Annotated in this window: 45 protein-coding genes (2 of these 45 running past the window's edge); 18 read left to right on the top strand and 27 right to left on the bottom strand. The window is 68.0% G+C overall.

Features of this window, described 5'->3' with window-relative positions; translation table 11 throughout:
* The 13 genes from H7F49_RS19470 to H7F49_RS04060 all read right to left on the bottom strand — a co-directional run.
* Positions 1 to 1,054: the 5' end (the start) of an EAL domain-containing protein gene (locus H7F49_RS19470; RefSeq protein WP_235981772.1), read on the bottom strand. 1,199 nt of this gene lie to the left of the window's left edge; only the first 1,054 of its 2,253 coding nucleotides appear in the window; it begins with the start codon at positions 1,052 to 1,054; its stop codon lies off the left edge, out of view.
* Between the two features lie 124 nt (positions 1,055 to 1,178).
* Positions 1,179 to 3,074, bottom strand: a complete 1,896-nt coding sequence (locus H7F49_RS04005; protein ID WP_185682277.1) for an XrtA/PEP-CTERM system amidotransferase — start codon at positions 3,072 to 3,074, stop codon at positions 1,179 to 1,181.
* Positions 3,075 to 3,083: 9 nt separating this feature from the next.
* Positions 3,084 to 4,631, bottom strand: a complete 1,548-nt coding sequence (gene xrtA / locus H7F49_RS04010; protein ID WP_185682278.1) for an exosortase A — start codon at positions 4,629 to 4,631, stop codon at positions 3,084 to 3,086.
* Positions 4,621 to 5,853, bottom strand: a complete 1,233-nt coding sequence (locus H7F49_RS04015; RefSeq protein ID WP_185682279.1) for a TIGR03087 family PEP-CTERM/XrtA system glycosyltransferase — start codon at positions 5,851 to 5,853, stop codon at positions 4,621 to 4,623. The genes xrtA and H7F49_RS04015 overlap by 11 nt, the downstream gene beginning before the upstream one ends.
* Before the next feature lie 4 nt (positions 5,854 to 5,857).
* Positions 5,858 to 6,925, bottom strand: coding sequence for a FemAB family XrtA/PEP-CTERM system-associated protein (locus tag H7F49_RS04020; protein ID WP_185682280.1), 1,068 nt, complete (start codon positions 6,923 to 6,925; stop codon positions 5,858 to 5,860).
* Positions 6,922 to 7,797, bottom strand: coding sequence for an XrtA system polysaccharide deacetylase (locus H7F49_RS04025; RefSeq protein ID WP_328806506.1), 876 nt, complete (start codon positions 7,795 to 7,797; stop codon positions 6,922 to 6,924). The genes H7F49_RS04020 and H7F49_RS04025 overlap by 4 nt, the downstream gene beginning before the upstream one ends.
* A 26-nt stretch (positions 7,798 to 7,823) precedes the next feature.
* On the bottom strand, positions 7,824 to 9,047 hold the full coding sequence (locus H7F49_RS04030) for an XrtA/PEP-CTERM system-associated ATPase (RefSeq protein WP_185682281.1): 1,224 nt from the start codon (positions 9,045 to 9,047) through the stop codon (positions 7,824 to 7,826).
* A 28-nt stretch (positions 9,048 to 9,075) separates the two neighbouring features.
* Entirely contained in the window at positions 9,076 to 10,830 is a 1,755-nt protein-coding gene (locus tag H7F49_RS04035; RefSeq protein ID WP_185682282.1) for a preprotein translocase subunit YajC, read from the bottom strand.
* A gap of 4 nt (positions 10,831 to 10,834) precedes the next feature.
* The gene (locus H7F49_RS04040; RefSeq protein ID WP_235981774.1) at positions 10,835 to 12,058 is read right to left on the bottom strand and encodes a P-loop NTPase family protein; all 1,224 of its coding nucleotides are present in this window, start codon (positions 12,056 to 12,058) and stop codon (positions 10,835 to 10,837) included.
* 10 nt (positions 12,059 to 12,068) lie between these two features.
* Positions 12,069 to 13,589 (bottom strand): XrtA system polysaccharide chain length determinant, encoded by a 1,521-nt coding sequence (locus H7F49_RS04045; RefSeq protein ID WP_185682283.1) that lies wholly within the window; start codon positions 13,587 to 13,589, stop codon positions 12,069 to 12,071.
* Between the two features lie 16 nt (positions 13,590 to 13,605).
* Complete coding sequence (locus H7F49_RS04050) at positions 13,606 to 14,250, bottom strand: XrtA/PEP-CTERM system exopolysaccharide export protein (protein ID WP_185682284.1); 645 nt, start codon at positions 14,248 to 14,250, stop codon at positions 13,606 to 13,608.
* Positions 14,251 to 14,468: 218 nt separating this feature from the next.
* Positions 14,469 to 15,695, bottom strand: coding sequence for a pyridoxal-dependent decarboxylase, exosortase A system-associated (locus H7F49_RS04055; RefSeq protein ID WP_185682285.1), 1,227 nt, complete (start codon positions 15,693 to 15,695; stop codon positions 14,469 to 14,471).
* On the bottom strand, positions 15,692 to 17,218 hold the full coding sequence (locus tag H7F49_RS04060; protein WP_185682286.1) for an acyl-CoA ligase (AMP-forming), exosortase A system-associated: 1,527 nt from the start codon (positions 17,216 to 17,218) through the stop codon (positions 15,692 to 15,694). The genes H7F49_RS04055 and H7F49_RS04060 overlap by 4 nt, the downstream gene beginning before the upstream one ends.
* A gap of 29 nt (positions 17,219 to 17,247) precedes the next feature.
* Between H7F49_RS04060 and H7F49_RS19860 the strand changes: the two genes are divergently transcribed.
* From H7F49_RS19860 to H7F49_RS04080, 4 genes are read left to right on the top strand one after another with little or no spacing between them, the layout of a single operon-like run.
* Positions 17,248 to 18,294, top strand: a complete 1,047-nt coding sequence (locus tag H7F49_RS19860; protein WP_185682287.1) for a GNAT family N-acetyltransferase — start codon at positions 17,248 to 17,250, stop codon at positions 18,292 to 18,294.
* Between the two features lie 34 nt (positions 18,295 to 18,328).
* Positions 18,329 to 18,592: an acyl carrier protein gene (locus tag H7F49_RS04070; protein WP_185682288.1), complete on the top strand. Its 264-nt coding sequence runs from the start codon at positions 18,329 to 18,331 to the stop codon at positions 18,590 to 18,592.
* An 8-nt stretch (positions 18,593 to 18,600) separates the two neighbouring features.
* The gene (locus tag H7F49_RS04075) at positions 18,601 to 19,275 is read left to right on the top strand and encodes a hypothetical protein (RefSeq protein ID WP_185682289.1); all 675 of its coding nucleotides are present in this window, start codon (positions 18,601 to 18,603) and stop codon (positions 19,273 to 19,275) included.
* Positions 19,272 to 20,063 (top strand): hydrolase 1, exosortase A system-associated, encoded by a 792-nt coding sequence (locus H7F49_RS04080; RefSeq protein WP_185682290.1) that lies wholly within the window; start codon positions 19,272 to 19,274, stop codon positions 20,061 to 20,063. The genes H7F49_RS04075 and H7F49_RS04080 overlap by 4 nt, the downstream gene beginning before the upstream one ends.
* A gap of 6 nt (positions 20,064 to 20,069) precedes the next feature.
* Here the strand turns inward: H7F49_RS04080 and trxB are convergent, their stop codons facing one another.
* Positions 20,070 to 21,044: a thioredoxin-disulfide reductase gene (gene trxB / locus H7F49_RS04085; RefSeq protein ID WP_185682291.1), complete on the bottom strand. Its 975-nt coding sequence runs from the start codon at positions 21,042 to 21,044 to the stop codon at positions 20,070 to 20,072.
* A gap of 135 nt (positions 21,045 to 21,179) precedes the next feature.
* Here trxB and H7F49_RS04090 point away from each other — a divergent pair, with 135 nt between their 5' ends.
* Positions 21,180 to 22,055, top strand: coding sequence for an alpha/beta fold hydrolase (locus H7F49_RS04090; protein ID WP_185682292.1), 876 nt, complete (start codon positions 21,180 to 21,182; stop codon positions 22,053 to 22,055).
* A 271-nt stretch (positions 22,056 to 22,326) separates the two neighbouring features.
* Positions 22,327 to 23,151 carry a flagellin N-terminal helical domain-containing protein gene (locus H7F49_RS04095; protein ID WP_185682293.1) on the top strand — a complete coding sequence of 275 codons (825 nt, stop codon included), beginning with the start codon at positions 22,327 to 22,329 and terminating at the stop codon, positions 23,149 to 23,151.
* A 135-nt stretch (positions 23,152 to 23,286) separates the two neighbouring features.
* Here H7F49_RS04095 and H7F49_RS04100 read toward each other — a convergent pair whose 3' ends face one another.
* Genes H7F49_RS04100 through H7F49_RS04120 form a run of 5 tightly spaced genes read right to left on the bottom strand, consistent with a single transcriptional unit; the run spans position 23,287 to position 29,656 of the window.
* Positions 23,287 to 23,823: a DUF3237 domain-containing protein gene (locus H7F49_RS04100; RefSeq protein WP_185682294.1), complete on the bottom strand. Its 537-nt coding sequence runs from the start codon at positions 23,821 to 23,823 to the stop codon at positions 23,287 to 23,289.
* Between the two features lie 11 nt (positions 23,824 to 23,834).
* Positions 23,835 to 25,232 carry an aldehyde dehydrogenase gene (locus H7F49_RS04105; RefSeq protein ID WP_214647638.1) on the bottom strand — a complete coding sequence of 466 codons (1,398 nt, stop codon included), beginning with the start codon at positions 25,230 to 25,232 and terminating at the stop codon, positions 23,835 to 23,837.
* Between the two features lie 47 nt (positions 25,233 to 25,279).
* Positions 25,280 to 26,617 (bottom strand): MFS transporter, encoded by a 1,338-nt coding sequence (locus tag H7F49_RS04110; RefSeq protein ID WP_235981776.1) that lies wholly within the window; start codon positions 26,615 to 26,617, stop codon positions 25,280 to 25,282.
* 60 nt (positions 26,618 to 26,677) lie between these two features.
* On the bottom strand, positions 26,678 to 28,792 hold the full coding sequence (locus H7F49_RS04115) for an acetate--CoA ligase family protein (RefSeq protein ID WP_185682296.1): 2,115 nt from the start codon (positions 28,790 to 28,792) through the stop codon (positions 26,678 to 26,680).
* A 24-nt stretch (positions 28,793 to 28,816) separates the two neighbouring features.
* Positions 28,817 to 29,656, bottom strand: a complete 840-nt coding sequence (locus tag H7F49_RS04120; RefSeq protein WP_185682297.1) for a p-hydroxycinnamoyl CoA hydratase/lyase — start codon at positions 29,654 to 29,656, stop codon at positions 28,817 to 28,819.
* 94 nt (positions 29,657 to 29,750) lie between these two features.
* On the opposite strand from H7F49_RS04120, the gene H7F49_RS04125 reads away from it, so the two are divergent.
* The 3 genes from H7F49_RS04125 (at position 29,751) to H7F49_RS04135 (ending at position 34,039) form a co-directional block, all read left to right on the top strand.
* Positions 29,751 to 30,233, top strand: coding sequence for a MarR family winged helix-turn-helix transcriptional regulator (locus tag H7F49_RS04125; protein ID WP_185682298.1), 483 nt, complete (start codon positions 29,751 to 29,753; stop codon positions 30,231 to 30,233).
* Between the two features lie 163 nt (positions 30,234 to 30,396).
* Complete coding sequence (gene katG / locus H7F49_RS04130; RefSeq protein ID WP_185682299.1) at positions 30,397 to 32,610, top strand: catalase/peroxidase HPI; 2,214 nt, start codon at positions 30,397 to 30,399, stop codon at positions 32,608 to 32,610.
* A gap of 283 nt (positions 32,611 to 32,893) precedes the next feature.
* Positions 32,894 to 34,039: an SH3 domain-containing protein gene (locus H7F49_RS04135; RefSeq protein WP_185682300.1), complete on the top strand. Its 1,146-nt coding sequence runs from the start codon at positions 32,894 to 32,896 to the stop codon at positions 34,037 to 34,039.
* A gap of 108 nt (positions 34,040 to 34,147) precedes the next feature.
* Here H7F49_RS04135 and H7F49_RS04140 read toward each other — a convergent pair whose 3' ends face one another.
* The 7 genes from H7F49_RS04140 to H7F49_RS04165 form a co-directional block, all read right to left on the bottom strand.
* Positions 34,148 to 34,780, bottom strand: a complete 633-nt coding sequence (locus H7F49_RS04140) for a hypothetical protein (RefSeq protein WP_185682301.1) — start codon at positions 34,778 to 34,780, stop codon at positions 34,148 to 34,150.
* Positions 34,781 to 34,987: 207 nt separating this feature from the next.
* Positions 34,988 to 35,437, bottom strand: a complete 450-nt coding sequence (locus H7F49_RS04145; protein ID WP_214647639.1) for a response regulator — start codon at positions 35,435 to 35,437, stop codon at positions 34,988 to 34,990.
* Positions 35,434 to 37,794, bottom strand: coding sequence for an ATP-binding protein (locus H7F49_RS04150; RefSeq protein ID WP_185682302.1), 2,361 nt, complete (start codon positions 37,792 to 37,794; stop codon positions 35,434 to 35,436). The genes H7F49_RS04145 and H7F49_RS04150 overlap by 4 nt, the downstream gene beginning before the upstream one ends.
* Positions 37,795 to 37,999: 205 nt before the next feature.
* Positions 38,000 to 40,744: a S8 family peptidase gene (locus H7F49_RS04155; RefSeq protein ID WP_185682303.1), complete on the bottom strand. Its 2,745-nt coding sequence runs from the start codon at positions 40,742 to 40,744 to the stop codon at positions 38,000 to 38,002.
* A gap of 366 nt (positions 40,745 to 41,110) precedes the next feature.
* Positions 41,111 to 42,136: an EAL domain-containing protein gene (locus tag H7F49_RS04160; protein WP_185682304.1), complete on the bottom strand. Its 1,026-nt coding sequence runs from the start codon at positions 42,134 to 42,136 to the stop codon at positions 41,111 to 41,113.
* Between the two features lie 104 nt (positions 42,137 to 42,240).
* Positions 42,241 to 42,369 carry a hypothetical protein gene (locus tag H7F49_RS19755; RefSeq protein WP_268958934.1) on the bottom strand — a complete coding sequence of 43 codons (129 nt, stop codon included), beginning with the start codon at positions 42,367 to 42,369 and terminating at the stop codon, positions 42,241 to 42,243.
* Between the two features lie 49 nt (positions 42,370 to 42,418).
* A complete protein-coding gene (locus H7F49_RS04165; protein ID WP_185682305.1) occupies positions 42,419 to 43,312 on the bottom strand; it encodes a LysR family transcriptional regulator in 894 nt (297 codons plus the stop codon).
* Positions 43,313 to 43,427: 115 nt separating this feature from the next.
* Here H7F49_RS04165 and H7F49_RS04170 point away from each other — a divergent pair, with 115 nt between their 5' ends.
* The 9 genes from H7F49_RS04170 (at position 43,428) to H7F49_RS04210 (ending at position 56,950) form a co-directional block, all read left to right on the top strand.
* Entirely contained in the window at positions 43,428 to 44,924 is a 1,497-nt protein-coding gene (locus H7F49_RS04170; protein WP_185682359.1) for a proton-conducting transporter transmembrane domain-containing protein, read from the top strand.
* On the top strand, positions 44,924 to 47,317 hold the full coding sequence (locus H7F49_RS04175; protein WP_185682306.1) for a YbcC family protein: 2,394 nt from the start codon (positions 44,924 to 44,926) through the stop codon (positions 47,315 to 47,317). Before H7F49_RS04170 ends, H7F49_RS04175 begins: the two co-directional genes overlap by 1 nt.
* Positions 47,318 to 47,322: 5 nt before the next feature.
* Positions 47,323 to 48,165: a DUF6671 family protein gene (locus tag H7F49_RS04180; protein WP_185682307.1), complete on the top strand. Its 843-nt coding sequence runs from the start codon at positions 47,323 to 47,325 to the stop codon at positions 48,163 to 48,165.
* A 69-nt stretch (positions 48,166 to 48,234) separates the two neighbouring features.
* Entirely contained in the window at positions 48,235 to 49,086 is an 852-nt protein-coding gene (cysD, locus tag H7F49_RS04185; protein WP_214647651.1) for a sulfate adenylyltransferase subunit CysD, read from the top strand.
* A gap of 147 nt (positions 49,087 to 49,233) precedes the next feature.
* Entirely contained in the window at positions 49,234 to 50,835 is a 1,602-nt protein-coding gene (locus tag H7F49_RS04190; RefSeq protein ID WP_185682309.1) for an MBL fold metallo-hydrolase, read from the top strand.
* Between the two features lie 15 nt (positions 50,836 to 50,850).
* Positions 50,851 to 52,335 carry a thymidine phosphorylase family protein gene (locus H7F49_RS04195; RefSeq protein ID WP_185682310.1) on the top strand — a complete coding sequence of 495 codons (1,485 nt, stop codon included), beginning with the start codon at positions 50,851 to 50,853 and terminating at the stop codon, positions 52,333 to 52,335.
* Complete coding sequence (locus H7F49_RS04200; protein WP_185682311.1) at positions 52,332 to 53,225, top strand: ribose-phosphate diphosphokinase; 894 nt, start codon at positions 52,332 to 52,334, stop codon at positions 53,223 to 53,225. The genes H7F49_RS04195 and H7F49_RS04200 overlap by 4 nt, the downstream gene beginning before the upstream one ends.
* A gap of 45 nt (positions 53,226 to 53,270) precedes the next feature.
* Positions 53,271 to 55,838: a cation-translocating P-type ATPase gene (locus H7F49_RS04205; RefSeq protein ID WP_328806509.1), complete on the top strand. Its 2,568-nt coding sequence runs from the start codon at positions 53,271 to 53,273 to the stop codon at positions 55,836 to 55,838.
* Positions 55,835 to 56,950 (top strand): AI-2E family transporter, encoded by a 1,116-nt coding sequence (locus H7F49_RS04210; protein WP_185682313.1) that lies wholly within the window; start codon positions 55,835 to 55,837, stop codon positions 56,948 to 56,950. The genes H7F49_RS04205 and H7F49_RS04210 overlap by 4 nt, the downstream gene beginning before the upstream one ends.
* 366 nt (positions 56,951 to 57,316) lie before the next feature.
* On the opposite strand, the gene tnpC is transcribed toward H7F49_RS04210, so the two are convergent.
* Positions 57,317 to 57,671: the final stretch of an IS66 family transposase gene (gene tnpC, locus H7F49_RS04215; protein WP_185682314.1), read on the bottom strand. 1,169 nt of this gene lie beyond the right edge of the window; only the last 355 of its 1,524 coding nucleotides appear in the window; its start codon lies off the right edge, out of view; its stop codon occupies positions 57,317 to 57,319.

The following is a 57,671-nucleotide window of genomic DNA, read 5'->3' on the forward strand; positions in this document are numbered from 1 at the left end:
GCTGAGGCGGAAGAGGCGTTTGGGTGAGAGTCAGAAAGTTTGGCAGACCCGAACGGCTGGTCTGCAGCACAGCTTGGCGCCACTTGGTCCAGACGCGGATCCCGGCAAAGCTTGCGAGTTCGACTATGGCAGCCGCCGGATTGCTGACCACCCCAACCTGATCGAGCAGGGCGGGACCGATCAGAATGTTGAAGGCGATTACCGCATAGGCCATGCGCCGCAACCGCCGGCTGCGGACCTGCTGCGTCATGAAGATCATGACGGTGCAAAGCACGATGGGCACAAACCAATCGATATCGATCGGCGGCCCTTCGCGGAGCGCCTCGATCAAGGCGATATCGAGAAAAACGGGGTCGACACGACGATGCGCAAAATAACCCACCAAGTCCGAGAACCCGGACCGCGGCTCTTTGACGATAACGGTCCGTCCCGTTAAAGCGCCCTGTGATCCAGCACCAGACAGCAAAACGTCGGAAGAAACCATTCGAACGGTCTGGGGATCGACCGTGAAGTCGGGACGAACCGTATCACCAGGACCGCCCGACCGATTGGCAATAGCCGCGGCCAAACTTGGGTAGGTTTTACCGCCCAACTGAGCCTCGACTACTGAAGAGACCCCATATCCTAGGAAATTGGAGACGAACCCAGATACCACCAAGCGAGATTGTGGAACCACGCGCTCTGGCGGCAAAGCGATGCTGCCTTCATCGAACCGGTCGAGCTTGGCAAAGCGGGCCACGAGTGAGAGCTTCGGACCAAGCCGGTCAATCGTACCCTGCAATTCGGGGGACGCCGTGTAGGTCTTCCGGTCCAGATAGATGTGCTGCGGATGCTGCGCGGCGACGGCATTCAGAACGCGCGCCACTTCACGATCGGAGGCGTTGACCCCGGCGTCCATCGTCACCAGCACCACCGACTGGGGTGCGGGCTTCTGGCCAAAGCGATAGCGGGTGTTCCAGTACCCCTGGTCCAGCGGCTGGGCGAGCGTGATCAGGCCGCAGAACATCGCGACCAGCGTGGAGATCACCAGAGGTTGTTTCAGGTACGCCCGCATTATCTCGCCCAGTGAGGACAGTGCGATCCCTGATAGGCTGAATGGTTTAAAAAGGACTTACCATTGGGCCCGTGGCTTAGCCTAGGCGGTGATTGCCGGCATAAACCAACTAAGTATCTGAATTTCAGGTGATACCAAGCCGATCGAGCGAACGATCCAGCATCATCAGTTGCCACAGCAGCCGACCATGATCGCGCTGCCCGGCAATGTGGGCCTCCGCGATTATCCCTAGTCGAGCGGTATCGAACCAGCCCGTGCGGGCCAGCGGGGCGCTTCCCGCGATGGCTCGCGCGGCGCCGGCAAGGGGGCCGCGAAACCACGCGCTGATCGGGGTGACGAAGCCCTGCTTGGGGCGGAACAGGATGTCATCCGGCAGGTAGCGGCGCATTGCCGCCTTCATCAACCATTTGCCCTGTCCCCCGCGCACGCGCAGCGCCTCGGGGAGGCCCGCCGCGAACTCGACCAGGCGATGATCGAGCAGCGGCTCGCGCGCTTCGAGACTGACCGCCATGCTGGTCCGGTCGACCTTGGTGAGGATATCGCCCGGCAGCCAGAAACGCAGATCGGCATAATGTGCGCGGTCCAGCCCCGAACGGGCTGAGGCGCCCTGCATCATGGCGATGAGCGGTTGTTCGGCGCGGTAGTCGCCCCGCAGGCGGAGGAAGCCCTCGCTGAACAGACGGTCGCGCGCCGCCGGATCGTTGATCGCCAGGGCGCGCGCATAGGCCGCCTCCCCCGGTTCGGCGAGCGCCAGCAGGGTGGTCTTGGCCCGCAGCGGCCGGGGAGCCCAATCGGCCTTGGGGTAAAGCGCGCCCAGCGTGCCGAACAGCCCGGTCCGCACCCCGGCCGGAAGGAGCCCGCGCAGCCGTTCCTCGTGATGGTGGAAGCGCTGTCGGCGATACCCGCCGAAGGCCTCGTCCGCCCCGTCGCCGGACAGCGCCACCGTCACGGTCTCGCGGGCGAGCTGGCAGACCCGCCAGGTCGGCAGGGCAGAGGCATCGGCAAAGGGCTCGTCGAACATGCCGACCAAATCGTCGGCATGTTCGAAATCGTCGGGCGAAACGGTCCTGGCCTGGTGATGGGTGCCGAACTGGCGCGCCACGCGATCGGCATAGCCCGTCTCGTCCAGTGCACCGACATCGAAGCCGATCGAGCAGGTGCGAACCGGCGTGGCACTCGCCTCGGCCATCAGGGCCACCACGCTCGAGCTGTCGACCCCGCCCGAAAGGAACGCGCCCAGCGGCACGTCGGCGACCATGCGCGAGGATACGGCCTGGCGCAGGAGATGAAGCAGTTCGGCCTCGAGATCGGCCGGCTTGCCGCGCAGGCGCTCGGCAAAAGACAGGTCCCACCATTGCACGGGCCCCGGCAGAGGCGCTCCGGCCCGCAGCAGCAGCGAATGCCCGGCGGGCAGCTTGTGGACCCCGGCCAGGATCGAGCGGTGATCGGGAACATAGCCCCAGGCCAGGTAATCCTCCACCGCCAGCGGATCGATCTCGCGGCGCAGCAGGGGGTGGGCCAGCAAGCCCTTCAGCTCGCTGGCGAAGGCCAGGCTGCCATCGCTGAGTGGGACATAGAACAGGGGCTTCACGCCGAACCTGTCGCGCGCCAGCAGCAGGGTCCGTTCGGTCAGGTCATAAAGCGCGAAGGCGAACATGCCGTGCAGGCGGGACAAGCAATCGCGGCCCCACTGCTGCCAGGCGGCCAGGATGACCTCGCTGTCCCCGTCGGTGCGAAACGTGGCCCCCAGCGCCCGCAGCTCGGCCCGCAGCTCGCGGTAGTTGTAGATCTCACCGTTGAACACCAGCATGGCCCGGCCATCGACGGAGGCCATCGGCTGCGGCGATCCCGCCACGTCGATGATCGACAGGCGGCGGTGACCAAGCCCGACCCCAGGGGCGATCCAGACACCGCCTCCGTCGGGCCCGCGGTGCACCAGGGCATCGCACATCCGCTCGATCCGGAGCGGATCGACAGGCTTGGGCGTGTCCAGGTGGAAAAGGCCGGCGATGCCGCACATGAGGCCGTCCTAGCGCCCGCCCGCGATGCGGTCCATCCACGGCGCCACCGGACCGGCAGCCTGCCGGAAGGCGGCGACCTGGCCCTCTGCCGAGGCGTCGGGGCGACCTTCGGCGGACAGGATCAGCATCATCGTCGGGCGTTCGCGCAACAGCAGACGGTCGGCGATGTTGGCCAGTTTGAGCTGCATGTTGCTGCCGGTCAGCAGGTCACCGGTGCGGTAGTAGGTCACCGCCAGCCGCTCGACCTTGCCACGGCCCAGCAGGCGCTCGCTCTTCGCATCGACTTCGGCCGGGCCCTCGCCCTGCCAGGCCCAGCCGCTGTCGGGCACCAGGGCCCCCTGGCCGAAGCCGCCCGCCTCGCGGCCCTCGGCCTGCCCGCTGTACAGCGCCACGAACACGTCCACCGTGCGGCCCTGCCCGTCCTCATAGCGGCCAAGCAGACGATGATCGGCACCCGTAGCGCGCGGCTCCCACCACAGCAGCGGACGATAGTCGGTGCGATGCCAGCCGGGCACCGTCGGCAGATCGATCCGGCCGGGCAGACTGGCCTCCAGGCGGTCGGCCGCCAGCGCCCAGCCCTGGCCCGCCAGCACCAGCGCGGCGGCGATCGCCAGGAGAGGCCCTGCCCCGATCCGTTGCCCGGCAAGCCGATCGAGCAGCGCCGAGGCCTGCAGCGCCGACACATCGACCAGCGGGTCCGTCGGGGCGCGATCGAAGAAGCGCCAGCCCAGTCCCATCACCAGCACGATTACGAAGCCGAAGAAGAACCAGCCGTAGATCAGGTGATCGATCCCGCCGGCCCGCTCGGCCCCGACATACTGCGCGGCGAAGACCGTGCCCCAGGCGCGCACGCCGTTGGCCAGGACCGGCACCACGATGCAGACGATCATGAAGGCGATCCGCCGCGACCAGCGCCGGAAGCAGACGTTGCCGACCAGCGCCCCCAGCGCGATCATGGCCACCAGGAACTTGATCCCCGAACAGGCCTCGGCGACCTCGAACAGACCGGCCGGGGTATCGATGAACACGCCATCGATTGCCGCCGGGATGCCGGACAGGTGGACCAGGCCGATCGTCAGCGCCGCCGTGACCATCTGCAGGGCCGGAACCAACTCGTCGCCGAACGGCACGAGGAAGGCCATGTAGGCCAGCGGGAAAGCCAGCCCGGCCGACACTCGCGGCCCCAGTACCGAGACAACCAGCGCGGCGGGCATCGCCACCGCGCCCGCCTGGCGCAGCAACGAGAATCCGGCGAAGGCACCGAGCACCCAGAGCAGTTGCGCCGCCGCGAACAGGATCAGACCGGGCCACCAGCCGGACGGGGTCAACCGGTGCAATTCCGGCCAGCGCTGAGCGACCAGCCAGGCCAGGATCGGCGGCACCAGCAGAATGTGGTTGTAAGTCGAGGAATCCCACCACTGCCCGGCCATGGCCGCCCAGTCCGAGCGATAGATCAGGATCAGCGCGGCGATCCCCGCCGCCAGCCAGATCAGCGGGCGACGCCAGGCGATCGGAATCTCCACCCGCGAAGACGCGGCCGTCAGGTCAAGCGGCATCGCACAGCGCTCCGGATGAGGGGAATCCCAGCGCGGCGGCCAGCGGCGCCAGCACGGCCGGCCAGGCATGGTGCTGCTCCACGAACCGCCGGGCGGCGGCGCCCATGGCCTGGGCCGCGGGCCGGTTGGCGATCAGGGCCATGGCCGCGCGGGCCATGGCCGCATCGTCGTCGGCCACGGCCAGTTCCACGCCGGCGCGCGCCGCTATGCCGGTGGCGGCGCCGGGACTGGCGACGACCGGCAGCGACATCGCCATGGCTTCGAGCACCTTGTTCTGGATCCCACGGGCGATATCCAGCGGGGTCAAGGCCATGTCCGCCCCGCGCAGCCATGGCCGGACATCGGCGACGGCTCCGCGAACGCGGCAACCGTTGAGCCCGTCCAGCGCCAGGACCGCGCCCGTCGGTCGCCGGCCCACGATCTCCAGGCTCGCCGCCGGGAAGACCTGGCGGATGACCGGCATGATGCGGGTCGCGGCGCGCACGGCTGCGGCGACATTGGGGGGATAGTCCATCTGCCCGGTGAAGATCAGCCGCGGGCCCTCGGTCCCGGACAAGGCGGGCTCCGGCGGGACCTGCTCGGGATCGTACCAGGCGGTATCAACCCCGTTGCCCATCGCCGTCACCGCACCGTCAACCCCGTGAGGCAGTCGTCGGCGGAGCAGGTCCGCCTCTTCCGCGCTGACCAGCACGATCAGCCCCGCGCGCCCGACGAGCCGGGCTTCCTCGGCGCGCAGCAGGCGATCCTCGCGGGCATAGAGCCAGTGCCGCACTCCCCCTACGCCGGCGGCATAGGCCTCGAACTTGGCGGAATCGACGTCGACCAGATCGATCACCACGCGCCCGCCGAACCCCTCGGGCACATACTGGCCCATCTGGCCGGAGAACACGTAGATCGCCGAGACCGGGCGCGTGGCGAGGACCCTGGCCACATAGCTCTGCAACCGCGCATCGGCGAAAGCGGTCAGGCTGACGGGCAGGCCCTGGGCCAGCGCGGCGAGGCCCGCGACCGGCAGAGGCCGGTTGCGCCGCACCAGGCTATGGCTCGCCGCCAGCTCGGCCAGGGCCGGTTCGTGTCGCAGGTCGTCCGGGTCATCCGCAAAGCAGGCCACATGCACCGGCCCCAGCTCGGCCAGGCGACGCAGCACGTGGTGCGAACGGATCTTGTCGCCGCGATCGGGCGGAAACGGGATCCGATGGGCAATGAACAGGATCTCGCTCATCGGCTTAGCCCAGGCCCCGCGCGATCCAGGGGCCGATCCGGTTGGCCAGGCCCAGCGGGAGACGTTTCCAGGCCGCGATCAGGGCCTGGTGGCGGGCGCTGGTCGGGTCGGCATCGCGCGCCGGCTGGCCGCTGGCGGTCCAGCCCGCATAGGTCAGCGGTTCGGGCGTGAAGCCCCAGTTGCGCTTGAAGTGGTAGGCGCCGCTGCCGGTCTTCGACCGACCGAAATCGAACCGCTCACAGCCCCGTTCGCGTGCATGGCGCATCAGCGCGAAGTACATCCGGTCGTTGGCGCGGAGCTGGCGGGCCGCGAGCGTCCCGCCGCCCCAATAGGGCATGACCGCGCCGCGGTGGTACAACGACAGCACGCTGGCCACCGGCTGATCCCCGGACCACACGGTGAGGATATCGGCATCGTCCCCAAACCGGTCGAGCACGGCCGCGAACAGGCTGCGCGGGAACACGGGGGTCCCGAGATTGCGCACGCTTTCGGCATAGACCGCATAATGCGCGGCCCGATCGCGCGCGGTGCTGCCGGTGGTGACGGTCAGGTCGCGGTCGAGCCCCTTGCGCACTTCTGCGCGCTGCTTGCGCGGGATGGCGAGCAATTGCGCCTCTTCGCCGTCGGCCAGGGGCGTAACGAAGCCGCAGTGGGCGTCGCGCTTCAGGCTCCAGCCTGCGCCCTCTTCCGCCGGCATTGCGCCGCCCCGCAGTTCGATGCTGGGGCAGCTCAGCCGCGTGGCCAGCTCGGTGGCGGCCTGGCGCAGCGGTTCGGCTTGCTCGGGACCCTCGACAAGGATCCCGCCATCCACCGCAAAGCCGGTCGAGGCCAGGACCCGCCCGAAGATCGGCGAGTGCACCAGGTGGAGCGGCAGGAGGCCGACCAGCCGCGCCCCGCAGGTGGCGGCCAGGATCAGGGCGCGGTGTCCCGTGCCCGTTTCGACCGCCGCCAGCCAGCGGGGATCATGAAAGGCGGTCGCCTGCGGGTGATCGTGCAGGAACGGGCCGATCCGCGGATCGGCCTGATCGATCAGGCCCACGGTCGGAGTGGACGGGAAGAACGGCGCGTTCATGCCGCCCTGGCCAACTCGGGCAAGGGCATCCGTCGCAGTTCCTCGGCGACCACCCGGTCCATCCGGTCCCAGGCGAAATCACGCGTCAGCCGGCCGAGCTTGCCGGCCATGGCGCCCAGCCCGGTGTAATGCCGCAGACGTGAGCGCAGCGGCGCTCCGGCGACGCGGGGCTGGTCGGGATCGATTTCCCAGGGGTGGAAGTAGAAGATCGCCGGACGCTCGTCGATCGCGTTGACCTGGCGGATCGCCCAGCGCGAAAAGTCATAGGGCAGGACCCGAAAGAACCCCCCTCCGCCGGCCGCCATGCGCCGTCCGAAGGCCTCCACCGTGGTAACGGGAACCTCGATCAGCCCATGATCGCCGAGCGGCCGGAACGCGAAGCGCGGAGCATCGCGCCAGCCATAGTGATCGTGCACGATCGGGGCCACGCTGGACGAATAGAGGAAGCCCTGCTCGGCCAGGACCGGGTAGGCCCAGGGGGTGCGCTGATCGATCGAGAAGCTGGGCGCGCGATAGCCGCTGATCGCACAGCCAGCGGCATCCTCCAGCGCCCGGCGGCTATCGGCCAGGTCACGGGCGAAGGTCGCCGGGTCCAGCGTGAACACCCGGGCGTGATCCCAGCCATGGCTGGCCACCTCATGCCCCGCTTCGTGAATCCGCCGGATCAACGCGGGCTCGCGCGCGGCGACCCAGCCCAGCGTGAAGAAGGTGGCCTTGACCCCGGCTGCCGCGAACAGGTCCAGCACGACGGCGCAGTTGTCGACCACGCGCGAGGCCAGGCTGTCCCAGTCGGCCCGGTCGATGGTGCGTTCGAAGGCGCCGACCTGGAACCATTCCTCCACGTCCACCGACAGGGCATTGACGATCGTCACCGGGGAATCTCCTGGCCGTGACGCGATCAGGCCACGGCCTTCTGGTCGGTCTCGAGCCACTCGATCAGCATCGCCAGGGTGTGCTTGACCGTGGCCTCCTGCTCGACCAGCCGTTGCTCCATCCGCTCCAGCCGCTGGGTCAGCGCGGCAAGATCGGCCTGCACCGCGGGATCTCCGCCCGCGGCCGGAGCCGGCTGATGTTCGACCTGGTTGGCGATCTCGATCACGGCCTGCTGCAATTCGGCAATCAGGGTGTCACGCTCGGCCAGGGCAGCCTGGAGTTCGGCCACGGACACGCCGCCCGGCCCGGACGCCACCGTGGCATCATAGCCGCCAAGCTCCAGCGGCTCGGCGTCCAGCCCCGCCGCCAGCGCCGGGTCGATCGTCGGTTCGACCAACGGTGGCTTGGGCTTGGGCGGGCGGTTGAGCGGCAGTGCCGTATCGCTCGCGATTTCGGTCAGGACACGCTCGAGCATGGCCCCGTCGAACTGCTCGAGCTGCTCGACCGCACCCATCAGGAACAGCCGGTTGGCGATCTGGTTGACCCGCCGCGGCACGCCACCGCTGGCCTGGTGCAGCTTCGGATAGATGTCGGCGGCCAGGGCCGGGCGGCCGTTCCAGCCGACCAGCCGCAGCCGGTGTTCGACATAGGGGCGCAGTTCGTCGGCCTCCATCGCATCGAGATGGTGCGCGGCGATCACGCGCTGGCGCAATTGCTCCAGCTCCGGGCTGGTCTGCAGCAGTTCGCGGAATTCGGGCTGGCCCAGCAGCAGCGTCTGCAGCAGCGGCTGCGCGCCGAGCTGGAAGTTGGAGAGCATGCGCAGCTCTTCCAGCGCATCGATCGACAGGTTCTGGGCCTCGTCCACGACCAGCAGGCAGCGTCGGCCGTTGCGAGCCTCGGCATGGAGCAGCCCTTCGATCGCCGCGAGCGCGGAGGCCTTGTCATGCCCGCCGATGACCAGCCCGAAGGCTTGTGCCACGACATGGATGATCTCTTCCCCGCTGAGCGCGCTGGTGACGACCTGGGCCGCGGTGAGCCGGGCCGGATCGATCGTCGCCATCAGGTGCGCCACCAGGGTCGACTTACCCGCCCCGACCTCGCCGGTGATGACGATGAAGCCCTCACCCTGGTTCAGGCCATAGCCGAGATAGGACAGCGCCTTGCGGTGCGTCAGGCTCTCGAAATAGAACGCGGGATCCGGCGTCAGTTGGAACGGACGCGCGGTAAACCCGTAAAATGCTTCGTACATGGCCTTGTCCCTCGGCTGGTCGCCGTCGTCAGAAGAATGAATAGCGCAGGCCGAGCAGCGCGTTGGCCTGGACCTGGTCCTCAAGCGCATCGCGCTGGAGATCCTGGATACCGACCGAGGCATTGCCCGAGAAGCCGTAGCCGAAATCGTGGCTGAGAATGGCGTTGGCGCCGATCGCGGTGCCCTTGCCCCCGGCCACGCCACCGTTGCGGAACCGGTTGCCATAGACGAAGGTGGAGAAGCTCGACCGCTGGTCCAGCCGTCCGGTCAGCCAGGCACTGAGCCAGGCGTTCTCGTCCACCACGCCGTTGACGCTCGACAGGATCGTGCCCACTCCCGCTATGTAGCGACGGCGTTCATAGCCGCCCGACAGTCCGGCTCCAAGCCGCCCGATCTGGGTGGCGTAGTTGCCCTGGACCCCGCGTGAGCGGAACACGGCGGAACGCAGGCTGCCGAAGTTGCCCACCAGGCAGTTCGAGCCGGTCGGAACCGTGCCGGCATTGCCGGTCGGGTTGACGCAGCCGTTGAGATCGCCGGTGGTCGGATTGCGCAGCGCCTCGAACTCGGTCGGCAGGTCGACCAGGCTGGCGGTGGCCCGGCCACCGAGGCCGGACAGGCTGTCGAACACCGCCAGGCTGAAGCTGCTGCGCGACGAGATGCGCCAGCCGAACGAGCCATAGTAAGTGGTTGAGCCATAGCGGCGCCCGACATGCGCCTCGAGCGCCGTGCGCGGGCTGGGACGCCAGGTGATCCCCGCATCCCAGATCAGCCCGCTGGTCTGGTAGGCGATCTGGCGCGGCGCGGCCGTGTTGGTCACCAGGCGACCGTCGGCGCCGCGGACCGGTTGCCCGCCCGCATCGCGCAGCACGTCGCGGCTGGAAATCTTCACGTCCTCATATCCGACCCCGCCGACCAGCGCGACCGAGCTCGACACCGGCACGGTCACATCGCCCCGGGCGTGGAAATCGCTGACCTGCTGATCGAGGTTCGAAACGTCCTCGCGCAGGAATCCGGCGCCGGCCGCGAGGCCGACCGGCAGGACATCGCCCGGCCGCACTGCCGCGCGGACATTGGCGACATGGCTGACGCTATGCCCGAAGGTATCGAGATTGGCCGGGGCTGCGGTGCTGCGCAGCGTGTCGCTGGTGCCGACCTCGGTGTAGCCGATGCGGTAGTTGCCGGTCAGGGCCACGTCCCCGGCCATGGTCTGGACGCTGGGACCGATGTAGGCCGAATAGAGATTGGTCGTGTCCTTGCGGCCGAATTCCCCGGGCACGCCGGCACTGCGGCCATCCACCGTGGTCCGCGTCGCCAGGGCGCCGCCCTCGATCGCCACGGCTTGCGGCACAATGGCCACCGAGGCGCGGGCAAGACCGCTGATCGCATCGCCGCTGGCCGCCTTGCCCCAGCCGAACCGGCGCTCATAGCGGGCAGACAGCGATCCCTGGGTGTTACGTCCGTTGAGGCCGACATCGACCCCCGCCGCGATCGAGCTCCAGCTGATCACGTCGTTCCCGGGTGCCAGCTCTGCGGTGACGATCTGGGCGGCCTCGATATAGGGCTGAATCGAAACGCCACGACGCGCCGCTACCGGACGGGCACCAAGGCTGTCGGTCTCATCGGCAGACTGATCGCTCCCGCCACGAGACCCGTTGCCGCCACCGCCGCCCATGCCGGACGATCCATAAGGCAAGGTCTGGGCCATGGCGGGCAGCGCCAGCCCGGCGAGGGCCAGTCCCGCGACCGTACCGGTCAGGCTGCGAACGAAAATCTTGCGGTCCATCTTCCTACCCCCTGTATCCGTAGTAGGACCCGAAGCGCCGCCCGCTCGGCGAGAACCGCACGGCGTTCAGCAGCAATTGGATGTTGGGACAACTCGAGAGCAGCGCGATGGCATCCTCGAGGGCACTCTGGCCGGTGCGGTCCGCGCGGGCGACGACCACCGCCTGGCCGACGTACTTCGCCAGCTCGGCCGCGGGCGAAGCCGCCAGTGCCGGAGGACTGTCGAAGATCACGATCCGATGCGGCGCCCCGACCGTCAGCCGGTCGATCACCGCCCGGGTCCGTGACGAGGCCAGATATTCCGTGTCGGAGTTGGTGGCATTGCCCGCGGGCAGAACCCACAGCCCCGGAATGTCGGTGCCGACCACGCAGTCGGCCACGTCGATCGCCGGATCGGTCAGCGCGTCCATCAACCCCGGCCCGCCAGGCAGGCCCAGCGTGGAGAGGATCGAGGGCTTGGCGAAGTCGGCATCGACCAGCACCACCTCGCTTTCCTTTTCGGCAGCGATCGCCAAAGCCAGATTGGTGGCGCAATAGGTCTTGCCCTCACCGGGCAGCGGCGAGCAGATGAGCACGCGCTGGGCGGCCGGACCGGCGCCCGCGCGGCGCAGTTCCATCGCCTGGAGCAGCAACTGCCGCTTGACGATGCGGAACTCCTCCATCAGCCCGGTGACCGTGCCTTCAGGCACGATCAGTCCCTGCTCGCGCATGCGCTTGCGATCGACTTCGTGGCGCGTCTCGCGAAAGCGCACCGGCGCTTCGGCCAGTTGCAGCGGAGCGTCGGCATCGGCCACCGGCGCCAGCGCCGACGCGGCGGCCGGAGCGGTGACCACGGCATGGCTGGCGGCGGGCGTGGCGACAACCGGCGGAGCGACCGCGGCCGTGACCGGCGGTACCGGCTGGGCGACCAGATCGATCGGCGCCGGGGCCTCGGGAGCGCTTGCCGTCGTCGTCTGCGGCGAGGCGGGTTCAATCGTGACCTGAGCCGGCGTCGGCCCCTGCGGTTCGTCGGGCAAGGTCTCGATCGACAGTTCGCGCATCACCACGCGCTGCCGGCCCTCGGTCGGGAGCATGATGCCGCCCAGCCGGGACAGGTCGAAGCCTTCGACCGCGCGCTCGACGGACGAGCGCACCACCTTCCGGGGGCGCTCGGCCGGGATCTGGTCTCCCGGGTCGGCACCCGGCGAAGGATCGGTCCCGGGGAGGATGATCTTGCGTTGTTCGGTCATCTCCGGTCCCTCAAGCCACCATGCCGCGCTGGATGAATTCGGATGCCAGCAGCAGGACGAAAACCACCCCCAGGGCCGCGCTGGCGGCCATGAAGTACTTGAGCCGCTTGGCGGCTACGGCGCGCCCGACATCGTTCATCGTGTGCGAGATCGCCCCCAGCACCGGCAGGCCGATCGCCTTTTCCAGCCGTCCCATCGTGTGGAAGCCCGAGGTCAACTGGCCGACCGCGAAGGCGCCCGCCATGCCGGCGCCCAGCCCGACAACAAGCACACCCATCAACAGCAGCGGGCGGTTCGGCGCGACCGGCTTGCGCGGAGTGGACGGGGGATCGATCACCTGGAACTTGACCGCGCTGCGTTCATTCTCGACTTGGCCGCGCAACCGCAGTTGCTCGCGATCCTGCAGCAGCTTGTCGTACTGCTGCTTGAGCACGTCATAGTCGCGCGAAATGCGCTGCGCCTCGGCCGAGGCCTCCGGGTTGGCGACCTGCTGGCCGGTGAGTCGGGCCTGATCCGCCAGCGCGGCGGCGCGGCGGGTGATCAGCGCCTGGAGATTGGCCTGCTTTTCCGCGCGGATCGACTGCAACGAGCTGTAGGCCGGGTTCGGCATCCCGCCGCCCGGGCCTTCGTTGGCGGCCAGGGTGCGCAACTGCGCCACCTGGTTGCGCGCGGCGATCACATCGGGGTGGTTGTCGGTCAACCCGCGCGAGCGCAGCGCCGCAAGCTGGCCCAGCGCCTCGGCCAGGGCCGATCGCGCACCGCCGCCGGCTCCGGGGCCGGTCAGCGATTGCGGCGTCCCGGCCAACTGGCCGTTGATCGCGGCGAGCGCGCTCTGGGCAGCGGCGATATCGGCATCAAGCCCGCGCAATTCGGTGCGGGCGCCTTCCAGTCGCTGAATCAGCGAAGCCCCGCCCTGCGACAGTTCCGGGTGCTGCGCCTCGAAGGCCGAGCGGCGCTGTTCAGCCGCTTCGAGCTGTTTCTGGCGGTCGGCAAGCTGCTGGTTCATGAACTCCAGCGTCTCGGTCATCTCGCCGCGACCGCCTGCCAGGTTCTCTTCGCGGAAGATGTCGATCATCTTCTGGACAATTTCCTGGGCGAGCTTGGCGCTCTCGGCATCGGACAGGTTGCTGTCGGTCGAGGTGGCCGAGATTTCGAACAGGTTATCCTGCTCGCTCTTCACCTTGATCGCCTTGCCCAGGTCAGTGACCATGGTTTCCATCTGCTTGGGCGTGGTGATGCCATCGCCCAGCCGGGTGGAGCGCACCACCTTCTCAAGATTGACCGCGCTGGTCAGGGTCTGCCGGACCCGCTCGATATCGCGCCGTCGGTCGCTCGCCCCGATGCCGATCTGTTCGGCCAGCGGATCGTCGAGCTGCACGAAGATGCGCGACTTGGATTCATAGCTGTTGGGCACGGCCGCCACGGCCAGCCAGCCGAGCAGGCAGACGCCCCAGGCGATGCCCAGGGCGATCCATTTGCGGTGCCAGACGCTGAATAGCGCGGCGCGGGCTTCGTCGAGCAGACTGTTCATCCCCGGTCCCCGCGCCTCAGAACTTGCTTTCGGGGATGATGATCACGTCCCCCGGCATCAGCATCACGTTGGCCCGGCTGTCGCCCTTCTTCAGCAGATCGCCCAGCTTCAGGCTGTATTCGCGTTGGTGACCGGTCTCCTTGTCGAAGCGGATCAGCTTGGAGCGGTTGCCCGCCGCGAACTCCGACAGGCCACCGACCGCGATCATCGCGTCGAGCACGGTCATGTTGGCACGATAGGGGATCGAAGCCGGCTTTCCGGTCGCCCCGACAATGCGCACCTGCTGGCTGAAGGTGCCGGCAAACTTGTTGACGATCACCGAGACCAGCGGCTCCTGGATGTACTGGGAGAGCTGAAGCTTGATGTCCTCGGCCAGCATCGACGGGGTCTTGCCCACGGCCGGCATGTCGGTGATCAGCGGCGTGGTGATCCGTCCGTCGGGCCGGACCTGCACGCTTGCCCCCAGCTCCGGGTTGCGCCAGACGAAGATGGTCAGCTCGTCCAGCGGACCGATCACGTAGTCCTCGCCGGGGCCCTCCTGCATGGCGACGAAGGATGCCGGCGGCAACTGCGTCGGGCCGCCTCCACCCGCACAACCGGCCAGGGCCAGCGTTGCCATGGCGCAGAACGCCAGCATCTGGAACAGGCGGGTAAAGGGCATCGGCAGCAGTCCTTGCAACGGTCAGGCACGGGGGACGGGGACGGAACAGGCGTCCGCCACCGCACCCCGGGCACGGATCAATTGCCCTGGCTATCGCCGAAAAGGGTGAACAACCCGTTAGTATTGCCTTGTAAGCGCTGGATTTGCGTGGCCCTGTCCCGCTGCGGGACAGTATTCCGGACATGTCCAAACGGCGAATTCAGCCCGCCGCAGGGCGCCTAAACCATCATTTCCGCGGCCGGTCCCTGCCCCAGGAACTCCGCCGGACTGGCCGTCGCGCCATAGGCCCCGGCACAAAAAACCGCGACGATGTCCCCCACATCGGCGCGCGGGAAACCGCCCTTGTCGGCCAACCGGTCGAGCGGCGTGCACAGGCAGCCCACCACAGAGGCCTCCTCCTCGACCGGATCGGCGTAGCGCGTGGCGATCGCCACCGGATAGTTGCGCCGCACCACCGTGCCGAAATTGCCCGACGCCGCCAGTTGGTGGTGCAGGCCGCCGTCGGTCACCAGGAACACCTCGCCGTGGCTGATCTTCCGGTCAACGATGCGGGTCAGGTAGACGCCCGCCTCGCCCACCAGGTAGCGCCCGAGCTCGATGCAGAAGCGCGTCCCGGCGAGCGCCGCGGGAAGATCGGCCAAGCGTTCGGCCAGCGCCGCGCCGACCCGCTCGAGGTCGAGCGGCTCATCCCCCGGGAAGTAGGGAATGCCGAAGCCTCCGCCGAGGTTGAGATGCGGCACCGGCTGTCCGGCCTGCTCGGCGAGGCGCGCGGCCAGTTGCAGCGTCTGGGCCTGGGTTTCGATGATGTGCTCGGCGGACAGGGCCTGGCTGCCGGCGAAGATATGGAACCCGCGCCATTCCGCCCCGGCCGCGACGATGCGCCGCACCAGGTCCGGCACCCGTTCGACGTCGAGCCCGAACGGCTTGGCCCCGCCGCCCATCTTCATCCCCGAGCCCTTGAGATCGAAATCGGGATTGACCCGCACCGCCAGTCGCGGAACCCGCCCGTCCCGCTCGGCGATGCGCAACACGCGTTCCGCCTCGCCTTCGGATTCCAGGTTCAGCGTGACGCCGCAGGCGACCGCCCTGGCCAGCTCGTCATCGCGCTTGCCCGGTCCGGCGAAGCTGACGCGTCGCGGGTCGATCCCGGCGGCCACAACCTTGTCGAGCTCACCGCCGGAGGCGATGTCGAACCCGTCGACCAGATCGTGGAGCGTATCGAGCACCGGTCGGAAGGGATTGGCCTTGATCGCATAGTGCAAGGCCACCCCGACCGGCAGGGCGGCGCGCAGCCGGGCCACCCGCGCGGCGATCAGCGCGCGCGAATAGACGAACAGCGGTGTCCGCCCGGCGGCCTCCACCAGCGCAAGGACATCCTGACCGTCGATGGTGAGGCGCCCGGCGGCTTCGCCATAGCCGGCAGGAATGGGCCCGAGCGGTTTCATCGCGTCAATTCCTCCAACAGACCGGCACGGTCGAGCTTGCCGTTCGGGCCGACCGGTATCACCTCGCGCCAGTGGATCGCCTTGGGCTGCATGAAATTGGGCAGCTCCTGCGCCAGCCTGCGCGGCAATTCGGCCTGAGCCACGGCGGGATCGCCCAGTGCGCGCGCGACCAGATGGACCGCCTGCCCCAACCGTTCGTCAGGCAGACCCAGGGCCACGGCCTCTGCCACCAGCCCGGTCGCGATGGCGGCGTCCTCGATCTCCTGCGGACTGATCCGGTTCCCGGCCGACTTGATCATCGCGTCCCGACGTCCCACGAAATAGAGCAGCCCGTCGGCTTCCCGCCGGACCCGGTCGCCCGACCAGACAGCCGTGCCACCATGGCCCGAACCTGCCGGAGCCGGCCTGAAGCGCTCGGCGGTTCGCTCGGGGTCCTGCCAGTAGCCCTGCGCCACCAACGGGCCGCAGTGGACCAGTTCCCCCTCCTCGCCATCGGCGGCGATCGTTCCGGCATCGTTGATGACGAGAATCTCGGCATGAGGAATCGCCCGGCCCATCGAGGTCGGATGGCTGTCGATCAGGGCCGGGTCGAGATAGGTCGAGCGGAAGGCTTCGGTCAGCCCGTACATCGCGAAAAGCCGTGCCTGCGGGAACAGGCCGCGCAGGCTTCGCACCAGCGGCACGGTCAAGGCGCCGCCGCTGTTGGTCAGCCGACGCAGACGGGCGGCAGCCTCGACCGGCCAATCGAGTTCCGCCAACTGCACCCATAGCGGAGGCACGGCCGCCAGCGTAGTGATATCATACCGGGATATCGCCTTCACCACATCGCGCGGGGTCAGGTAATCGAGCGGGGCCACCGCCCCGCCCGCATACCAGGTCGAGAGCAACTGGTTCTGGCCATAATCGAACGACAGCGGGAGAACCGCGAGGGTCCGGTCAGCCGCTGACAGCCCCAGATAGGTCGCGACGCTTTCGGCCCCCAGCCACATGTTGGCGTGGCTCAGCATCACCCCCTTGGGCCGGCCGGTTGATCCGCTGGTGTAGAGGATGGCGGCCAGACTGTCGGGATCGGCAGACGATGGCCCCAGCTCGGCATCCACGCCATCGGCTTCGGCCAGGGCCTCGGCCTCACCCACGCAACGATATAGCCCGGCGATATCATCCGGCTCGAGCGTGGCGAGACGGGCCGGCGAGCCGATCAGCAGCCGGGCCCCACTGTCCTTCAGGATGTGCGCCACTTGCGCGCGCTTGAGCAGGGGGTTGATCGGCACGTGGACCAGACCGGCGCGCGCAGCCGCCAGGGGCAGCAGGCAGCTGAGTTCACCCTTGGCCGCCCAGCTCGCAACCCGGGCACCCGGCTCGGGAAGGGCCCGGTTCAGCCAGGCCCCTAAGGCGCCGATACGGCTCCTTAAGTCTTCGAAGGTAAACACCGTGTCGCGCAGCAGCAGTGCGGGGTCTTCGGCCGCACCGGACAAGGCCAGGTGATCGATCGGTCGGGCAGCGGTGCGGAGATCGTGCGCCAAGGTTCCGAGAAAGCTCCAGAAGGACAAGAGTGATCGCAGTAGAATATCTCCGCGACCTGCGCAAAGTCTCAGCCGACGACACGTTGTCGGACCTGCTGGCGCGTGCGGCCGCTCCGTTCGACCGGACGGAGTGGTGGGAGCGGTTGCAGCGCTATTGCGATCTGGACCCGATCTTCGTCGTGGCGCGCGGTCGCGACGGCCTGGCCTTGCTGCCCCTGCAGACCCAGGGCGACAACCTCTCGGCCCTGGCCAACTGGTACACGTTCCGTTGGAAGCCGCTGATTACCCCCGGAGCCAACCCGGCTCCGCTGCTCGAGGCGATCGCCCGGGATCTCGGCCGCCGCACCTGGCGGGTTTCCCTGCCCCTCCTGCCCGAAGAGGACGGCACCGGCAGCAGCCTGACCAGGGCGTTCCGTCGCGCCGGCTGGATCACCCGCTGCGTCTCGCACGACAGCAACCACATCCTGCGGGTCATGGGCCGGTCCTACGCGGACTATGTCGCCGGACGGCCCGGGCCGCTGCGCACGACCCTGCGGCGCAAGAGCGGCCGGGTCGGCTGCGTGGTCCACACCCGCTTCGCCGAGGAGGTCTGGTCGGCCTACGAGGCGGTCTACCGCGACAGTTGGAAACCCGAGGAAGGTTCGCCGGACTTCCTGCGCGCCTTTGCCGAGGCGGAGTCATGCGAGGGACGGCTGCGCCTGGGCATCGCCACCATCGACGGCGAGCCGGCGGCAGCCCAGCTCTGGACGGTGGAGAACGGCACCGCCTACATCCACAAGCTGGCCCACCGCGAAACCGCCCGCAAGGCATCGCCCGGCACGATCCTGAGCGCCGCGCTGTTCGCTCACGTGATGGACCAAGACCGGGTCGACCTGATCGATTTCGGCACCGGCAACGATGCCTACAAGGCCGACTGGATGGAAGACGTGCGGCCCCGCTACCATCTGGTCGCCTTGCGCACGACCTCGCCCCGGACCTGGTGGCATCTGGCGCGGGCCGCCTCGGCCCGGCTCGCGAAACCCGGTCGGCGCAGGCTGGCCCGCCTGCGCCTTGCCCGGCGCGCTTCGCCCCGCTAGAGCCGCGTCCTTCCCGACAATGACCGGAACTGTCATGAGCACCTCTGCAGACCAGACCCTGCGCCAGATCCTTGCTGACGTGCTCGGGCTCGATCCCGCCCGCGTCGCCCGCTTCGATCGCGACACCGGGCTGTTCGGACACCTGCCCGAACTCGATTCGATGTCGGTCGCCGGGCTGCTGACCGAGATCGAGGACCGGCTGGGCTTCATCATCGACGATGACGATGTCGACGGTGAGCTGCTGGAGACCTATGGTTCGCTGCTGGCCTTCATCGAGGCCCGTCTGGCGAGCGCCTGACCCAGACGATGATCGTCGGCTGGCCCTGCCCGGACGCAGCCGCTCCTGCCGGCACGCGCGACGAATGGGCCCTCGTGTTCGACCGCGGCCGGGCCCGGCGCGTGCTGATCGCGCCCGCCCTGTTCGACGAGCACAACCGCCTGCGCCGGTTCGCGGCGGAAACGATGCGACGGCTGGACGAAGCCGGCATCGACACCATGCTGCCCGATCTGCCCGGCACTAACGAAAGCCTGGCACCGCTGGACCAGCAGAGCCTTGGTGGCTGGCGGATGGCCATGGCCGCTGCCGGACGGCACTTCGCCGCAACCCATGTGCTGGCCCTGCGCGGCGGCAGCCTGATCGCGCCCGACCTGCCGGGCTGGTCCCTCGGTGCGATCGCCGGGACCAGCCTGCTGCGCCAACTGCTCCGCGCCCGGGTGCTGGCCGCGCGTGAGGCGGGACGCGAGGAAACCCAGGAAGCCTTGCTGGAGATGGGCCGAAAGGCAGGCCTGGATCTGGCCGGCTATCGGCTCGGGCCGAACCTGATCGATGATCTCCAGCACGCGGTGCCGGCCCCTCACCTCATTACGATCGCCCAGGCCGACCTGGGCGGCGCCGGGCTGTGGCTGCGCGCCGAACCGGGCGAGAGCCCGGAGCAGAGCGCCGCCCTCGCCCGCCGGATCGTGCAGGATACCCCCGCATGAGCCGCCGCCCCGTTGCCTTTGCCTGCCAGGGCAGCGAATGCTTCGGCACCCTGGACGATGGGCCGCGTCCGGTCGGCCTGCTGATCGTTTCCGGCGGCAACGAAATCCGGGCCGGCGCGTGGAACGGTCAGGCGCAGATCGCTGCCCGAGTGGCGGCTGCAGGCTATCCGGTGTTCCGCTACGACCGGCGCGGGGTGGGCGACAGCGCGGGTGACAATCCCGGTTTCCGGGAGTCCCTGCCCGACATCGAGGCGGCGATCGCTGCGTTCCGGCAGGCCTGTCCGGGCGTGAGGGACATTGTCGCTTTCGGCAATTGCGATGCCGCAGCGGCCCTGATGCTCGCCTCGGGCGCCGGGTGCCGCGGTCTCGTGCTGTCGAACCCCTGGACCATCGAGGACGCCGACGAGAGCGACGACCCGCCCCCGGAAGCGGTGCGCGCCCACTATGCCCGGCGCCTGCGTGATCCGGCGGCGCTGCTGCGGCTGCTGCGCGGACGGATCGCGTTTCGCGCGCTGGTGGTGAGCCTGCGCAAGGTGCTGGCGCCGGCTCCTCCGTCCTCGCTGGCGGCAGAGCTGCGCGCGGGGCTCGCCGGGTTCAACGGTCCGGTGCGCATCCTGCTGGCCGACCGGGACCGGACGGCACAGGTGTTCCTGGCCCGCTGGGATAGCCGTGATCCCCGCCTGCGGCATTGTGCCGGCGCGTCCCACAGCTTTGTCGAGCCCACAGCCCGCGATTGGTTGGAGCACCAGTTGCTCGACGCCCTGGCCGAGGTCGAGCGCGGCGCTTGAAGTCGATCAGGCGGGGACCGGCGTCTCCCGGCCCAGCGCAAATTCGCGCTCGGCCACGAACCGTTCGGCATCGAGCGCCGCCATGCAGCCCGTGCCCGCGGCCGTCACGGCCTGCCGATAGGTGTGATCCATCACGTCGCCACAAGCGAATACACCGGGGATCGAGGTCTTCGGTGTGCCGGGGGTGACAATGATGTAGCCGCTTTCGTCCAGCTCAAGCTTGCCCTGGAACAGCGCGGTGGCAGGCGCGTGACCGATCGCCACGAAGGCCCCGTCGGTCTCGATCAGCGAGGTCTCGCCGGTCAGGGTATCGACGACCTCGACCGCCGTGAGCCCCCCTGCGGCGGGATCGCCCACGAACCGGTTGACCACCTTGTTCCACGCCACCTTGACCGCGGGATGGGCGAACAGGCGATCCTGCAGGATCTTTTCGGCGCGGAAGGAATCGCGGCGGTGAATCACCGTCACGTCGGGCGAATGGTTGGTCAGGTAAAGGGCCTCCTCGACTGCGGTGTTGCCGCCGCCGATCACCACCACCTTCTTGCCGCGATAGAAGAAGCCGTCGCAGGTGGCACAGGCCGAAACGCCCTTGCCGCCCAGTTCCTGTTCCCCCGGTACGCCCAGCCAGCGCGCCTGGGCGCCGGTGGCGATCACCAGCGTCTCGCCTTCATACACATCGCCCGAATCGCCGAACGCGCGGAACGGGGGACCCGACAGGTCGAGATCGACGATCGTGTCCCAGATCATCCGCGTACCCACATGTTCGGCCTGGGCCTGCATTTCCTGCATCAGCCAGGGGCCCTGGATCACATCGCGAAAGCCGGGGTAGTTCTCGACATCGGTGGTGATCGTCAGTTGCCCGCCCGGCTGGAGCCCCTGCACCACGATCGGCTGCATGCCGGCCCGCGCGCCATAGATGGCGGCGGTGAGCCCGGCCGGACCGGAGCCGATGATCAGCATGCGGGTGGTATGGGTGGCCATGGGACGTGATTCCTCCTGTCGCCCCGCAGATAGGGTCTGCCCAACCGCTTGACGAGTCCCGCAACCCGGGTTTTGCCCGACCGGGGAAGCCCGCGACAGGTTGACAGGGTCCGGGCGGGCGAACAGGCTTGGACGATGATCACGTCCGGCCCCACTTCGCACAGCTTCATCTCCCAGCGCCTGCGGCTTCACTATGTCGACTGGGGCAATCCGGATGCGCCGCCGCTGATCCTGCAGCATGGCGGACGCGACCATTGCCGGAGCTGGGACTGGGTCGCGCAGCGGCTGCGCCACGACTGGCACGTGATTGCCCCAGATTTGCGTGGCCACGGCGACAGCGCGTGGTCACCGGACGGGGACTATCGCATGACAAGCTGCGTCTACGATTTCGCCCAGTTGGTACAGACTCTGGGCTACCCGAAGGTCACCATCATCGGCCATTCGATGGGTGGCATGATCACGTCACGATATGCCGGTATCTTCCCGGAAAAGGTCGATCGGCTGGTCAACATCGAAGGCCTGGACTTCGGACCCAAGGAGGTTGACCAGCTTGCCGGCCACGGTCACGCCGAGCGGGTGCGCCGATGGGTCGCCAACCGTCGCGAGGCCGCCGGCCGCCAGCCGCGGCGCTACGCCACGCTGGAGCAGGCCTTCGAACGGATGAAGGAAGCCAACACCTATCTGTCGGACGACCAGGCCCGGCACCTGACCATCCACGGCACCAGTCGCAACGAGGACGGGACCTGGAGCTGGAAGTACGACAACTACCTGTTCAGCCCGCCACCGCAGGAGTTGCCGCCGGAGGAAATCTTCGAAGTGTGGCAAGCCATCACTTGCCCGGTGCTGCTGCAATGGGGGGCCAACTCCTGGGCGTCGAGCCCCGCCGAGGATGGCCGGATGGCCCATTTCGCCGATGCCCGGCTGATCACTTACGAGAACGCCGGACACTGGCTGCACCACGATCGGCTCGACGACTTCCTTGCTGACGTGACCGCTTTCCTGCGGCCCTGATCGGCCTCCGGCCCGCGCCGCGGCCCTGGCTGGGGGCAAGCCTGACGCGGGGATAGCCGGCACGGCCAATCCCCCCGCATCTGTGTCCGGGTCCGGCAGCGCGTCGCTGCTATTGCCCGTCTATCCGGCAAATTTATCCTGCAAATTCAGCGGAATTATCGAATTCGCGCATGTCGCCGGGATAGTCCCCTTAAAAACGTGTGTCACATGCCGGTCTTGGTTGTGATCATTGGCGGGTCATTGCGACCCTGATCAACACCGGGAGCAGACAATGGCGGTTATCAACACGAACATCAGCGCTCTACGCGCTTCGAACGCGTCGGTCTCGGCCGACAAGATGCTCGGCTCGGCGATGGAACGGCTGTCGACGGGCAAGCGGATCAACAGCGCGAAGGACGACGCGGCTGGCCTGGCGATCGCCACCAGCATGACCTCGCAGACCCGCGGCATGGCCCAGGGCATCCGCAATGCGAACGACGGCATCTCGCTGGCGCAGACCGCCGAAGGCGCGCTGGCCGAGATCGCGAACATGCTGCAGCGCATCCGCGAGTTGGCGGTCCAGGGCGCCTCGGGCACCTTCCAGAACACCGACCGTGCCGCGATGCAGTCGGAAGTCTCGAACCTCACCCAGCAGGTCGACGACGTTCTGACCAACACCAAGTTCAACGGCATCACGCTGTTCAGCAAGACCGCTGGCACCAACGTGACCATCAACATCCAGACCGGTGCCGATGTCGGCCAGGTCGTGACGCTGACTTCGACCGCGGTGAGCGGCGTGAACATCAGCGCCACCGCACTGGACGTGACAACTGCGGCCAAGGCCTCCACAACGATGAGCAACGTCGATCTCGCACTGGCCGACGTCAACGCCGCCCGCGCCTCGCTCGGCGGTGGCCAGAACCGGCTCGAATCGGCAGTGAACAACCTGACCAGCAACATCGCGAACCTGTCGGACGCGAAGTCGCGGATCGAGGACACCGACTACTCGGTGGAAACCACCAAGCTGGCCAAGGCCCAGATCCTGTCGCAGGCTTCGACCGCGATGATCGCGCAGGCCAACCAGGCCCAGCAGAACGTTCTCTCGCTGCTGAAGTAATCCCCAGTTCCCCGGTGGGGGCGGCTCCTTCGTGGGAGCCGCCCTTCGGGAGTTCCCGGGGCTCACGGCCCGCCCCTGACGGCCCGCGTCCCGGCCTCGCCCCTCGGCGGGGCTTTGTTGTGTCGGGGAGCCCGGTCAGCGCACCACGTAGACATCGATCAGGACGCGGTCGGGCTTGCGCACGCCCCGGGCCACGAACGCGCTGCGGCGCAACCATTCGTGCCGGCCATCGGCAACCTTGAAGCTGGGCGTGGTGCGGAAATAGTAGGCCGACGGATCAACCTCCTCGCCCCGCGCCAGCTTCTCGATCACCGCCGGATCGGCCACCCGCACGCCGGGGTTGGTCACCTCGATCACCGTCCCGTCACCGGCTTTCAGGAAGTAGTGCGCTTCCACCCGGGTCAGGCCACTGGCCTCGATCACTTGCCAGTCCCCTCCGCCGGCCAGCACCTCACCGGTCAGCAGCGGCCCTGACACCTGGCCACCGGTGATTGCGATGAACCGCTTGCGCCCGCCGTCGACGGCCCCCTGTTCCAGCGCCGGAGCGACCAGCACCGTGGCGGTGAAGGCATAGTCGAGTGTCGGGGCGGGCGCCGCAGGGCCGGCCCCGGCGGGACCGGCGAGCGCGGCGGCCGCGGCTGCCACCGCCGCGGCCTTCGTTGATAGGGTCATGATCCGCCCGCTCAGATCGGGAAGTGGCCGGGCTGGGTCTCGATGGTGATCCAGCGCGTCTCGGTAAAGCTGTCGATGCCCTGGCGCCCGCCGAAGCGGCCATAGCCCGAGGCGCCGACCCCGCCGAAGGGCATCTGCGCCTCGTCGTGAACGGTCGGGCCGTTGACATGGCAGATGCCCGAACGGATGCGGCGAGCGATCCCCAGCCCCTTGGCGGCGTCGCGGGTGAAGACCGCGGCCGACAGGCCGTACTCGCTGTCGTTGGCCAGCTCGATCGCATGCTCGGCATCGCGCGCGCGGATCACCGCGACCACGGGGCCGAAGCTCTCGTCGCGGTAGAGGTTCATCGCCGCGGTCACGCCCGCGACGACGGTGGCCGGCATGATCACACTCTCCGCCTTGCCCCCGGCGACCACCTCGGCCCCCTTGGCCACGGCGTCGTCGATCAGCGCGTTGACGTGATCCACGGTCTTGCGATCGACCACGGCGCCCAGCGGCGTGGTCCCCTCGCGCGGATCGCCCGCCGCCATGCTGGCGGCCTTCGCCGCGAACTTGGCGATGAAGGCATCGGCCACGGCCTCGACCACGATGATCCGCTCGGTGCTCATGCAGATCTGGCCCTGGTTCATGAAGGCGCCGAAGGCCGCGGCCTTGACCGCCTCGTCCAGATCGGCGTCCTCCAGCACCAGCAGCGGCGCCTTGCCGCCCAGCTCGAGCAGGCAGGGCTTGAGGTGCTCGGCCGCGCGCTTGGCGATGATCCGGCCAACGTGGGTCGATCCGGTGAAGTTGATGCGCTTGACCGCGGGCGCATCGATCAGCGCGCCGACCACCTCACCCGCATCCTCGGGCGCATTGGTCACGACATTGACCACGCCCTCCGGGAAGCCCGCCTCGGCGAAGGCCTCGATGATCAGGGCGTGAGTCCTCGGACAGGTCTCGCTCGCCTTCAGGATCACGCTGTTGCCGCAGGCCAGCGGCACCGCGATGGCGCGCACGCCCAGGATGATCGGCGCGTTCCACGGCGCGATCCCCAGGATCACCCCGACCGGCTCCTTGAGTGCCATGGACAGGCACCCGGGCTTGTCGCTGGGGATCACCTCGCCCGCGATCTGGGTGGTCAGCGCGGCGGCCTCGCGCACCATGCTGGCGGCGAGACCGAGGTTGAACATCGCCCAGCCGGCGGTCGATCCGGTCTCGGCCATCATGGCGGCGACGAAGGCATCCTTGCGCGCCATCAGCGCGTCGGCGGCCTTCATCAGCACCGCGCGGCGGGCGTTGGGCCCCTGCGCCGCCCAGGCGGGAAACGCCGCCTCGGCGCGCGCGGCGATCGCGGGGATGTCAGAGGCCTTGAGCGCCGGCGCGGACGAGGCCACCTCGCCGGTGATCGGGTTGATGCGGGTGAATTCCATGGGGGTCTCCATAGCGGCAAGGGGCAGATCACAAATTCAAAAGGACATCAGCAGCTTTCGGCCGCTCTTCGGGGCAGCAGGAGCAGCGCCGCCAGGGCGACGAGCGATCCGGTGGCCATGAAGCCGGCCACCACCGGCAGCGAGAAGCCGGCCTTGAACAGATAGCCGCCCAGAACCGGGCTGATCGCCGCGCCACCACGGCCCAGGCCGATGACGAAGCCGGTTCCGCCCGCCCGGTTGGCGGTGGGAAAGCTGCTCGCGACCAGGCCGTAGAGCCCGACGATCACGCCATTCGCGCAAAACTGTGCGGTGGCCGCCGCCAGGGCCAGCAGGGTGAGGTCGGCCGGACTATGCCCGAACAGCGCAACCGCGGCGCAGGAGGCGATCATGAAGCCGGACAGCAGGACGCGGGTCGGCACCCGGACCGACAAGGCGCTGTAGAGCAGGCTGCCCGCCAGCCCGCCGACATTGCCCCAGACCAGCACGCTGCCGGCCGATGACGGCGCGAAGCCCATGTCGGCCACGATCTTGGGCGACCACTTGAGCACGAAGTAGAAGGTCAGCAACTGGCTGAAGTAGATGATCGTAAGGAGGCCCGTTGTCACGGCCATGCCGCCGCGAAACAGCTCGGCGATCGAGCTCTCGCGCGCGACCGGATCGACCGGTGGCAACCGGTCGGTGGGGGCGTGGCCCAGCGCCACCAGGCTGCGATTGACCTGTTCGAGCGTATCGGGACCGCGGCGCTGCAACAGGGCACTGACCGGTTCGGGCACAAGCAGCGGCACCAGCGGCAGGAACACCGCGGTCAGCCCGGCGCCGAGCCAGAACACGTCACGCCAGTCTCCCTGCGCCAGAAGCCCGCTGGCGATCGCGCCACCGGCAATGCCGCCCACCGGATAGCCTGCCGCCATGATTGCGACCGCAGCCCCGCGTGAACGTTCGTTGGCGAACTCGGCGGCCAGGGCATTGATCACCGCCAGCATGCCCCCGATCCCCAGCCCCGTGAACAACCGTGTCGCTGCCAGGGCCTCGATCGAGCCGACCTGCGTGGTGGCGACCATCCCCGCCGCCATGATGACCAGGCAGGCCATCACGGTCGAGCGGCGGCCGACACGGTCGGCCAACTGGCCCAGCAGCACGGAGCCGACCATCATCCCGATCAGCTCCATCGACAGCACCACGCCCAGCGCAGGCCGGTCGATCCCCCACTCCTTCGAGATGCCGGGCGAGGCGAAGCTGATCGACAGCACGTCGAACCCGTCGAGCGCATTCAGCAGCACGCACATGGCGATCGCCACGAGCTGGCGTCCGGTCATCGGTGCCCGGGCGAGCCGCTGGCGCGGATCGTCCGCAACGGCTCCCGCCCCGCCTGCTGCATCGACCATTCCACTCTCCCGCCTGGTTGGATCCGGCTCTTGCCGTTCTCTCTGTCTCTTGTCGTCCGTTCAGCCGGTCCAGATCAAGGCGTCAAGCGCCACCACGCCCTCGCCGGCCGGATGGAGGATCACCGGGTTGAGATCGAGCTCGCGCAGGCCCGGCTCGGCCAGCAGGATCGCACCCACGGTCCGGATCAGCCGGGCGAGCGCCGCCACGTCCAGCGGAGGGGCGCCGCGATAGCCGTGCAGCAGCGCCGCGCTCTTCAGCCTGCCCAGCTCGGCCACAATCTGCGTCTCGCTGAGGTCCGGAGTGATCAGGCGCACGTCCTGCAGGATCTCGGCCGTCACGCCGCCGAAACCGGCGAGCACGATCGGACCCCAGTCCGGATCGTTGCGGGCCCCGACGATCATTTCCACCCCGCGCCGTCCCATCGCCTCGACCAGCACGCCGTCGAGCCGGATCGCCGCATCATAGGCCGCCACGCTGTCATGCATCGCGGCCCAGGCGGCGCGCACCGCGGCGGCATCCCCCAGGTTCAGGGCCACCCCGCCGGCATCGCTCTTGTGACTGAGCGCCGCCGCCTGGGCCTTGATCGCGACCGGATAGCGCAGCGCCTCGGCCGCGGCGACCGCCTCGTCCGCCGTGGCGGCGAAGCGGCCCAGCGGGAACGGGACGCCCAGCGGGGCCAGCAGCGCCTTGGCCCGATATTCCGGGATGACACCCGAGGCATCGCGCAGCCCGGGAACCGCCAGCGGCGCCGGACTGTGATCGGCGAGGTCGTGCGCCAGGCGCGCACCCAGCCGCGCGAGGGCCCGGAACGCGCGTTCGCTGGTCGGAAACCACGGCACACCGCGGGCCCGCAGATCGGCGATGAACCGCGCGGGAATGCCGGCTCCCTCATCCAGCCCGGCGAAGACCATCGGCTTGCCCAGCGGTCGCTCGTCCAGCGCGGCAAGGATCGCGGGGACCTTGATCCCGCTCGTCACCGGATCGCCCTGGATGATCCCGCAGACGATCCCGCCCACCCGGGGATCGTCGCGCAGGGCCTGCAGCGAGCGGGTGTAGATCGAGGGCTGGCTGAGCCCCTGCGCGGTGATGTCGAGCGGATTGCTGACCGGCACGAACGGCGGCAGCGCCTCGCGCAGGGCCGGGCTGTCGGCATCGCCGAGCGGCGCCAATGGCAGTTGCAGTTCTTCCGCAAGGTCAAGCGTCAAGGCCTTGAATGCGCCGGATTCCCCTAGCACCGCCAGTTCGGGCCGGGTCAGCGGCGCGCAGCGCACCAGGATCTCGGCGATGTCACCCAGTTCCTCGAGCGTTTCGGCGAAGACAACGCCGGCGCGTTCCACCTTGGCGCGCATCAGCGGGTAATCACCGGCCATGGCCCCGGTATGGGTGGCGGCGCTTTCGCGGGCCGCGCTCGACTTGCCGGGATGGAGCAGCACGATCCGCTTGCCCGCCGCGCGGACCCGGGCCGCAGCGGCGAGGAAACGGCGGGGATGGCGGAACTGTTCCACGATCATCGCGATGACCGGGGTGTTCGGTTCATCGACCAGCCAGTCGACATAGTCCTCGACCGCGGAGCCCGCCTCATTCCCGGTCGAGACGGCATAGCTCAGCGGCAGGTCGCGCGCCTGCAAGGTCGTACCGAGCACCGCCGCCATGGCCCCGGACTGCGAGACGATCCCGATCGCGGCACGCCCTGCCGGGGCCACGCACTCGGTCTCGACGAAGGTCAGGGGCACCCCGTCGACATGGTTGACCATGCCCAGGCAGTTGGGACCTTCCAGCACCATGCCCGCCTCGGCCGCGATCCGCGCGATCTCGGCCTGCTGGGCCAGCCCTTCGGGGCCCCCTTCCGCAAACCCGGCGGAAAAGACGATCGCCGCCCCGCAGCGGCGTTCGGCCAGGCCGCGCACCGCATCGAGCACCGCGGGCTGCGGTATGGCCAGGACGGCCACGTCGACCCCCTCGGGCAGATCGGCGACCGAGGCCAGGCACGGGCGCGCGCCGATCGCCTCGCGGTTGGGATTGATCGGGTAGACCGTGCCGGCAAAGCCGTTGCGATCGAGGTTCCCGAGCACCGAGGCGCCGAGCGCCCCGGGCTTGTCACTGGCCCCGACCACCGCGACCGATTTCGGCCGCAGCAGGCGCGTGATCATCGCGGCGTCCGGCGTTCCGCTCATGCGCGCTGCCCTCCCCGCCCGCGCTCAGCGCGTGACCTTGGTGGCGTCGAAGGCGCCCAGCCCCGGCTTGAAGGTCTTCTCGTCGAGGAACTGCCTCGTCGCTTCCTTGCGCGCCTCGAGCCCGCCCATCCCGTTGAGCGCCTCCTGGGCGCGGATCAGGTAATCCATCGCGTTGTCGAAGGTCATTTCGGCCATGCGACGCATCGCCCACTTGGTGGCGCGCAGCGCATTGGGATCCTTCTTGAGCAGGACCTGGGCGATTTCCGTGACCCGGGCGTGAAGCTGGTCGGCGGGAACGCTCTCGGTCACCAGTCCCTGTTCGGCGGCCTGTTTGCCAGTGAGGTTCTCTCCCATCATCGCGTGATAGATCGCCTTGCGGAACGGCATCAGCTCCTGCGCGACCTTGCTGGCCCCGCCGCCAGGGAGGATGCCCCAGTTGATTTCCGAAAGGCCGAACGTGGCATCATCGGCGGCCACCACGATGTCGAGCGCATGCAGCGGCCCATAGGCGCCACCGAAGGCCCAGCCGTTGACCATGCCGATCGTGGGCTTTTCGTACCAGCGCAGCCGGTCCCACCAGCCATAGGCCTCACGCTGGCTCTTGCGGATCGCGCCGATCCCCAGGGCCTCGTTCTCGCGGAAGTACTCCTTCAGGTCCATGCCCGCCGAAAAGGCGTCACCCTCGCCGGTCAGCACCAGCACGCCCACATCCTCGCGGAACTCCAGGCTTTCCAGCACCCGCAGCATCTGGCGGTTGAGCTTGGGGCTCATGCAATTGCGCTTTTCCGGACGGTTGTAGGACACCCAGGCGATCCGGTCCTCGACCCGGACGGCAACGGTATCCTCTTCGGCGCGATCGGTCATGACACTCCCCGGCAGTTGTGATGGCAATTGCTATGATTCATAGCTTTCAATCTGCTATAGTCAATAGCGTTCGGGACAGTTAGGAAGAGGGCCCATGACGGACCACGCCAAGCCCCTGCCGAACCCGGAGCTGCGGGACCATGACCCGCCGGCCGCCGACCCTTGGCCGGACGATCCGCTGGCCGCCCTGCCCGGTTATCTGCTGCGCCGGGCCGCCAACGCGATGATGGCCGAACTGGCGACGCGCCTGACCGCCCTGGACCTGCGCATTTCGGAAGCGACGGTGCTGTTGCTGCTGGGCGGCCGGGAGGACCTGACCTCGGCCGACATCGGCAAGGCGCTCGATATCCAGCGGGCCAACATGGTCCCGCTGCTGGCCCGGCTCGAGACCGCCGGGCTGATCCGGCGTGAGCCGATCAACCGCAAATCGCAGGCGATCCTGCTGACCGAGGCAGGGCAGGATCGCCTCGCCCGGGTCCGCGAGGTGACCGACCGGTTCGAGCGTGACCTGCTCGATCGGGTTCCCGACGCCCATCGCGCTCACCTGGTCCCCGCGTTGCGAGCACTCAGCGGCTAGCCGGCCCAGCAAAAAATCAGCAAACTTCCGGAGAGAAATCGGGTTTGATCGATTTCCCCGATTACTGTCAGGGAAGCTTTCCATTGGGCAGGCCTGCCCCCGGCGGGATAGCCCACCCGTCTGCCCGGCCCAGACCGGGCCCGGACAGGAGGAGAGACATCCCATGAAAGCAACCCGGTTCGCGCTGCTCGCGCTGGCCCTGACCGCCTCACCGCTGGCGCTGACGGCTCCGGCCGCCGCCCAGGCACAGGCGGCTGCCGAAAAGGAATGGTGGCCCAGCAAGCTCGACCTTTCGGCGCTGCGTCAGCACGAGGCCAAGGCCAACCCCTATGGTCCGGACTTCGACTATGCGCGCGAGTTCGCGACGCTCGATCTCGATGCGGTGAAGGCCGATCTGCGCAAGGTGCTGACCACCTCGCAGCCCTGGTGGCCCGCCGACTATGGCCACTATGGCCCGTTCTTCATCCGCATGGCCTGGCACAGCGCCGGCACTTACCGCGCCGGCGACGGGCGCGGCGGCTCGGACGGCGGCGAGATGCGGTTCGAACCGCTCAACTCGTGGCCGGACAACGTCAACCTCGACAAGGCCCGCCGCCTCGTCTGGCCGATCAAGCAGAAGTACGGCCGCAAGCTGTCGTGGGGTGACCTGATGATCCTGGCGGGCAACGTCGCGATGGAGGACATGGGCTTCAAGACCCTTGGCTTCGCGGCCGGGCGGGTCGACGCGTGGCAGCCCGACCTGGTGTTCTGGGGCCCGGAAGCAAAGCTGCTCGCCGATGAGCGGCGCGATGCCAAGGGCAACCTCAAGGGCCCGCTCGCCGCGACCCAGATGGGGCTGATCTACGTCAATCCCGAAGGCCCGAACGGCAACCCCGATCCGCTGCTCGCCGCAGCCGACATCCGCCGGGCCTTCGGCGCGATGAACATGAGCGATGAGGAAACTGCGGCGCTGATCGCCGGTGGGCACACCTTCGGCAAGGCCCACGGGGCGCGCAAGCCCGAGGGCTGCGTGGCGGCCGACCCTGGTCAGGCCAAGATCGAGCAGCAGGGCCTCGGCTGGGCCAACAGCTGCGGCAAGGGCAAGGCCGAGGACACGGTCAGCAGCGGACTGGAAGGCGCCTGGTCGGCCAATCCGATCGCCTTCACCACCCAGTACCTCGACAACCTCTACGGGTTCGAATGGGTCAAGACCAAGAGCCCGGCCGGTGCGACCCAGTGGATCCCCAAGGACCCCAAGGCGGCCAACCTGGTGCCCGACGCCCACCTCCCCGGTGTGCGCCACGCCCCGATCATGTTCACCACCGACATCGCCCTGCGCGAGGACCCGGGCTTCCGCAAGATCACCATGGCGTGGAAGAAGAACCCGCAGCTCTTCGCCGATGCGTTCGCCCGCGCCTGGTTCAAGCTGACTCACCGAGACATGGGGCCCCAGGCCCGCTACCTGGGCAAGGACGCGCCCAAGGTGAGCTTCGCCTGGCAGGATCCGCTGCCCAAGGCCGACTATGCGGCGATCGACGCCGCCGACATCGGCAAGTTGAAGGAGGCCATCGCCGGCGCGGGCCTGACCACGCCGGAACTGGTCCGCACGGCCTGGGCGGCGGCGTCTACCTTCCGCTCGACCGACATGCGCGGCGGCGCCAACGGCGCGCGGCTGCGGCTTGATCCGCAGCGCGGCTGGGCGGTCAACGATCCGCAGGAACTGACCAAGGTGGTCACGGCGCTCGACGGCATCCGCACTGCCTTCAACAAGGCTGCCGGCGGCGGCAAGCAGGTCAGCCTGGCGGACCTGATCGTGCTGGGCGGGACTGTCGGGATCGAGCGGGCCGCCAAGGCCGCCGGGCAGGACGTGACCGTGCCGTTCACCCCGGGCCGGGTCGACGCCACCCAGGCGCAGACCGATGTCGCCAACTTCGCGGTGCTCGAACCCAAGGCCGACGGCTTCCGCAACTACTACAGCGCGGAGGCTCATTACGGCCCGGTCGAGGCCCTGGTCGACAAGGCCGACAGCCTGGACCTCACCGTGCCCGAAATGACCGTGCTGGTCGGCGGAATGCGGGCGCTCGGCGCCAACGCCGGGGGCTCGACCGCGGGCGTGCTCACCACCCGCCCGGGCACGCTGAGCAACGACGTGTTCGTCAACCTGCTGTCGATGGACACGGTGTGGAGCAAGTCGGCATCCGCGCCGGGCCTCTACGAGGGCAAGGACCGCACCACGGGCGCGACGAAGTGGACCGCCACCCCGGTCGACCTCGTGTTCGGCTCCAATTCCGAGCTGCGCGCCGTGGCCGAGGTCTATGCCTCGGACGACGCCAAGTCCAAGTTCGTGACCGATTTCGTCGCGGCCTGGACCAAGGTGATGAACGCCGACCGGTTCTGAACCGGGCCCCGCGTTGAACGAAAGTCGGCGGTCGGGCGCAAGCCTGGCCGCCGTTTTCGCTTCCGCCGCCGGTCTTCCCGGTGCTCGATCGGGAGACCCCGGCGGGCGGCGTCGTGACCCAGAACAGTCCGACCGTTGCCGTCCGAGCGCCGCGTCCCACCCTCGCCCCGAACCTGGCCCAAAGCCTGGCCTGCCCTGCCGAGGGTGGCAAATTTGGCCTTCGCCCAGCCCCGCCAGGTGCTATAGCCTTGGCAAGACAGCATAAGCGTTCGGGAGATGGGTCATGAAGGCAGCCATCAACAGGATCACGGCAGTTCTGGCATCGATCGGCCTGGGGATCAGTCCGGTCCAGGCCCAGTCGGCCGACACGGTGCAGGATCTGCTCGGCCAGAAACAGTCCGAAGGGGAAGCCGCGTTGAAATCCCGCGGTTTCCAGACCGCGCAGACCAATGCCCGGGCGGCGGGGGGCGTGTACTACTGGTGGAACCCGAAGACCAAGAAATGCATCCGGGTCGCCACGGTCAACGGCCTGTACTCCTCGATCACCAACGCCAGCAACAAGGACTGCGGTTACGACAGCAAGGGCGATACCCTGGCGGTCGCCGCGGTGCTGGGGGCAGCGGCGCTGGGGGCCATCCTGTTGTCGCAGAAGGACAAGGACAAGCCCGATCAATCCGGTCAGGTCATGCGTCCGCCCCACCCGTCCTGGCAGCAGTTCGAGGTCTATAGCGTCCGGCCCAACGGGCTGAGCATCTTTGCCCAGCCGGCGACCGGTGCCCCGGTCCTGATGCAGATGGCCGAGGGGGCCATCCTGCAAGGCTATGGTTGCCAGGTCTTCAATCGCGAACAGTGGTGCGAGGTCTCTCCCAACCCCAACATGGCCAAAGGATGGGCCCTGGGACGATACCTGCGCCCGACAGGTTCGGTCTCGCCCGGACATCATGCGGGCGCAACCGCCGCGGATGGCGAGCTCGTCGCCGTCAGTTTTGCGGCGGGCGGCGGAATCAACCTGATGTCGGGCCCCGGCCCGCGCGATCATGTGGTCGGCCGAGTGGATGCCGGATCAACGCTGCGACGGTACAGCTGCCACAACGCCTATGGCGAGAACTGGTGCCAGGTCGCCACGCTCGATCGGCGCCTGAACGGCTGGGCCCGCGCCCGGTTTCTCCAACCCGCGCCCGGCCATGGGACCTATCCGGGCTATGCCGGTGAGGCGGGCAGCATCGCGGGCCTGATCGGAATGGACAGCACCAGGGCCTTCAACACCCTGCGTTCACGCGGGTTTGACAACGTGGAGTCCTTCTCCACCGGAGGCCGGCTCTACAGCGTTTATTACCACAGGCCATCGCGGCTGTGCGCGCAGACCGCCGCCGAACAGGGCCGGATCATCGATGCCCGCGACATCCTGTCGCACCCCAAGTGCCGGTAACGGCTGGGTCGTTCCCGCAAGCCTGCGCATAGCGGACCGGAGGGCGACGGAGGGGAACCGAGGCGATCCCCCAGCGGGGCCCCTCGCAACACGGCAGGTGTGCCAGGCTTACGGCTGCCGTCCAGAGGGTGTCGCGCCAGGGCGCACGACGATCCGGTCCGGCGCGAACATCGGGCGTTCCTGGCCTTCGTCCACGAAGATCGCCCGCGCGCCCCACCGCAGGTCGGTGATGACGTAGCGCAGGCCATGGGTGCTGACGCCGTAAGGCCCACAGACCGGATCGGGAATGTCGCCGGTCGCCGTGGGCGCCAGGGCGTTCGGATCGAGCGGCGTCAAGGCATGGAAGCTGGTGGTGCGCGGCGCCGCCCGCACCGCGAGGCTCTGCCAGCGGCAAGGGGCGGCGGGCGGAAGGTGTCCCGAAGCGATCAGCTGTGCGGTGAGCGATGCGACACCAACGTCCGGGTCCATCGTCCAGGCTTCGACCACGATCCGCGTCACGCGCCCGTTGTGACGCTCGACAAAGGCTTGGCGCGTCCGGTCCCATCCGATCCGCCAGGTGCCGGTCCCCAGCCGGCAAACCTCGGTCCACAGCCCCACCCCGGCGGCCTCCTGCCACCGCCACGTGCACCGACCGGACTGGGTCTGCCATTCGGGCATCGGCGGGCGGGAGGGCTGCTCCGCTGCCACCGGGCCTGTGACCAGAGCGCCGAGCATCCCGGCCATGATTCCCAGTCGCCTCATCGTGCTTCCCCCAAGCCGAACCGAGCCACGATATCCGTCGCCCCGACGCGCTCTAGCCCATTTCGGCCCGGCGGTCGCCTGTCGCGAGACGGCCGCCTCCCGCCGCCGGCCGCTGGCCGTACGCGAGCGATGGCCGGTCGGAGGCCTGAACTGGCCTGGCCTGGCCTGGTCTCGCCTCGCCTGCCCAGCCCCCGCCGCCGTGGCCCGTCAGATCATGTCCGTGTCCGGGTTCGATTCGAGCACCTGGAAGCAAATCGTATCGATCAGCGGCTGCATCGCGACCGGTTTCAGCAGCATGTCCTGCGCCCCCGCGTCGAAGCATGCCTGCTTGATCCCCGTCCCGGTATCGGCGGTGATTACCACGATGGGGACCGTTGCCTTGGCATCGGAGCGGGCCCGGATGCGTCGGGTCACTTCCAGCCCGTCGATGCCGGGCATCCGCAGATCGACCAGCACAATATCGAATTCGTCGTGCTCCAGCTTGGCAATGCCGTCCGGGCCATCGACGCCCTCTTCATAGCCAATGCCCACCACGCCCAGCATGTCTTTCACCACTAGGCGGTTGATCGGATCGTCTTCGATGTAGAGCGCCTTGATGGGGATCGCCTGAACGTCGTCCGCCTCATGCGCCGTGGGGGTGGGGCTATGGTAGGTCATGCTGCAGCTCGTGCTGATGGAGGGGTGGGGTGGTCTGCCGTCGGCAGGCTGGCGGCAATGGTCGATCGCAGGGTTGCCGCCGACATCGGGCGGCAGAGAATCGTGACACCGCCGATCGCGGCTGCGGCGGCCTCGGCATCCGCGTCGGCGGCGCCCTGGACAAGCGCCAGAAGCGGCACCTGGCCGCCGGCCCAGCCGCAGCGCGCCGCCAGCGCCGCAAGGGCGTCCCAGCCACCTGACGACGATACGTCGGCCACGACCAGCGCAATCCCGGAGCCGGCTGCGGCCACCGCGGCGTCAGCGCTGTCGCAGCCGACCACCTCGATCCCGTCGGCTCCGATCGCCTTGGTCATCACATTGCGGCTCAGCGGGTTTGCCTCGATCAGCAAGACCGTGCACGGCGACACGGCCCGGGACAAGTCCGATGGGACGTCGCTGGCGGGTGCAGCGCTCTCGGGACCGGCGATGCCGTCTTCGGGCAATGGGAGGACGACTGTGAAGGTCGATCCCTTGCCCTCCTCGCTGATCACCTCGATCTCACCGCCCATCGCCCGTGCGAGATTGCGGCAGATCGCCAGGCCCAGTCCGGTCCCGCCATACTGGCGCTGGGTCGAATTATCGACCTGTTGAAAGGACTTGAAGATCAGCTCGAGATGTTCCGCGGCAATCCCGATCCCGGTGTCGGACACGGCGATCTGCAACCGGCCGCCAGAGGTCGTGGCAACCAGGCGGACCTCGCCAGCCCGGGTAAACTTCACGGCATTCGACAGCAGATTGAACGTGATCTGGCGCACGAGACGCGGATCGCACATGGCGATTGGCGCACAGCCGGCCAGATCGACCCTCAGCCTGATCCCGCGGGTCTCGGCCTGACTTTGCCACAGGTCGGCAACCCCGTTCAGCAGCGGATGCAGCCGCGTCGGCTCGCGCTCGACATGGACCCCGCCGGTCTCCATCTTGGCGACATCGAGAATGTCGTCGACCAGGGATTTCATCGTCGTGCCGGCATCGTGGACGGTCTTGATCCGTTCGCGGATGACCCCGGCCAGGCTCTGATCGTGCAGCAGAACCTGGGTCATGCCCAGAATGCCATTCAGCGGCGTGCGGATTTCGTGACTGGTGGTGGCCAGGAACCGGGTCTTGGCATCCAGCGCGCGCTCCAGCTCTTCATTGGTCTGCTGCAGCGTGATGTTCGCCATGGCCACCTCGTTGCGGCTCCGGCGGATGGTCCGCAGCGCCTTGGCGAGACCGAACACCACCAGACCAGCGATGGCCAGCAGCGTCATCAGCCCGATGAACGCCAGCCGATCGTAGCGCTCGCGCGACTTCTGCAGCGCGATGTCACTTTCAAGCTTCTTGGCCTTGATGCGCGAGACCTTGAGTTCCTGGTTCGCCAGATCGAACCGGGCCGCCATCAGCGCGGCATTGGTCGAGGCCATGACCGCGCGACGCTCCTCATCCAGCCGCTGATAGGCCAGCGAATGGGCAAGCGCGAGCGGATAGTCCCCGGCCGCGGCATAGACCTTGCTCGCCAGGTGGTGAAACTCGGCGTACTCGTAATTCGTCTTCGTCGGGTCCTGCCCCCTGAACAGCAGGTTGAGGTTGGCCACCGCCGCGGCGGTATCGTGCCTGGCCCAGTCGATCTGGGCCTGCACACCATGGAGGAAGGCGGCCAGATCGGGATCGCGCGCGCCCGGCGACGCCAGACCCTGGGCCACCAGTCGCCGCGCCGTACCCAGGTTCCCGGCCCGCGCATAGGCGGTCGCCATGTTCGTCAGGATGCTCGTTACGAGATCCTCGTTCTCCATGGTCCGGGCGATCTCCAGCGCGCGGCGGTACTGGAGAAAGGCCTCGTCGTAGCGTTTCAGCTCGACCAGCGCGTCGCCCTGGTTGTTGCGCGCGGCCACGCGGATCGCCGGATCGTCGAACAATTCGGCGGAATCGGCGTAGTACTTGAGCATTCGCTCGAAATCGCCCGCATCGAAATAGAGCGTGCCGATATACTGGAGGACCTTGGCCTGGCTGCGGCGCTGGCCCTGGGCCTCGAAGATCCGGAACGCCTTCTGGTAGTCCGAGAGGGCGCTGACGACATCCCCCTTGGCGCGGGCGATCTGGCCGATCGTCGCGAGGAGATCGCCATTCAGCGCCGATCCGGCGTCGTACTGCTCGACGACCCGCAAGGCGGCGATTGCAACCGCTTCGGCCGCGTCAGGCTGGTCGGTCCGGTTGAGCGCTTCCGCCTCGAGCCAGTGTCCCTGGGTTTCGGCCAGGCGCCGCTCGCGCAGATCGGCGATGGTTCCGGCCGAGGCGACCGCCTTCCGGGCATGGCTGAGAGCCTGGGCTGGATCGGACAGCATCGTCGCGCGCGATGCATCAATCGATTGCGCGAACTGTGCCGTCTGAGTGCCTGCGGTCGCGGGCAAGGCCCAAACCGCAAAACAGGCAAGCATCAACCAGGCAAGCGCATTGCGCATCATAGACAGGTCCAAACGGTTGGCCCTGCCTATGCGCCAGTTATCCTTCAAAAATTGTAAACGCCCTGATGATGGTCGACCGGGCCGATCAGAACGCCAGCCTCAGCCGCATGCCGGTCGCAACGCCCTGGGCATTGCGGGCATCGCTCCGGAAATCACCACGGCCGAACAGCGAAACCTCGCCCCATCCGCCTTGCAGCGGCAGACCGTAGTTCAGTTCACCCACCAGGCGGGGGCGTTCGCGCACGGTGAGCGATTGGGTCACCGCGCCCAGCGCCCCGGTCTCCCGGTCGACAACGCCCAGCGTGGTCAGGTCAACCGAACCCCGGGTCACGGCCAGCGGCTGGGTCAGCGAGAGCCGAACCTGATCGGCAGCCCGCACGATGCCCGACTTGGCCAAGGCAATCGCATAGGCCGAGGCGCCGAGGCCACTGGCTCCGGTGCGCAGGGCGGCACCGCCGTCGCGGCTGCGGCTGCGGCTCTGGGTTCCCGAGGCCGAGAGCAGCAGGCCGCGCATGGGTTCCACGCTGGCCCCGACCGTGACAGCCTCGGTGCGCGACGCGCCGACCAGACCGTCCACCGCGTTCGAGCCGACGCCCAGCAGTCCACTCTCCTCACGCAGAAGCGTGTAGGTGGTGCTCAGGCTGAGCCAGCGGCGCGGGGCATAGTCGATCTGGACGTTCTGCGCCGTGGCGCGGTAGTTCGCGTCCAGCACCACGGCCTCGCTGCCGGCGCCGCGCAGGGTGTCACCCAGCGCGTCGCGACGCGACCGGCTGTTGCTGAAGCTGACCCGCAGGTCCGCCCGGATCGCAACGGTTGCGCGCATGTGCGCGCCGCCAGAGGCGAAGCCGGCGATCGGGTTCACACCGCCATCGAGCGGGGCATAGTCGCTTTCCAGCCCGAAGCCCGACTGCAAGGTGGTGGTCGCGCTCGACCCCTGGCCAACGGTCAGGCTGAAACGGTCTTGCACGTCGCCGATGGTCAGGCTGTTTTCTGCACGGAAGTTGCGCACCGACCGCTCGGTCGGGCCGATCGGAACGAGCCGAGAGCGCATCGCCATCTTGAAACCCGGGCTGACCGGCATCGCTGTCGCGACCCCGGTGTCGCTGAGGGAGAGGTGCCCACCAACGCTGGTGAGCGCGGGCGCGCTCGCCCAGGCCACCAGACGGTTGAACACGAAGTCCTGGAAGTAGACCGAGCCGACCTTGGTCCCCGACAGACTGGGCGAGAGCGGGACCAGGAAGTCCCGGTTGGTGCCCCCGATGGTCTCGAAGGCGCTGATGTAGGCGCCCTGGGCCGCCCAGGCCGCGCGATTGGTGCTGCTGCGCACCGCCGACACGCTTTGCGGGGTCGAAACGCCCCTGGCCACGGTGTAGTAGACGAGGTTGTTGAAGTTGAGCGGCGCCTGCGCAGCCTCTACGTCCAGCATGCCCCAGCCATAGACCGGGTCGACGCCCGGCGCGCCCAGGTCCCTGGCCGAACGCAGGATGATCTGCGCGGTCTCCGCCGGAAAGTTCTTGAGCCATGGCCAGCGGCCCTGGAGCAGGGCGATTGTGCCGGTGACGAGCGGGGCGGCGAGCGACGTCCCCGAATAGCGAGCGACTCCACCGGCGCCGTTCGAGGCGAGCACGTTCTCGCCGGGGGCCACGAGGAAGTAGTTCTTCAGCGGCCCACCGGAGCCAAACGCAGCGGTCTGGCCGCACTGGCCCTGCACGATCAGGCAAGCCTCGCCTGGGCGGTTGGAGAAGCTCGAAATCTGGTTGTTGGCATCGACCGAACCGACCACCAGGAAGGGAACGCCCTTGGCGGCTGTCCATGGCACGTTGGTGGTCTGAGTCAGCCCATCATTGCCGGCGGCGATCACGAAGAGCGCCTGACTGGCCTTGCTGGCGGACTTCATCGCCGTGTCCCACTTCGGCGAGAAGGCCAGACCCGGCTCACCGAGGGACAGGTTCACGACACTGGCACCAGCACCGACGACAGCGTCGATGCCCTTGCCGACCGTGCTCCACGATGATGACGCGTTGGCATCATAGGGATTGTAGAAGGCGATGTTGGCCCCCGGGGCGATCCCCATGATGTTGCGACCATCGTGCGCCGCCACCATCAGGCTGGCAACAGCGGTCCCGTGTACATTGGAATAGGTGGTTGTGCCCCCGCTGTAGGTCACTCGGGCCAGCACGTCAGCATCGCCTGCCAGCCTGGTGTCGACGAGACCGATGGTCACACCGGTGCCGCGCCCCTGCACGTTGGTAAGAGCCGGCGACCACTTGGCCTGGAACATCCAGTTGTCGATCTGATCGTAGCCGGAAAAGCCGTTCAGGCCATCGAACCATTCGACAAAGAACGCCGCGCGCTTGTCGGCGGTCAGCGCCGTGAGGCTCTGCGGCGAAGTGCCGGCGATGCCGTACTTGCTGAACAGCGGGGTCTGGAAGCTGGACTGGAAGGTCCCGCCAAGCCGTGCGGTGACCGCAGGCCCCCAGAAGGTCTGCGAATTGTTGACCACCGCGGTCAGGTTTGACGCCAGCTGCGCCCGGTCCGCCGCTGTGGCGGTGCCGGCGTCGATTTTCGCCCAGATCACCATCGACTGGGACCACAGAGGGCCGTTGGTGTTCCAGAAGCTGCCGATCATCTGCTGGTTGGGCAGCCCGGTGGAGAACGTGGCGATGTTCTTGTACAAGGGGTTCAGGTCACCCCAGAACGTGCTGATGTTCTTGTACTGCGGATCGAGCCCGCTCCAGAAGGTGCTGATGTTCTTGTAGAGCGGCTCGACGCCGCTCTGGAAGGTGCTGATGTTCTTGTAGACCGGCTGGATGAACTTCGCGTTGGTCATCGTCGGTGTGGTGGACGTCGTCGCGGCGGACGTCGTTGGGGCGGTCGTGGGGGCCGGCGACGGGGCCTGCTGGGCGACTGCGGGTACGGCCGGCGCACAGGCCAGAAACACTGCGACTCCCGAAAGCAGCTTTGCTCGCATCACAATTGCCCCTCTGGAAATGGATTTCCAAGTGAAGCCCTTATGCAGCGGGGTGTCTTGCGAATGTCCTTGGGAACCCGGTTAAGTTGATTCGACCGGTCACCCTATGGGATTATCCTTGGCCCGATGGTCGCGACCGACACCGTGCGTCGCGATTCCCTGCGATGTCGGCTGAATGCTCCGAACCCCGGGGCGGGCGTCCCGCAGGCGCCCGCTGCCATGCCTTCAGGTCCCGACCCGTTTGCGAATCTTCGGGACTTGCAGCGCCAGAGTGGGTTCCTGCTCGATGAATTGCCGCAGCCCCTCAAGCGGGCGTGCCTTGGAAATGAAGTAGCCCTGGATCATGTCGCAGCCCATGACGCCCAGCAGGGATGCCGTCATCTGGTCTTCCACGCCTTCCGCGGTCACTTTCATGCCAAGGCCGTGGCACAGATCGATCGTCGATCGCACGATCATGGGATCGCGATGGCTGCGCGTGATGCCGCGGATGAATTTCTGGTCGATCTTCAGTTCTTCGGCCGGGATTTGCTTGAGGTAGCTGAGCGAGGACAGCCCGGCTCCGTAGTCGTCAATGGCCAGGGCGATCCCGGCATCGCGCATGGCGTTAAGGCAGTGCAGCGCCTCTTCGGGATTATCCAGCACCGCCGTCTCGGTGATTTCCAGACCAAGGCGGCAGGCCTTGGTGCCGGCCAGGGCGATCAACCGCTCGGTGAATTGCGATGTCACCAACCTGGCCGAGAGGTTGACGAATATCGCCCCTCCCAGCTTGTCCGCGTCGAGTTCCTGCGCGTCCCGCAAGGCGCGCTCGATCGTCCACACCGTCAGGTCGGAAATGCCCCCGACGGTTTCGGCCTGCGCAACGAATTCCTGCGGAGACAGCGCGGTGCCATCGGGTAGAGTCCAACGCGAAAGGGCCTCGGCGCCGCAGATTTTCGACGTCCGGCAATCCAACTTGGGCTGGTAGTGCAATTGCAGTTCGCCGGTGCGGATCGCGGCCTTGATCGCCGGCCCCAGAGAGCCCGGCGAGCCCCCGGTGCTGGAAGCGCGACCGGCCGACGAAGCCTGGTCGAGCCATCGGCCCCAGGGCCGCAGGACGGCCGCTCGGTGGCTGCCGGCAAGGCCAAGCGTAGCTGCAATGCCCAACGTCATGCCGATCACGAAGGTGGCAATGCCATCAATGTCGACAGGCACACCCATGACCTTGGCCATGAACTTGCTGTCGGCAACAGTCGTGATCCAGTCCTGGAACATGTTGTCCTTGTGTTGTGCGGCCCGGCTTCAAGAGACTGTGGCAGGGGTCCTGCTCTGCCCGAAGAAGGTTATGGAACGATTAAGCAGCGGGCATTCCACGCAATTCAGGGGGAGGCGGCATCCGCGACCTTGTTCCTCTTGCGGCGCAGCAGCGCCGAGATCGGACGGCACCCGGCCCCACCCGGCTGCGCCTCACGCGCGAGCCGGCCGCGCCGATCGATCACCCGCGCCATGCCCTGCGCCTTCGCAATGCCCGGATCGGCGGCCCCGGGGCCACGGGAGTCAATCGGGCAGAACCGTCGACCTGGCGGGCGTCAGGAGCTCCGTAAGGGCGCTTTTCGCGAACCGCCGCCGCATGACGATCGCGTAGAAGGTCTCGACAATGCTCGGCAGCTTCGCCGCTTCCACAAACAGGCCGGACGCCAGCTCATCGGCGACCACGATCGGGGCCAGAACCGCCAGCCCCAGTCCTTCGCGGGCAAGCAGGCGCATCATCGCCATATCATCAACTTCGGCGACAATGTTGGGCTGCACACCGAGTCTTGCGACCAGGCTGTCGAAGCCGGTCCGCACCATCGTGCCACGAGCCGGCAGGACGATCGGAGTGTCCGACAGCTGTTCCGCCAGTGAGCTCTGCGCGATGGTGAACGTGCTGTGACCGATCAGCGCCACCGGCTGTTCGGAAATGCGGTGGACCACGAAAGGCGAAAGATCGTCCGTCGGAGGCGGTTGGGTGGACAGCACGACATCGAGATTCAGGGTGCGCAGCGCGTCCAGCAGCTCGGCCTCGCTACCGGATTTCAGGATCAGTTCGACATCGCGGCGACCGAACACGGGACGCAGGAAGCCGATCTGGAAATTGCGCGAAAGCGTGGCCTGTGCCCCTACCCGCAGGGTTTCGCGCGCCAGCCCGGTCTCACCGAGCGTCCCCAGCAGATCGTCTCCCGTGGCAAAGATCGCATTGGCGTGATCCAGGGCGATACGGCCGGCCTCGGTCAGGTGCAGCGTCTTGGCGCGCCGGTTGAACAGGGCATGGCCCAGGCGATCCTCCAGCTTGCGGATCTGCACCGAGAGCGAGGACTGGGACACGTTGAGGCGGGCGGCGGTCCGCGTGAGGTTCCCGTCGCGCGCGACTTCCCAGAAGTAGCGGAGGTGGTTGTAGTTCAGGCCAGGCATGCATTCGTTTAATCAGAACGATATGATCCATTCAATGCATTTTACGCACAACCGGCATCTCCCTAGGTCCGCCACCAGATGGACGTTTCGGGGGAATCTGATTGTGGAAAGCTTCATGCACGGGATTGCCGGGCTGCCGGTTGCGGTCGCCGCGTTGGTCGCATTCGCCCTGGGAGACCGGCGCGCCGCCCTGGCCGCGCGGCTGGCCCAGGCCGCTGCCGTGATCTCGCTGCTCGCGGCCTTGTCGCTCGCCGCCAGGCTGGACGCCGTGGCCGCCGTCATGCTGGTGCTGGTGACCTTCATCGGCTTTATCGTGGTCCGCTATTCTGACAGCTACCTGCGTGCCGAACCGGGCCAGGCGCGCTTCATCGGCTGGCTGTGCGCGACGCTCGCCAGCGTGATCCTGCTGGTCGCTGCGGGCTCTCTGCCGATCCTGGTCGCCGCGTGGATCGGGACCAGCCTGTTCCTGCACCGCCTGCTGCTGTTCTACCCGGACCGGCCGGGAGCGCAGCGGGCGGCGCGCAAGAAGTTCGTCACCGCCCGGATCGGCGATGCGGCCCTGATCGGTGCGGCGGCCTGCCTCTGGCTGGCCTATGGCGCCCTGGACATCCAGACGATCCTGGCCGGCGCCCGGGCGGGCGGCGGGGGCCAATGGGCCATCGCGGCGGCCACCCTGCTGGCGCTGGCGGCCATTCTGAAGTCGGCCCAGTTCCCGACCCATGGTTGGCTGACCGAGGTGATGGAAACGCCGACGCCGGTTTCGGCGCTGCTCCATGCCGGGGTGATCAATGCCGGTGGCTTCCTGCTCATCCGTTTCGCCGACGTCATGCTGCAGGCGCCGGGCGTTCTTGCCGCGCTGGTCATGCTTGGCGGCTTTACCGCGATCATCGGCGGATTGGTGATGCTGACCGAGCCGGCGGTCAAGACCTCGCTGGCCTGGTCAACCATCGCGCAGATGGGCTTCATGATCCTGCAGTGCGGGCTGGCCCTGTTCCCCCTCGCCCTGCTGCACATTGTCGCGCACTCGCTGTACAAGGCTCATGCCTTCCTCGGCGCGGGCGGCGCGGTCGAGCGGATCGCTGCGGCGCGGCGTCCCGGTCCGGTTGCAGTGCCCGCCCCGGGGGCCGTGCTGCGCGCCTTCGTGCTGGCCCTGGGGATCTACGCCGTGGTCGGCCTGGCATTCGGCGTGTGGACCAAGTCGCCCCAGGCCATTGCCCTGGGGGCAATCCTGATCTTCGGCACGGCCTACCTGATTGCCCAGGGGCTGGCCGATACCGCGCCACGGGCTCTCACCCGGGCCACGGCCTGCTATGCCCTGGCCGCCGCCCTCGCCTATTTCACCCTGCAGGCCGGAGCGACCTGGCTGCTGAGCGGCACGCTGCCGCCCACGCCTGCGCCGGGCCCGCTCGAATGGGCGCTGATCGTCCTGGCGGTCCTCAGCTTCGGCGGGGTCGCCGTGGCCCAGTCGATGTTCCCCCTGTGGGCTTACCATCCCGCCGCGGCCGGCCTGCGGGTCCACCTCGCCAATGGCCTCTACGCCAACGCCGTGTTTGACCGACTGCTGGACGGCTGGGCCAAGCCCCGCGCCGGCAACACCCTGGAGATCCGCTGATGACTGCCACGCTCATCCAAGCCATCGACAGCGCGATCCGCGCCATTCCCCCTGCCTGGCCGCTGGCCGCCACGGTCGCCGTCAATCCTTTCCTCGGCCAGACCGGGGAAGACCTCTCGACGGTGGGCGCGCGGCTCGCCCGGGTTGCGGGAACGCGGGTGACCATGCCGCGTGCGTGGTACGCCACGCAGATCGCCCAGGGCACCATCACCGATCAGGATCTCGACGCGGCGCTGGCGGCATCGGCAGCGCCGCGCAAGCCGGGCAGCACCGCAGCACTGCGAGCGGCGTTGCAGCAGGATCGCCCCGCACCTCGGGCCCTGCCCACGGTGGCCGATCTGGCGGCCGCAGCGAACGGCATTGATTGGCCGGGCATCATCAGCGACCGCATCGGCACCTGGGCGGCCGGGTGGTTCGACCAGGGGCAGGCCCTCTGGGCCGCCCCGCAAGCGGGATCGGCCTATGCCGCCTGGCGGGAATCGGCCCTGCGCGACCTGACCCCGGAAATCCTGGGCCTGCCCGGCTTCGCCCGCCACGTGGCCGGTGCGCCGGAGGATCCCACGGCGGCGATCGAGCGCGCGGTCACCCGGCTCGGGCTGAGCGGCGAGGCCCTGCCGACGGCCCTGCACCGCCTGCTGATGACCCTGGAGGGCTGGGCTCAGGCGGGCCGCTACAAGCTGTGGATGGCCGAGCTCGAGGGGGGTGACGATACGACCGCCCGCGATCTGCTGGCCATCCGGATCGTGTGGGAAGAAGCCCTGTACAACGCTCACGCCGCGACCATTGCCGAGGCCTGGGCCGCAGCTGTGGCTGCCCATGCCGCGCCGGTCGTGGCGGATGACGAGGACGTGATCGACGCGATCCTGCAGGAGGCGGCCGAGCGCGCCGGGCAAAGAACGCTGATCGCGCGCCTGGCCTCGCCCAGCCCGGCACCGGTCCCGCGGGATCGCCCGGTCCTTCAGGCGGCCTTCTGCATCGACGTGCGGTCCGAGGTCTTCCGGCGCGCCCTCGAGAGCATCGACCCGCGGGTCCAGACGCTTGGCTTCGCAGGCTTTTTCGGCCTGACTGCGGCGCACCGCCGCTTTGCCTCGGACACGGTTGAACTGCGGCTGCCCGTGCTGCTGAACCCGGGGGTCACCAGCCAGGCGGGCACCGACCAGGTCAGCGCCGCCGACGGGGCCGCCCGGGTCCGGTCGCGGGCCCACCGCGCCTGGGGCCGGTTCAAGCTGGCGGCGGTCTCGTCCTTCGCTTTCGTCGAGGCCACGGGGCCGGTCTACATCGCCAAGCTGCTGGGCGATTCCTTCACCCGCAAGCCGCTGCCCGCGCCCGCTGACCCGGCGCCCCGACTGACCCCGGGGCTGGACCTGCCCGCCCGGATCGATGCCGCCGAGACCATCCTGCGGGCCATGTCGCTCACCGGCACCTTTGCGCCGATCGTGCTGCTCGCCGGCCATGGTGCGAACGTGGTCAACAATCCTCATGCCAGCGCGCTGCACTGCGGGGCCTGCGGTGGTTACTCGGGCGAGGTCAATGCCAGGCTGGTGGCGGCGCTGATGAATGATGCCGAGGTGCGGGCCGGTCTGGGCGGTCGCGGCATCACCGTCCCGGACGATACCGTGTTTGTCGCGGCGCTGCACGATACCACCACCGATGCAGTGACGCTCTATGAACAGGATCTGGGCACCGCCATCGATCTGACCGAGGTGCGCCGCTGGCTCAGCCAGGCGGGAATGCTGGCGCGAACCGAGCGGGCCTTGCGGCTGCCCGGCGCGGCAACGGGCACCGGTCTGTCGGCGCGCAGCCGCGATTGGGCCGAGGTTCGCCCCGAGTGGGGGCTGGCCGGGTGCCAGGCCTTTATCGCCGCACCGCGATCGCGGACGATCGGCAGGACCTTCGCCGGCCGGGCCTTCCTCCACGACTATGAGTGGGAGATCGACCAGGGCTTCAAGGTGCTCGAACTGATCCTGACCGCCCCGGTCGTCGTCGCGAGCTGGATCAGTCTCCAGTACTATGGCTCAACCGTCGCTCCCGCCGTGTTCGGCGGCGGCAACAAGCTGATCCACAATGTCGTCGGCGGGCTGGGCGTGGTCGAGGGCAACGGCGGGGCCCTGCGGACGGGGCTGCCCTGGCAATCGGTGCACGACGGCACCGGCTATGCGCACGATCCGCTGCGGCTGACCGTGTGTGTGGAGGCTCCGCGCCAGGCGATCAGCGACATCCTGGCACGCCACCCCGGCGTTCGGGCACTGTTCGACAACCGCTGGCTGCATCTCTTCGTACTGGACGAACAGGGGCATGTGGCCTGGCGGTATGCGGGCGATCTCGAATGGACGGCCGAGCGGTCCACCGCGTCCGAACCGGTCGAGGATGCGCGTCTCGAACCGGTCGGCTGACCGCCTTGATCCGGCCTTTTGACCTTGCCGGCAAGACGGCGGTCATCGTGACCATGCACGGCAAGGAGCGGGTGATCGCCCCCGCCCTTGCCGCGCTTGGCCTGAGATTCCTGCCCTCGCCAGCCGTTGACACCGACCGCTTCGGCACCTTCACGCGGGACATCGGGCGCGCCGGCAACCAGACCGATGCCCTGCTGGCGAAGGCGCGGGCCGGGTTCGTCCTGGCGCCGCTGGCCGACTTCGCCGTGGCGAGCGAAGGCGCGTTTGGACCGCACCCGGAGATCCCGTTCATCGCGTCGAACCTCGAACTGGCAGGCATGGTCGAGCGGACCTCAGGCCAGGCGGTGATCGGGCGCCACCTCACCACCGACACCAATTTCAGGCAGGCCGAAGCCGGTTCCTGGGGAGAGGTTGAGGTCTTTGCCCAGGCCATCGGCTTTCCGGGCCATGCGCTGGTGGTGATGGGCAGCCGCGACGGGCCGGTCCTGGCCAAGGGCGTGACCGAGACCGATGCATTGAAAGCCCTGTGCCTCGCGCGGTTTGAGCTTGGCGCTCCGGTCTGGCTGGAGAGCGACATGCGGGCCCATGCCAACCCCACCAGGATGGATGCGGTTGCCGCCGCGACGGCCGATCTCGTCCGTCGTCTGCAGGCCCGCTGCCCCGCCTGCGCCTACCCTGATTGGACGCCCCGGACCGCCGCGGGCCGCCCCTGCGCATGGTGCAACGGCCCGACGAACGAAGCCTGGACCGAAGTCTATCTGTGCGGCGCCTGCGGCCACCGCGCCGAACAGCGCATCGCCCCCGATCGCAAGGCCGATCCCGGCCACTGCCCCTCTTGCAATCCCTGAAGCTGAAAGGACCTGGACGTGCCTGCCCTGACCCATCTCGATCGGCTTGAAGCCGAATCCCTGCACATCATGCGCGAGGTGGTCGCCGAGGCCGAGAACCCGGTGTTCCTCTATTCGGTGGGCAAGGACAGCTCCGTCATGCTGCATCTGGCTGCAAAGGCCTTCTACCCCGCGCCGCCACCCTTCCCCTTTCTGCACATCGAATCCGGTTGGGATTTCCAGGACCTCCTGAGGCACCGAGACCTGATGGCCCAGCGCTATGGGTTTGATCTGATCGTTGCGCGAAACGAGGATGCCGAACGGCAGGGGATCAATCCATTCGACACGCCGACGGGGCTCTATGCGCAAATGACGCTGATCGATCCGCTCAAGGCCGCGCTGGACCGCCACGGCTTCGATGCGGCCTTCGGCGGAGCCCGGCGGGACGAGGAAAAGGCGCGCGCGAAGGAGCGTATCTTCTCGTTCCGCTCGGCCACGCACGGCTGGGACCCGAAGAACCAGCGCCCCGAGCTCTGGAACCTCTACAATGCGAAAAAGGCCAAGGGCGAGACGATCCGCGTCTTCCCCATCTCCAACTGGACCGAGCTCGACATCTGGCAGTACATCCTGCGCGAGAACATCCCGATCGTCCCGCTGTACCTTGCCGCGGAACGGCCGACCATCGAACGGGACGGGATGCTGCTGGTCGTCGATGACGACCGCATGCGGCTCACCGCCAGCGACGTCATCATCCCGCGGCGCGTCCGGTTCCGGACGCTCGGTTGCTACCCGCTGACCGGCGCCACCGAGAGTTCGGCGCAGGATCTCAGCCAGGTGATCCAGGAGATGCTGCTCACCACAACCTCCGAGCGCCAGGGCCGGGCGGTCGATCATGATGAAGCGGCATCGATGGAAAAGAAGAAGCAGGCCGGCTACTTCTGATCGGCTGACGGCCCGTCCCGACCGGCCTTGCCGGCGCTCCCGCGTTGCACCCGATCCCCGGCCAGAACCCGTCGCTTGGGCCATGGCCGCGGATGGTCTGGCCCGAATGCGCTTGCGCGGATCACTCACACCGCCCATGCAGGACGCATGACCACGTCGATGACGATACACGGCGCAGCACGGACGGTCACCGGATCGTGTTTCGAACTGCGGACCGGCCCGTCGAAAGTGCTCATCGACTGCGGTCTGTTCCAGGGGTCGCGAACACTCGAGGCGCTGAATTACCAGGCCCTCGGCTTTGATCCCAAGTCGGTCGGTGCGGTGATCCTCAGTCATGCGCATATCGATCACAGCGGGCTGCTGCCGCGGCTGGTCGCCGAAGGCTTCAGCGGATCGATCTGGTGCACGCCGGAAACGGCCGATCTGCTCGAATTCATGCTCGCGGATTCCGGCCGCATCCAGGAGAACGAAGCAGACCGGCGCAACCGTCGCCGCGACCGGATCGGCGACGATGCGATCGAGCCGATCTATACGGAAGCCGATGCCATGGCGGCCTGGCGCCTGACCAAGCCCGTGCCGCTGGGCGAGTGGTTCGAGCCAGCCCCCGGGTTTCGAGCGCGCCTGTGGAACTCGGGACATATTCTTGGCGCCAGTTCGGTGGAGCTCGAAACCGGGGGCGTGCGCATGCTGTTTTCGGGCGATCTTGGCCCGGACAACAAGACCTTTCACCCCGCTCCGGCCGCCCCGGAAGCGCTCGATTACGTCATCTGCGAATCCACTTACGGCGACCGGCGCCGGGACAAGGTCTCGATCGAGCAACGCCGCACCCTGCTGGCCGAGGAAATCCGTGCGGCACGCGCACGCGAAGGCAATCTGGTCATTCCGGTGTTCGCCCTGGAACGCACCCAGGAACTGCTGCTCGACATCGCCACGCTGTGCGATCGCGGCGAAATCGGCAATGCGATGGTGTTCGTCGATTCCCCGCTGGCCAGCAAGGCGACCACGGTCTTCAGCAAGTATGCGGACAGGTTGGAGGATACCGGCGGCCGCAACGTCTTTGCGCACCCGGCGATCCGCTATGTGACCGATGTCGCGGAATCGATCCGGCTCAACTCCATGTCGGGCGCGATCATTCTGTCCGCTTCGGGGATGTGCGAAGCGGGACGGATCCGCCACCACCTGTTCTACAATCTGCCGCGTCGCGATTCGACAATCCTGTTCGTCGGCTTCCAGGCGGAAGGTTCGCTCGGTCGGATCATTCTGGACGGCGCGCAGCGCGTGAAGATTTCCGGGCGCGACGTGATGGTGCGTGCCCAGATCCGGCGGATCGACAGTTACTCGGCGCACGCCGACCAGGAGGAGTTGCTCGATTGGATCGCGCAGCGTGGGCCGATCAAGGGCAGCCTGTTCCTCAATCACGGGGAAGCTGGCGCCATCGAGGCCCTGAGCCAGCTCGCCAAGGCCCGCGACCTGGCCCCTTCGATCATCAATCCTGAAATCGGCGAGACCTACGATCTCGCCGCGGGTCTGCCCGCACGCCGCACCAGGGCCGGACGATCCGACCTGCAACAGGCGGTCGGTCGTGACTGGCAGAACAGCTATGCCGATCTCGCGGTCAACCTGAAGCGTCGGCTTGGCGACATCCGCGACCCCAAGGCACGCCAGGCCGCCATCGACGAGATGCGCCGGGTTCTGGACGACTTTGCCGCCCACGGTTCATCCCGCGGCAGTCAGGGCAACCATCGCTAGGCAGGGGTGGCAGGCATGAAGATCCGTCGCATCGGTATCGATACCTCCCCTGACAACACCGCCTTTCTGCTCCGCACGGGCAACGGATATTCGCCCGAGCAATTCCAGGCGCTGCGCAAGATCGAGATCGGCGACGGGTCGGTGACGATCCTTGCCACCCTGGCGCTGGTCGACGACACGGGGCTGTTGGGAAAAGGGGAGATCGGCCTGGGCGAGCAAGCCTTCCGGCGGCTGGGTCTGCCCGAAGGCACGAAGGTTTCGTTCCGCCAGGCGCCGGTCCCGCACAGCCTGGAGCACGTGCGCCGAAAAATCGACGGGGATTCGCTCGACGACAACGATATCCGCGAGATCATCGAGGATATTGCCGCCTTCCGTTATTCGCCGATGGAAATCGGCGCGTTCCTCGTCGCCTGCGCCAGCTTCATGACCACCCAGGAGACGCTGGCGCTGACCCGGGCGATGGCCGACGCCGGCCGCCGCATGCAATGGGCCGCCGACATCGTGGTCGACAAGCATTGCATCGGCGGCATACCGGGAAACCGGACCTCGATGATCGTGGTACCGATCATCGCCGCTCACGGGCTGACCATGCCCAAGACTTCGTCCCGGGCGATCACCTCCCCATCGGGCACGGCCGATACCATGGAGGTGCTCGCCTCGGTCGATCTGGCCGAAGACAAGCTGATCGCGGTGGTCGAGCAGGAGCACGCCGTGCTGGCCTGGGGCGGCAGGGTCAACCTGTCACCCGCCGATGACATCCTGATCACCGTCGAACGCCCGCTGCGCATTGACACCTTCGAGCAGATGGTGGCCTCGATCCTCTCGAAGAAGATCGCGGCGGGATCGACGCACCTGGTGGTCGATATTCCCATCGGGCCGACGGCCAAGGTGCGGTCCCAGCGCGAGGCCATCCGCCTGCGCAAGCTGTTCGAATATGTCGGGCACAAGCTGGGCCTGGTCCTGGACGTGGTGTTCACCGACGGCACCCAGCCGATCGGACGCGGGATCGGTCCCGTCCTCGAGGCGCGCGATGTCATGGCGGTGCTGCGCAACGATGCCGATGCTCCCGCCGATCTGCGGGAACGCTCGGTGACGCTCGCCGGCCGCATCCTCGAATTCGATCCAGCTCTGGTGGGAGGTCGCGGCTATGCCCGGGCAATGGAATTGCTGGGCTCCGGACAGGCACTGGCCGCGATGGAGCGGCTGATCGACGCCCAGGGGCGGCGCAAGGAGGTCCTCAAACCGGGCGAATTCCATCATGAGATCTGCGCACCCCACGAAGGTGTGGTGACCATGATCGACTGCCACGTGATCGCGCGGATCGCCCGGCTGGCCGGCGCCCCGATGGACAAGGGAGCGGGCATCGATCTGCTGCGGAAGGTCGGCGAACGGGTGCGGGCCGATGAACCCCTCTATCGCATCCATGCCCATTCCGAGGATGGGCTGGGCTACGCCAGCGAACTGGCCCTGGCCACTTCGGGCTATCTGGTCACGCCATGACCGCGGCGCTGTTCGCCTTTACCGAGCAGCGCCAAGCGGCGGAGCGGCTTGGTCGCCTCTGCCGCCTGCCGGTCAAGCCCGTGGAAGCCCGCCGTTTTCCGGATGGCGAAAGCCTGGTGCGGGTCGAGGCACAGGCGCGGACCGCGCTGCTCTATGCTTCGCTGGACCATCCCAACCCGCGGATCGTCGAACTGCTGCTGGCCGCGTCGGCCCTGCGCGACCAGGGGTGTGAAAGGGTGATGCTGATCGCGCCCTATCTGGCCTACATGCGGCAGGACATGGCCTTCCATCCGGGAGAAGCCGTCAGCCAGCGCGTGATCGGCCGGCTGCTGGCCGGCTGGTTTGACGGGGTCATGACCGTTGATCCGCATCTTCACCGTATCGCACGGCTTGACGAGGTGATCCGCGGCATTCCCGCCATCTCCCTGTCCGCCGCTCCCGTTCTGGCCGCAGCGATCGGCAAGGCCCCCGATCCGCGCACCATCCTGGTCGGGCCGGACAGCGAATCGCGCCCATGGGTGGAAAGCATGGCGCATCCCCTGGGCCTGGACGTGCTGATCGGCGAAAAGGTCCGCAAGGGAGACCGCGACGTGGTCTTGCGGGTTCCCGGGCTCGCCGCGGTGGAAGGCAGGCCAGTCGTGCTGGTCGACGACCTGATCTCGAGCGGGACAACCCTGCTGGCCTGCGCGCAGCTCCTGCGCGAGGCGGGTGCCACCAGCATCGAGGCGCTGGCCACTCACGTGCTGGCAGCGGACGCCGACCTCGACAGGCTGGCCGCTGGCGGCATTTCCCGCATCCGGGCGACCGATTCCGTGGCGAGCCGGGTGGCCTCGATCGCTCTCGCCCCCGTCCTCGGCCAAGCGGTGCGCGATGCCGGCTGGCTGGCCTAGGATGATGTCGGCACCCCGGTCCGGGCCACGACGCAGGCTGGCATGGTGAGCCCGGTCAGCCCCGGGCGCAGCGGGCTGTCATCCCGCGAAGCCGCCGAACGGCTGGCCCGTGACGGCGCCAACGAATTGCCGCGGACCGGTCGGCGCTCGATCCCGGGCATTGTCGGCGAGGTGCTGCGGGAGCCCATGCTGGCCCTCCTGCTGGCGGGCGGGGTTGCCTATCTGCTGCTTGGCGATCGGGCGGAGGCTCTGATCCTGCTCGCCTTTGCGACATTTTCGGTGGTCGTGACGGTCGTTCAGGAAACACGCACCGAACACGTGCTCGAGGCCCTGCGCGACCTTTCGGCACCGCGTGCGCTGGTCATCCGCGACGGTGCGCGTATGCGGATCGCCGGTCGCGAGGTGGTGCGCGACGATCTGGTCGTGCTTGAGCAGGGGGATCGCGTCCCGGCGGACGGGGTGCTGATCTCCGGTGCGGACCTGCAGGTCGACGAATCCCTGCTCACCGGGGAAGCGCTGCCGGTCGACAAGGCGGCACCCGCCGCCGATGCCCCGCTGGCTGCCCCAAGACCCGGGGGAGATGGCCAGCCCTTCGTCTATGCCGGTTCGCTGGTCACGCGCGGAAGCGGCATCGCCCGGGTGACCGCAACCGGTCCGCGCAGCGAATTCGGCCGCATCGGCCAGTCCCTGGCGACACTTGACAGCGAAGCCCCGCGCCTGCGCACCGAGACCACGCGGATCGTGGCCTGGTGCGCGCTGGGCGGCGGGACGGTCGCACTGCTGGTCGTGCTGCTGTACGGGCTGCTGCGCGGCGGGTGGATCGAGGCAGTGCTGGCCGGAATCGCCATCGGCATGTCGATGCTGCCCGAGGAGTTCCCGGTCGTGCTGACGGTATTCCTCGCCATGGGAGCCCGGCGCATCGGCAAGGTGCGGGTGCTGACCCGGCGCGCCGCGGCGATCGAGGCTCTGGGTTCGGCCACGGTGCTGTGCAGCGACAAGACCGGCACCCTGACCGAAAACCGCATGGCGGTCACCGAACTGTGGCTGCCTTCGGGTGACCACCATGTGATCGCGGGCGATGCGTCGATCCCCGAAGCCTTTCACGCCCTGGTCGAGACCGCGGCGCTGGCCAGCGCGGTCGAACCGACCGACCCGATGGAGATCGCCCTGCACGGCGCCCATGGTGCGGCGCGCGGGACAGTGCTGTCCGGCGATAGGCTGGCGCACGCCTATGCCCTGCGCCCCGATCTGCTGGCGATGTCGAATGTCTGGGCAGATGGCGAGACGCTCACACTCACCGCGAAAGGCGCGCCGGAGGCCATTGCCGGGCTGTGCCATCTCTCGCCGCCGAACCATGCGGCCATGACCAGGGCGGTCGAAGCCATGGCCGGGCGCGGCATTCGCGTCCTGGCGGTGGCAACGGCCCTGCTGCACGACCGCAACTGGGCAGCAAGCCAGCACGATTACCACCTCACGCTGACCGGGCTGGTCGGGCTGGCCGATCCGATCCGGCCCGGCGTTCCGGCGGCTGTCGCGCAGTGCCGGGCGGCGGGAATCCGGGTGGTCATGATCACCGGCGACTATGCGGCTACCGCGCGCGCGATCGCGAGCCAGGCCGGGATTGCCCAAGGCGAGGTGCTGACCGGAACCGAGCTGGCCATGCTGGACGATGCCCGGCTGGCCGACCGTCTGAAAACGGTCACTGTCTTCGCCCGCATCATGCCCGAGCAGAAGCTGCGGATCGTCCAGGCCTTCAAGGCCAAAGGGGACATCGTCGCCATGACCGGTGACGGCGTGAACGATGCGCCATCCCTGAAGGCCGCGAACATCGGCATCGCCATGGGCCGGCGCGGCACGGACGTGGCCCGCGAGGCTTCCGCCATCGTCCTGCTCGATGACGATTTCGCCTCAATCGTCGCATCGATCAGGCTGGGTCGGCGCATCTATGACAACCTTCGCAAGGCCATGGCGTTCATCTTCGCGGTTCACGTGCCGATTGCCGGTCTGGCGTTGCTGCCCCTGCTGCTGGGCCTGCCGATCCTGTTCGGCCCGATCCATATCGCCCTGCTCGAAATGGTCATCGATCCCGTTAGCGCCCTGGTGTTTGAAGCCGAGCGCGAAGAGGAGAACGTGATGCACCGACCGCCCCGAGACCCCCATGACGCCCTGTTTTCGATGCCGATGATCGTGTGGAGCGTGTTCCAGGGCGTGCTGGCCTGCTTGCTCCTGGCCGCTGTTTTCGTGATCCAAGGCTGGGCGGGCATGCCCGAAACCGAACTGCGCGCGCTCATGTTCTTCGCGCTGCTCGCGGAAATCGGCGCGCTCATTCTCGTCAACCGGTCCTTCAGCGCGTCGCTGCGCCAGGCGCTGTTCCGGCACAATGCAGCCTTGCGCTATGTGGGCCTGGCGATCATCGGCGTCGGCGCGCTGATCCTTGGCATTCCGCCGATCCAGGCCCTGCTCAAATTCGGATCGATCGCAGGGCAGGACCTGGCGGTCGGCGCGGGGCTGGGTCTGGCCCTGCTGGTGATCCTGGAACGCTGCAAACCGCTGATCCAGCGCTGCCAGCTCCGCCTCCCACCAACCGGACAAGACCGCGGGACGGTTGCATGATGCGCCCACCTACCCTCGCCAGCCTGCCGCTTGCGCGGGTGTCGGCCTTGCTGCTGCTGACGCTCGCCTCGCTGGCCTTCGTCTGGCTCGTTACGCCGTTCGCCGGCGCCATCCTGTGGGCGGTGATCGCGACGATCCTGTTCGAACCGCTCTATGCGCGTGTGCTGGGGGCCATGCCGCGCCATCGCAACCGTGCGGCCCTCGTCACGCTCCTCACCATTGTCGTCGCCATCGTGGTGCCCGCGATCCTGCTTGGTGCGGCGCTGATCGAGGAGGCCACCAACCTCTATGCCCGCCTCCGGCGCGGCGACAGCGATGTCGGACGGATCCTGATCGAGGCCCAGGCGCACCTGCCCGCCTGGCTGCGCGAGTGGCTGGCGGAAGCCGGACTGAGCAACCCGGGCGATTGGCAAAGCCAACTTGGCCTGGGCTTGTCACGCAGTGTCCAGACCGTGGCGACTCAGCTCCTGTCGATCGGACAGGGCACGCTGGGCTTGGTCCTCGCGCTTGGCGTGATGCTGTACCTGACATTCTTCCTGTTGCGGGACGGACGGGCCCTGGCCGGGCGGATCGAACGCGCCATACCCTTGCCTCCGCGCCAACGCGCCTTGCTGATGGCCAAGTTCGTTGCGGTCATCCGCGCGACCGTAAAGGGCAGCCTGGTGGTCGCCGTCCTGCAGGGGCTGATCGGTGGCATCATTTTCTGGCTGCTGGGCATCCCGGGCGCGCTGCTGTGGGGCGCCGCGATGGGAGTCTTCTCGCTTTTCCCGGCGATCGGGACCGGCATAGTCTGGGTCCCCGTGGCCCTTTACCTGCTGATCACCGGCGCGATCGGGCAGGCCGCCGTTCTGGGTGTGTGCGGCCTGTTCGTGATCGGGACCGTCGACAATATCGTTCGTCCCGTGCTGGTCGGGCACGATGCGCGCATGCCCGACTATGTTGTGCTCATCGCGACGCTCAGCGGTTTCGAGCTGATGGGCTTCAACGGCTTTATCATCGGCCCGATGATCGCCGGTCTGTTCATCGCGATGTGGGAGGCGGTCGATCCCGCGCTGGAATCCGATGATGCCCTGCCGGCGGACCTTGCGACTGGCGACGACCAAACCCCATGAACCCCAATCCGCCGGGCCCTATCGCGGGTTCGCCCCGGGCTGGGCTCTGCCTGACCCACGACCGGGCGATGCCGACCAGAGCGGCGCGCAGTCCGTTGGAGGACCCGCCGATCGAAGTCCACGTCCTCATCCCATGCCGGCGGTTGCCCTAAGCGACGATCAGCGCCCTGCCCCCACTCAGCGTTGCGCCTGCGATACAGCTCCCGAGAGCGTGCTTGAGCAGGCTAGTTTTGCCATACCCGTTCAAAGAGATGGCTGACCGCCAGTCGGTGAGGAAAGCCGAGGCATGGGGGTATCGCTCTTTGGCGCTACTCCGCGAAGACACCCCCAACACACCCCGACCCCAAACCTGGGTAAGCGGTGTCCTCAGACCACGGTGGTCCAGGGCATGAGCTTGCCGACGGCGTTGGCCGGGTGACCCGCGGCGAGCCTGGAGAGAGTCTCGGCCAGCCAGGCATGCGGGTTGATGCCGTGGATTTTGCAGTTCTCGATCAGCGTGGCGATCACCGCCCAGTTGTCGCCACCCTCGTCAGAGCCGGCGAACAGGGCGTTCTTGCGATTGAGGGCCAGCGGCCGGATCGACCGCTCGACGGTGTTGCTGTCCAGCTCGACACGGCCATCGTCGAGGAACAGCGACAGCCCCGGCCAGCGGGTCAGCGCGTAGCGGATGGCATCGGCGAGCTTGCTCTTGGCACTGACCTGCCGGAGCCGTGCCTCGAGG

The organism is Novosphingobium aerophilum (assembly GCF_014230305.1).
Lineage (GTDB): Bacteria > Pseudomonadota > Alphaproteobacteria > Sphingomonadales > Sphingomonadaceae > Novosphingobium > Novosphingobium aerophilum.

Bases quoted from the DNA above. Each gene is read 5' to 3' on its own strand.
- H7F49_RS04195 (WP_185682310.1), top strand. From the start codon at position 50,851: ATGAAGATCCGTCGCATCGGTATCGATACCTCCCCTGACAACACCGCC.
- H7F49_RS04095 (WP_185682293.1), top strand. From the start codon at position 22,327: ATGGCGGTTATCAACACGAACATCAGCGCTCTACGCGCTTCGAACGCG.
- H7F49_RS04145 (WP_214647639.1), bottom strand. From the start codon at position 35,437: ATGACCTACCATAGCCCCACCCCCACGGCGCATGAGGCGGACGACGTT.
- H7F49_RS04140 (WP_185682301.1), bottom strand. From the start codon at position 34,780: ATGAGGCGACTGGGAATCATGGCCGGGATGCTCGGCGCTCTGGTCACA.
- H7F49_RS04005 (WP_185682277.1), bottom strand. From the start codon at position 3,074: ATGTGCGGCATCGCCGGCCTTTTCCACCTGGACACGCCCAAGCCTGTC.
- H7F49_RS04070 (WP_185682288.1), top strand. From the start codon at position 18,329: ATGAGCACCTCTGCAGACCAGACCCTGCGCCAGATCCTTGCTGACGTG.
- H7F49_RS04055 (WP_185682285.1), bottom strand. From the start codon at position 15,695: ATGAAACCGCTCGGGCCCATTCCTGCCGGCTATGGCGAAGCCGCCGGG.
- H7F49_RS04075 (WP_185682289.1), top strand. From the start codon at position 18,601: ATGATCGTCGGCTGGCCCTGCCCGGACGCAGCCGCTCCTGCCGGCACG.
- H7F49_RS04210 (WP_185682313.1), top strand. From the start codon at position 55,835: ATGATGCGCCCACCTACCCTCGCCAGCCTGCCGCTTGCGCGGGTGTCG.
- H7F49_RS04170 (WP_185682359.1), top strand. From the start codon at position 43,428: ATGCACGGGATTGCCGGGCTGCCGGTTGCGGTCGCCGCGTTGGTCGCA.
- H7F49_RS04090 (WP_185682292.1), top strand. From the start codon at position 21,180: ATGATCACGTCCGGCCCCACTTCGCACAGCTTCATCTCCCAGCGCCTG.
- H7F49_RS04105 (WP_214647638.1), bottom strand. From the start codon at position 25,232: ATGGAATTCACCCGCATCAACCCGATCACCGGCGAGGTGGCCTCGTCC.
- H7F49_RS04165 (WP_185682305.1), bottom strand. From the start codon at position 43,312: ATGCCTGGCCTGAACTACAACCACCTCCGCTACTTCTGGGAAGTCGCG.
- H7F49_RS04115 (WP_185682296.1), bottom strand. From the start codon at position 28,792: ATGAGCGGAACGCCGGACGCCGCGATGATCACGCGCCTGCTGCGGCCG.
- xrtA (WP_185682278.1), bottom strand. From the start codon at position 4,631: ATGCCGCTTGACCTGACGGCCGCGTCTTCGCGGGTGGAGATTCCGATC.
- H7F49_RS04155 (WP_185682303.1), bottom strand. From the start codon at position 40,744: ATGACCAACGCGAAGTTCATCCAGCCGGTCTACAAGAACATCAGCACC.
- H7F49_RS04200 (WP_185682311.1), top strand. From the start codon at position 52,332: ATGACCGCGGCGCTGTTCGCCTTTACCGAGCAGCGCCAAGCGGCGGAG.
- H7F49_RS04100 (WP_185682294.1), bottom strand. From the start codon at position 23,823: ATGACCCTATCAACGAAGGCCGCGGCGGTGGCAGCCGCGGCCGCCGCG.
- H7F49_RS04175 (WP_185682306.1), top strand. From the start codon at position 44,924: ATGACTGCCACGCTCATCCAAGCCATCGACAGCGCGATCCGCGCCATT.
- H7F49_RS04030 (WP_185682281.1), bottom strand. From the start codon at position 9,047: ATGTACGAAGCATTTTACGGGTTTACCGCGCGTCCGTTCCAACTGACG.
- H7F49_RS04160 (WP_185682304.1), bottom strand. From the start codon at position 42,136: ATGTTCCAGGACTGGATCACGACTGTTGCCGACAGCAAGTTCATGGCC.
- H7F49_RS04050 (WP_185682284.1), bottom strand. From the start codon at position 14,250: ATGCCCTTTACCCGCCTGTTCCAGATGCTGGCGTTCTGCGCCATGGCA.
- H7F49_RS04040 (WP_235981774.1), bottom strand. From the start codon at position 12,058: ATGACCGAACAACGCAAGATCATCCTCCCCGGGACCGATCCTTCGCCG.
- H7F49_RS19755 (WP_268958934.1), bottom strand. From the start codon at position 42,369: ATGGCGCGGGTGATCGATCGGCGCGGCCGGCTCGCGCGTGAGGCGCAG.
- H7F49_RS04120 (WP_185682297.1), bottom strand. From the start codon at position 29,656: ATGACCGATCGCGCCGAAGAGGATACCGTTGCCGTCCGGGTCGAGGAC.
- H7F49_RS04015 (WP_185682279.1), bottom strand. From the start codon at position 5,853: ATGAGCGAGATCCTGTTCATTGCCCATCGGATCCCGTTTCCGCCCGAT.
- H7F49_RS04035 (WP_185682282.1), bottom strand. From the start codon at position 10,830: ATGGACCGCAAGATTTTCGTTCGCAGCCTGACCGGTACGGTCGCGGGA.
- H7F49_RS04045 (WP_185682283.1), bottom strand. From the start codon at position 13,589: ATGAACAGTCTGCTCGACGAAGCCCGCGCCGCGCTATTCAGCGTCTGG.
- H7F49_RS04020 (WP_185682280.1), bottom strand. From the start codon at position 6,925: ATGAACGCGCCGTTCTTCCCGTCCACTCCGACCGTGGGCCTGATCGAT.
- H7F49_RS04150 (WP_185682302.1), bottom strand. From the start codon at position 37,794: ATGCTGTCCGATCCAGCCCAGGCTCTCAGCCATGCCCGGAAGGCGGTC.
- H7F49_RS04110 (WP_235981776.1), bottom strand. From the start codon at position 26,617: ATGGTCGATGCAGCAGGCGGGGCGGGAGCCGTTGCGGACGATCCGCGC.
- cysD (WP_214647651.1), top strand. From the start codon at position 48,235: ATGCGCGAGGTGGTCGCCGAGGCCGAGAACCCGGTGTTCCTCTATTCG.
- H7F49_RS04080 (WP_185682290.1), top strand. From the start codon at position 19,272: ATGAGCCGCCGCCCCGTTGCCTTTGCCTGCCAGGGCAGCGAATGCTTC.
- H7F49_RS04190 (WP_185682309.1), top strand. From the start codon at position 49,234: ATGACCACGTCGATGACGATACACGGCGCAGCACGGACGGTCACCGGA.
- katG (WP_185682299.1), top strand. From the start codon at position 30,397: ATGAAAGCAACCCGGTTCGCGCTGCTCGCGCTGGCCCTGACCGCCTCA.
- H7F49_RS04135 (WP_185682300.1), top strand. From the start codon at position 32,894: ATGAAGGCAGCCATCAACAGGATCACGGCAGTTCTGGCATCGATCGGC.
- H7F49_RS04125 (WP_185682298.1), top strand. From the start codon at position 29,751: ATGACGGACCACGCCAAGCCCCTGCCGAACCCGGAGCTGCGGGACCAT.
- trxB (WP_185682291.1), bottom strand. From the start codon at position 21,044: ATGGCCACCCATACCACCCGCATGCTGATCATCGGCTCCGGTCCGGCC.